Genomic DNA, 57671 nt, shown 5'->3' on the forward strand with positions numbered 1-57671 from the left:
CGCTCACACTCGAATCATTTTTATTCTTTTACTAACTCACAAGTCATCTTGCTAATGGGGGGGGAGTGAAAAGTTACGTTGAAAGACGCTCAAAATATGAAATTATTCAAGATATTGTTAATATATCTTCACGATGAACGATGAATTGTCAAAGCTCTTTTACATTTTAACAAGGCAGGAGTGTGTTAATATCCAGCCATTCTGAAAACAGGCTTTTTGGTTAATGCTAGTTGCTCTAGTAGTTTTGTCGCTAATGTTGGTGCATCATAGCCATTAATCTCAGCTTTAAAGCTTTCTGCCTTTGCTCGGTACTCAGATGAACTAAGAATTTTCATCACAGCATCCCGAATCTGCTTTGGTGTTGGCGTACTTGTTTTAAGGTCAATTCCGACACCTGCCCAATCCACCCTGGCACAAATTTCTGGCTTTTCTTCCGTTTGACCCGCTGTAACCATTGGCACACCAAAAGCTAAAGCACTCTGTACTCCATTAAATCCACCGTTTGTCACCATGACATCTACATAGGGCAGTAGATGAGCGTGGGGAATAAACCTTTCCAGCCTAACATTATCTGGGATTGGTAAATATTGCAGATGTTCGACGGGTTGTCCTCCTGTTGTTGCAACCACTAGTACATCCTCATTTGCAAGAGCTTTGATTGTTGGCACAATTAAATTTCCTACCTCAGTGGCAACTGTACCCTGGGTAACATGAATAACAGGTTTGTCGCATTTGAGTTCATCCCACCAAGTAGGAGGTTTAAAATCCGATAAGGTACTAGGTAAGGAACTTCCGATAAAATGAACTTGGGGCGGAAGATCGCTGCGAGGATACTCGAAAGATGGTGTCGTGCCTTGCAAATAGAGAAACGGCGACAAAGCAGCAGTGAAAAAATCCTGCTTCTGGCGCGGTAGCCCAACGCTAGCTCGAACTTTGTCAAGATGAACTGTCACATCACGCATCAAAATATTCTGCGATAACCAATTTAAACAAGCATTTCGCAATCGTCCTGTTGCTGAATTTCTTGGCTGCATTCCTAATCCAAACGGTGCTGTATCGCGGCTACTAAAAGGTAATGCTGACATTCCAAATGCTGCCCAAGGTAAGCCAGTTTTCTCATGCAGCCAAGACATGCCAAGGAAGAAGACATCACACAGTAGAATATCAGCCGGGAATTCGTGCAGAATTTCAGTTAAGTCCTGTAGTTGTGTAACTGCTGAATCAATAAAGCCGTGCTTGAGATAAAACTTAAACTGCGCTACTCCTTTCAAAGCATCTTTTTGCTCTAACCAAGACTTAGGAATAGTGTTGATGTCAGTGAAATCTATGCCTGTGCGAATTGGAACGTGATGTGCGCCTGTTGCTTCAATTTTTTCTTTAAATCCAGATCCTGTGTACCACCAGACTTCATGATTATGCTCTACTAGTTTGCGGGCAATAGGTAAAGCAGGATTTATATGTCCAGCAGCAGCAATTGTACCAATGAGAAAACGAGTCATATTAATTGGGATAGTTTTAACAGCCTTTCAGGCAAGGCAGAGGGCACGAGGCTTGTGGCAGAAGGAAAGAAAAAAGTTTTAAAGTTTGTTTTAGGCGATCGCCATCGGGAGGATGTCAAGCGCAACCAAGCTTTAAATTTCTAGCCTGCGCAGGCAGGCTTTGTCTGTTTAGCTGCACCCTTACAGGGTGTAGCAATCCGGACATGCTCCCATCGCCATCTTCGCTCTTAATTTCTCCTGCGCTTTAGGGGGAACTAACACGGGCGCAAGTTGAGAATACTCTGGTGTAATTGTCCAATGATACTGACGCAATAATAAAGCTAAGAAAATCTTGATTTCCATCAAAGCAAATTCTCGCCCGATGCAGATGTGGGCGCCGCCGCCAAAGCCAACCAGCGAAAAGGGTATTTTCTTATCTTCTTCGCGCCCTGGTGCAAAGCGCTCTGGATCGAATTGCTCTGGATTGGTATAAATTTCTGGTAGGCGATGGGTGAGGAATTGGGAAATAATGATTGACCAACCAGGCTCAATCCGATAGCCTGCATATTCAATCTCTTTAACTACACCGCGAACAATAATTGAGGTTGGTGGATAAAGCCTTTCTATTTCTTTGAGAAAATAAGTCATTTGGGTTAATTGTCTGAGGTGCCCAACGTTGAGTGACTCTTTACCTACAACTTGATTGAGTTCTTGCTGTAAGCGATCGCGCCACTCTGGTCGTGCTGCTAACTCAAACATCGCCCAAGATAATACACCCGCAGTTGTAAAATGCGATCCATTGACTAAATGAATCAGCTCATCCATGATTTGCTCTTCGGGTAAGGAATTTCCATCTTCGTCCACTGTTGCTAAAAACAATCCCAGTACATCTTGCGTAGCTTGCAATCCCTGCTGCCGCCTTTGTGCTATAATCTCCTGCAACTGATTTTTCAACTTTTGTCTAGCGATTTGTGATCGCCCATAGGTTGTGAATGGCACATTGAAGCGTAACAGTGCGATCGCTCCTTTAAGTAGTTCGTTGTAATATTTCCCAACTTCCTCAATCTCTTGCTGTGCCTGCACTCCCAAAAGTAACTGTATACCAACTAACAAAGTCGCCTTACGTAATTCATGGCTCAAGTTGATTTCACCCCGTGTTGCCCAATCCTTGAGTGATGCAGAGGCAATTGTTTCCATCGTCTGGAAATAACTGGTGAGCGCAGCACTGTGAAAAGCAGGTGTCATCAAACGGCGTGTGCGCATATGTTGTTGCCCATCTTGAATCATCATTGGACGACCAAATACGTGTTCCATAAAAAAACGCCAGCCTAAGTATGATGACAGGCAGTCTGCTTGTTCTTGAAGCACGAGGCGATTAGCTTCTGGTCCAATTAACACTGCGCACTTTTGCCCTATAATGCTGGTTTTAAATACTGGACCATAGCGATGCAAACCTTCTATCAGTCCGTACCCCTCAGTAGCAACAAACTGTAAGTCACTCAGAATAGGTACGCCAAAGCTACCCGGCATCTGCTGGGCTGATTTAAGTTGCTGCATAATTTGCGAATGAATTAAAAATTTATTTCATAACTATCAGCATGAAACACAGGGCTATTTTTTGTCAATACTGAATTAAAAATTTAGTTCAAAACCTAGTCAGAAAGATGAGAAGGCTGTAAAGTTTAAGTAGAAAGGCTTCTTCATGATTCTTCAAGCGCAAATCTATTTTGTACCGTCGTGGGTAGAACAGATACACAAAATTCATCAAAAGTCAATAGAGGAATGCGAGATGCGGAGGCAACAAAGCAACAAATTTTGGATGCCGCAGAGCTAGAATTTGCCAAAAACGGACTTTCAGGAGCGAGAACAGAGGCGATCGCCACTCGTGCTGGTGTAGCACCCAGAATGATTTACTACTACTTTCAGAGTAAGGAAGGACTATACCAAGCAGTGTTGCAGCGACCAGCAACAGAATTCCAACAGATGCTCGATCAGTTAAACTTAGAGCAGTTACCAGCACCAGAAGCGTTAAGAACATTTTTACGGACGATCATCGCCTACGAAATATCCCACCGCCACCGAGGGATGTTGTTATTTCACGAAGCTAATCAAAATCAAGGTAAGTATTTCCAGCTAACAAGTTGGCAACAACCAATAACATACTTAACCAAAATTTTGTCCAAGGGAATGCTTGAAGGAGTTTTCTGTCAGCAAGATCCATATATGACTACGCTTGCCATTGCTGGCGTGTGTGTTTTTTATGCCAACGCTCACGAAAACCTCAAACATCTCACCCCCGATGTAGATTTACTCAGTGAAGAAATGATTGAGCAATATACCCAAGCGGCAATCAAATTAGTTTTAGACGGTGTGCTTGAGAAATGAGTACCTGGGCAAGTAAAGGAAGGTGCTTCATGACGATTCCCTCTGGGTTACAAAATCTGATTCAAGAAGCTAATAAATCATTGTATCGTCATGCCCAGCATGACTTAAATCTAGGTTATCGCCATGCTATTTGGGCAGCCTTTGGTGATAATGGTCATTTAAGACGTACAGCACTAGCAGTATCTACAGTCCGTCACGTACTTCCTATTTGGAATCGAATATTCAAGAATGATGATAGACCGCAAAAAGTTCTTACCCTAGCGGAAAAAGTTATTTCTGGAGATGTTAGTAAAGCTTTTGCAGAAAAAGAAAGCCAAAAGTTGTGGCGAGAAATACAACAATTAGGTTATGACAATTCGAGTATGGCTTTTACTGTTGGATGTGCAGCAGTTGCAGCGCTTGATACTGCAATTTTTGATGAAAATTTTGACCCTGATGATATCGATTTTAATCTGACAGATAATCGAGATACAGCTATGTAATGATGCTGCTTTCTTTGCTGCTTGTGCCTATGCAGATGGTGCAGTGTGGGAGACTATTTCTGGAAAATCAGATTCGGCGAAACGTTTATAATTTTGGTCGTGGTGGTTAAATATTGCTGTGTTAACTGCATGGGAGGCTATAGAAAAAGATGAGAAGATAGATATTCCTTTGCGTAATGCGGGAGCGCCCTAATATATGAACGAAACCCATCAAAAATTACAGATGATTGATGAGTAGATTGAAGCACGAGTACAAGCAATTCGTGATGAGCATGATTGGTGGTTATGTCGGCGGGGCAGCGATCGCATCTACTACTCACAAACAATTTCAGTGCTTCAACCCATAGCTCAATTAACTTGACAAAGCCAAGATTCGTTTTCAATCCGCTCGGCAATAGGATGTTTAGTCGTCGAGCCAGACTCAGATGTATCACGATGCCATCCTTGCCAAATCTCCGCAGCAAGTCTAGAAAACTCACCCCGCACTTGGAACCAAGTAGGATTATCTTCTCTACTCCACAGGTTACATAGCAAATCTAAAACTTTCTCAGACGTGTTGTTACTCATTGGATTCAGTTTGTTTTTATTTGATTCAGTTAAGAGATCTTCTTCCTTGAATACTCTACTAAGTCCCTCCTTAGTGCTGAAGTTGCTCAGCTTCTTCGCGCACCTAGAAATATTGAACAGTGCATCACAAATCCGGCGGTTTAAGCCTAAGTATACAGACCCCTTAAGAGCCTTTAAAAAATACTCTAAAGCATTGGTAGCGTCATCTTGAATTAAGAGCAAATATTCTCCATCTAGCAAATAAATTTCTGAAAGAACAGCTTGGCAAAAATTATGACTGTGACCAGCTGTTAAATCAGTTTTAGCAAGTTTATCAGCCAACTTGGATGCCTGTCTTGGCAAATTACTATCTCCAAGTCTAACCCAGACTCGTCCTGCAAAAGCTAGCCATCGAGATGCTCGCTGAACTAAACCAATACGTAATGCGTAGTGGGCTGCTCTGAGAAAATTTTCTGCGGCTTCCAAAAGCGTACTTTTATCATCGCAAAGGTCTAACTCTATTCGTGCGACATTCCCATGAATTTCAGACAAAGCTAGATAAACGTCCCAACCTGGATCTTTATAGCAAGATCCAGGTTTAATTGCATCTCTAATTTTCTTTTTCCATGCTTCTAATCCAAGCCACTTGCTCCTTTTGCTTTCTGCAAATAAATCTGGCTCATGTCCGCAGGAAAGTTTGTACAAGTAGATTTCTGACTGAATTAATGCCTGGATGGGAACAAGCTCTTGTTTTACTTTCTGGTCTTCCTCAAAAACTTGGTTAATTTCTTGAATAAGCAGTTGTGCGTTACTGATGTTACCTTGGAAATTTGACAGTCTTAGCTCCAACCGTTTTGCCAGAAAATAGCAGCGGTAGAAGTTGAGTCGATATGAAAAGTAAATATTCTCCTTGGGAATTTTCTTCAATTCATTCCTGGCTGTATCAGCAATTTTCTTAATCTCAACAGACTGGCACTCCTTATCAAGGAACTGAAATTTTTGAAAAGCTCTCCTTGCTTTGGTTAATCGCTTCCTCAATTCAGAGAGAGCTTTGCATACTGAACCGTAGATTTCTATATCAAGTTCACCATTTGTGTCCCGATCTATTAGCCATTGCTTGGCGGCATAGAACATTGCTTGCAGCATAGTGATCATTGAGTCCCGATCTACCCAAATTCCTTGATACTGTTGCTTATTTCCCAGAATTACCGTTGTTTCAACTAAGGAATCAATACTGCTGTCTAGGGTTTTTGTTAATATGCTGACGTTAGCTATCTCCTCTGTCAAGCCCATATGTAGGCTACAAGCACCGATCGCATTCTCTACGATTGTGTTGCCAGAAGTGTATATCCATTCAATTAGCTCATTTGATTTGCCATCATAATTAAAGCTACAAGTTACTATCGCCATAATTACTGGAGTGAGCGAATCAAGAGACTTTGCTTCTAGTTGCATTGTTGAGCATGAACCCGGAGTATTCAGATCGCACTCTGCTTGATGACCTACCTGTACGAACCGTTGGTATAAATCGCTATACTCCTCTTCTGCATTGATATCTCGAGATAAAGTTTGGAATTCTAACTTTTGAACTCTAATACGAAGGTTAGCTGTATCTTTAGGCATTTGCTCTTTGATGACAATACTCAGGAAAAGCGCGATCGCCTCTTGCTGGGTGAAGCTCGTCTTGCCTCCGGCTTTAAGTCTTTCCCAGGTTTGCTGTAGTTTGTCAATTACTTCTAGTCTCAGTTTTAAACCCAGTGTTGGGTGAGATTCCCACAGATGATTAATCAGATATTCTAAGCAGTCATTCTCCTGATACCGCAGATGTTTTTGAAAAAGCTTTTTGCTGGCAATTTTGTTACTGGCGATCGCCAAGAACTCTTGGGTTGTGGGCAGTAAATCCTCAACATCTAAAAATTCAAGTAATGCCACTACTTGAGCAACTTGAAAAAATTTTTTTCGAGTTACTCTAATGATATTAGTGTTCTCTGGCAAAAAGCCAGCAGACTCTAGTAGTTCATCCACTCCAGTGTCTCTGAGCAACTCTCGTAGCTCGTCAGGATTAGATTCTATTGCTTGTGAGTTTTTTTCACCCTCTGTTTTTGATTTTCGCTTGGATGTTCTACTGCTTTGAAGACTCTTGCACAGTTCTATTAAGCCTTGACGGTCAACTGGCAACCGTTCTTTTTCCTTATTTAGGAAATCAATCACAACTGGTCGGCTAACACCCATCCCTTTTGAGAGTTCCACTTGCGTTGCTCCCATTTTGTCTAGGAAGAAGTAGAGCATCTCTCTTAGTGCTTCTTGGTTTCCAATACTTTCTTTGCTCATACTCTTGATTCTACCTGCTGCTTACATGTAAATGTAATTTACATTAAATACCAACTAAATCTAAATTTTGTAACTTTAAACACAAAAATGTTATTTTATTTGTTTATTTTAATTACATGTAATTTATTATTACCCTGTATTTTAAGTTAGCAAACTTTGAGAAATTATTTGATTATTTGTAACATAAAATACTGTTTTCTCAATTAAAACCTGTTTATTATTGACATGTAAATATATATTGACAAACAACAACTAAATTATGCTTCCCCAAGCAGTTGAGAATTTTCTCAACTACTGTGAAAAGAGGATAGCTAGGTTTCAAAAAGTCAATAACACCGGATTTATAGAAATTCGATGCTGCCTTAGTCAAGGTCAGTACAAAGTCGAGTGCCGTTGTGGGGATGTTCAAAATTTCCTGATTCCGCCAGAAGACCTAGCCGTCTGGAAAACGACTCCGCTGCCTAGACAGCGGGAAACCCTAGAAACCGTTGAACAAGTTTTAGCAAAACTTAATAGCGCATTATTTGAGACTTTTTGTCTACAGCAAGGTTATGCGACTATTGTAATATGGCATCGTGGATACGACAGCCAATACGGGTTTCAGTTTTCGCCATCAGTAGTTCATGGAATTAAACCTTGCTGATTAAAGAGCTGATGACTAAATCTCACAACCGTGTGAGAGTAATTCCAAATAATCTCATAAATCTCTGCTAACAGTTCATCGATGGGAATAACCACGACGGATGGAAGCTTCAGCTTCACACATCCGTTTTTTTGTCTTTAGCAACCAACAAAACAAATCAATTAATCACTTGATGAGGGAAAAAAGCCATGAAAACAAATCACTACAGCCGTCTATTCAAATGGACTGCTAAGTTCCTCAAATATTTCTTGCTAGGAATATTCGCAAGTGCGATCGCCTGCATTCTATTCATGGGTTTTGGGGCTGTAAATTTTGTCACAGCGCTGCTGCTATTTGCAGGAAATTGGTTTTATAAGTTGGGAATTATCCTGTTATGTTTGATGACAATAACAGTAATCTTAGAATCCCTTCGTTAAATGTGACTGCATTACAACACTAACCAAGTTTATTCTCCTACTAATGTCAGTGCTTGTTCATCACTTAATCGGAAAGATACATTCCACAGTCAATAAAATTAGTGGAGAGGCATTGATGACAGGAGGTATAGATTTATTAGGTAAGCCATCAAGCACGCTCTAACTCCCGTTTGAGATCGTCGAAATCTACGACAAAGACATCGACTTTTTCACGGGCAAGTGCTTCCATAAATTCCTTACGGTTTAATCCAGCAATTTGGGCAGCTCTACCTTGGGAAATTTCAGTGCGAGAATACCAATAGGTAGCAGCAGCGAGTCGGAGAGCTTGGGTAAATTCCTCTGGAGAAGAATAACGAGCCTTGAAGGCTTCTTCGGGTATATCTAAGGTAATTTTCATCTTTCGTTTTGGGTTGTTAGGTTTCAGTTTCTTTAAGTTGCTGTCGAATATCGTCTAACGGAGAAGAATACTCATCTGGGCAAAATTCTAATCGAATTCTCACTTTTCCTTTTTGCCAGTTTTTAGAACCGGGTTTAAGAATTTGGCATGATTGTCCTTTGCTCAACCACTTATGTTTGAGATCATCGTTTCCTGGCAATACTTGTGTCATCCTCGTCATGAATTCATCTACTTTAAATGTAGAGTGTGGCATCAAAATTTGAGCAGAAGTCACACTTACAACATCATCTTCGCTTAGGGGCGAGAATTCATTATCCATATCAATCTCCTGTAACTAAATTTATAGTTCCCAAGAAATAGCGGTTAATCTCAACCTCGCTTCTAGCCTGTGAACCAAAATGTGAGTAGGGAGCATGTCAGTTTTGCAATATGCCCGCCCACACCCTACAAGGGTGGGGCTAGTGAACCGAAGCCTGCCGTAGCTCCGGCTAGAAATTTCTAGCCGGAGCTACGGCAGGCTTTGTATGTATAGCTACACCCTTCTAGGGTGTCAGCGACAAAGATGACATGCTCCCTATGAGTACGCCTTGAACTGAAGTTCAAGGCTAATAGCTAAAGTCAGAAGACAGCTGACTGAAAGATTTATGTAGTCAGCTGTCTTCTGACTTGAGCTTTAAGCCAAGAAATTTATTTCTTAGACACTTGAGCGCCTAGCTCCAGAATTTATTTCTTGAAGATATTAAAAGAACCAGCCGTAGGAGTGTAAACCTTTACCTAATAAATTAACTCCCAAATAGCAAACCCAAACAACGACAAAGCCACTAGCAGCGAGAATTGCCGGACTACGCCCTTGCCAACGGCGAGTGATGCGGGCGTGGAGGTAAGCAGCAAACACTAACCAGGTGATTAATGCCCAAGTTTCTTTAGGATCCCAACTCCAGTAAGAACCCCATGCTTCGTTAGCCCAAACGGCACCAGCAATGATACCAATTGTTAGTAGTGGAAATCCGAGTCCGATGGTGCGATAGCTGATGTTATCTAAGGTTTCGGCAAGGCTGAGGCGTTGGGGAGAAAGGGAATCGGAATTTTGGAGCCAGCGCCGTGCGGGGGTTCCCCCCGTTGAGGCGTCTGGCGTGATTGTGGATTGCGGATTTTGGATTGGGGTGGTAGTTACTACATCCATAACGGCTGTTTTGCCGTTACCTTCGTTTTGCAAACGCAATACTCCGTTATTTTCCCCAACTGTTGAAAGCTGTGGAGTAACTAGTTCACCTGCTTTGTGTAGGCGGTAGCCGTTGCTACGGTAGCCACCAGTGCCAAGAGAACTTCCTTGTAGTTCAATATTTTGACCTTGAGTGACGACGAGGAAAGCGATCGCCAATAACGAACCTACCATTAAAGCGGAGTAACTCAACATCATCACGCTGACGTGCATCATCAACCAATTTGATTTGAGTGCAGGTACTAAAGGTTCTGCTACTTGCATTTGGGATGGTAGTGTGAGGGTGGCAAAAGCAGTAATACCCATTGCTACGGGTGCAGTTGCGACTCCCACTAAGCGACTACGGCTAGTATATTCGGCAATTAGATGAACAGCCGTAATTCCCCAAGTTAGGAAAAACAGGGATTCATACAAATTGCTGAGCGGAAAATAGCCAGCTTCTAACCATCTTGCACCAAGTAAGGTAGCGATGCACAAATTAGCGATCGCCATTAGAGTTGTTCCCACGGTGGTTAAAGGCAGATTGGGAAAAGCTGCCCCAATCCAATAAACCAGCATTGTGATGAATAAGACGGCAAAAGAGGTATTGTCCAGCCAGTTTTGCAGTACAACTAAATTCATAAAGTTGTCTCCTTAAAGAGTTGGCTAAAAATATTTTTTCTGATTGTTTCGATCCTATCTGTTTTCAGGTGTAGCGGTTATTAATTGTAGAGACGCCCCGGTGGGGCGTCTCCACGGTTATTGCGTTGGTATCGGGGTAGAAGTAAGGGGGGATGGATTGTCAGTTTTTTTCAGTGACAGAAAAATATTGTACAAAGTACTACGACTATCGTTGACAGATGTTGTTACACCAATTGAGCGCGTTGCTTCTAACAAAGGCTGTTGATTGGGCAAGATCAAAGGTAGGGGAAAATTCTTAATTGTACGCTCCACATCGAGGAAAAACTGCCCATTTGTAGGATTGAGTTCTCTAGGAACTGTTTGTTGGAAGTTAAAAGCACTAGCTAAAGTTGTGTTTGGGTTGGGGACAATTTTTGGAGCTATCGCACCCCCCACAGATAAGAATACTACATCATCATCTAACCAACCGTGAGTAGCCGTCAAAGTGCCAAAAGGAGCAATCCAGTTAACAACAGGTTTACCTGCCACTGTCGCCTGTTGGATTTTATACTGGTATTGATTCTTCATCACTTCATCCAATTGTTTGATTGATGCTTCTGCTGCTGAGCGATCGCTTACTTGGATCATAAACACGAAAGCAGCACGAAAATCTTGGGGTGAGCCATCTTGATTGTTAGTTGGAACTACTGACAAAGAATACTCGCCTTTCATCCAACTAAGTAAATCTTTTTCCAAATTAAATTCAGTTAAAGATTTCACACCACTGCGCAGTTGTTCTGGTGCTATTGGTGAAAGCGGATTTCCTTGAGCCGTAACAACGTAGTCTGCCCACAACCGTGTTAAATTCCCACCGGAAAGCATCATCAAAGTTTCCGATGGTAAGCGGTTTTGCATTCTTCCTGCTTTATTTTCCACCGCTAGCACCCGCTGACTGTTAGGATTTAGCCAAGAAACACCCTTTAAACGTATTCCTTGTGTTTCCAAGGTAACTGTTCCTGCCAAACCTTGGTTATTTTGCAGTTGAGCCAAAACTTGAGCTGGTAAACGACGCTCACCTGATGCTGCCGCTATTTTTGCTCCCAAGGGTACATTGATGTAAAACTGGGCAAAGGGCTGATATGTAGCTATTTTGGGAAAATTATCCGCAAAACCTGCTGTTGTTGCCAGAGTTGCTTGATTTTTATAGGCGTCAATTGTTCTTTCTGTTGTTTTGGGATTATCTGTGATGACTAAGAACTGTCTATCTAGTAGAGCTGCAGAGAATGTTTCTCCTGCTTGCCCCTGAGTTTCTTTAATGGCAATATTTTTATAGGTACGATCAACCCATTTCTCACCTTTAAGTGCTTTGGGTTGTGCCAAAATGGTTTTAGCTTTTTCCAGGTTTTTCACTGGTAGAACCATCACCAATGATTGATCGATAGTAGGATAGGTGGCGACTGGTTTGGACGCGGATTTACTTACTTGGGGCGCAAGAATTGCGATTGTGATCGCATCGCCAACCCAAGGACTAATATCTTTTTGGAAGTCATAACCATTGTTAGTGAGGAAGCGATCGCGTAACTGTACTAAATTTTTATCCAGTTCTGCTTGGGTTGCTTTTGTGCCAAACTCCCGCATTTTTTGCCATTGAGCAGCATCCGTGCTTAAAGAAACTGCAAACAAAGCATCTTGGGGAATGATATTTGCACCTACTGGCAAATCCCTGGGCATTGGTTTTCCCTGGGTTAATAGCCAGTATGTCGCTATGCCGCCACCAATCAGTAGCCCAGCAAACGATAGCGTTAGCACCAATGGCTTTTTTTTCTTATTCTTCACCGAAACAGTTTCGACGGGCGCTGTCATTAAAACCCATACCTCATCAAAAGCGAACTTGTTACTTCTTGCTCTGTAGGTTAAGTTAACAAAAAGGTTTCCATTTCTCTAGGGTGAACAACTAAATAAATTTACTTATTCTAGAGAAAAATTAGACAACGTACTATTAACCCCAGTCATCTGCATCGGTCCTAAATATTTTGTTAAGTAGGTCGAGAAAACTTCATAAATCAGAGTTAAAGGCTGCCCGTGATGCCAAAACAAGTAGTGACGACCCCAAAAAGGCCCTGTTTCGTTAAACCCCGATTCTAAAGCATCTGAGTAACCGTAGTAAATTCCTTGAACATCCCGATACAACTCAGTACGCAAACGGGCTAAACTCGCCCAAATCGGTAACGAACGATTTTGCAAATACTCATCTACGTGAGAAGCTTCCCACCAAGAAGTTGCATAAGCTAATCTTTGACCAGAGGCAGTACGTAGCCAAACCTGTCGTCGTAGCCTTGGTCCTGGTACAGCTTCGATCAAGTCAGGAGCGCCATCTAAGTCTATGCCAATCATGGACATATCGATGACATCAACCTCAGTAGGTTCTGCTGTAAGTAATTGTAAATGCCTTGTCGGGGAACCATCGCCTAACAGTAGTAATTGCCAAGCTGGCGCTAGTTGAGAGTGAGGCAATCCTTGTTGAATAACTTCCTCTCCACCTTGCCAAATTGGAGTCAGACGATGCCATCCAGTGGGCAATGTTAAGTTGTTTGTCGCAGTAAAAGTAGCAGCCAATTGTATGATACAAAACTTCACTATCTTCTATCAAAGCATAAATAGCAAAGTACTGGGTACTGATACCATTTCGTAATTCGTAATTCGTAATTATGAATTTAGGGTACGGCAATGCCGTACCCCTACGAGAAATGCGGATGGCGAGACTCGAACTCGCAAGGCAAAGCCACACGCACCTCAAGCGTGCGCGTATACCAATTCCGCCACATCCGCATGCTGATTCTAGATAACAAGTTTAGCATAACATAATAATTATGGTATGAAATAAATAAAATTTTTCATATTTGTAGGACTAAATCCAAAATTTGGGTAGTATTGTAACACATTAGCTATAAATGCATAAATAATCAGACTAAACTGCTATCAGAACAAAAACAGGTACGACCACAAGGAAAACAAAGTCTAATGGTATTGCATCTAGTAACTAGTACTTTGCACAAAGTCAATCTACCGGACTGATATCGAAGCTAAAAGATGAAGTTTGACAAAATATTAATTGCTAATCGGGGAGAAATTGCTCTTCGCATTCTCCGCGCCTGTGAAGAAATGGGAATTGCGACTGTTGCGGTACACTCCACAGTTGACCGTAATGCCCTCCACGTCCAACTTGCTGATGAAGCTGTTTGTATTGGCGAAGCAGCCAGCAGTAAAAGTTACTTAAATATTCCTAACATTATTGCCGCCGCCTTGATCCACAATGCCAGCGCCATTCATCCTGGATATGGCTTTTTGGCAGAAAATGCTCGGTTTGCCGAAATTTGTGCCGATCATCACATTGCATTTATTGGTCCATCTCCTGAAGCTATTCGCTTAATGGGAGATAAATCCACTGCCAAAGAAACTATGCAAAAAGCGGGAGTGCCGACGATACCAGGTAGTGAAGGGTTGATCAACTCTGAAGAAGAAGGATTGGTGATAGCAAGTAAAATCGGCTACCCAGTAATGATTAAAGCTACAGCAGGTGGTGGCGGCAGAGGAATGCGTCTAGTTCGTTCGGAGAGCGAATTCGTCAAATCTTATCAAGCTGCTTGTGGCGAAGCGGGAGCAGCGTTTGGTAATTCTGGTGTTTATCTAGAAAAATTTATCGAACGTCCCCGCCATATTGAATTCCAAATTTTGGCTGATAACTATGGCAACGTTATCCACTTGGGTGAACGAGATTGTTCAATTCAGCGTCGTAATCAAAAGCTGTTGGAAGAAGCCCCCAGCCCAGCTTTAGACCCAGAACTACGAGAGAAAATGGGACACGCGGCTGTTAAAGCTGCTCAGTTTATCAACTATAGTGGAGCAGGCACTATTGAATTTCTCCTCGACAAGTCTGGTAAATTCTATTTTATGGAAATGAATACCCGGATTCAAGTGGAGCATCCGGTGACTGAGATGATTACTGGGGTAGACTTGGTTGCACAACAAATTTTGATTGCCCAAGGGGAGAGACTAAAGCTTACTCAAGACCAAGTTGTTTTGCGGGGTCATGCAATTGAATGCCGCATTAACGCTGAGGATCCCGATCATGACTTTCGTCCCTCCGCCGGACGTATTAGTGGTTATCTTCCGCCTGGAGGTCCGGGTGTGAGAATTGATTCTCATGTTTACACCGACTACCAGATTCCTCCTTATTATGATTCACTTATTGGTAAGTTAATTGTTTGGGGATCGGATCGAGCCACGGCAATTAACCGGATGAAAAGAGCATTGCGGGAATGTGCTATTACCGGATTACCCACTACTATCGGATTTCATCAAAAAATTATGGAAAATCCTCAGTTTCTACAGGGTAATGTCTACACCAGTTTTGTACAAGATATGAAATCTTAGCTGAGCGAGTTTACTGTGCGTGAGCCATCATGGTTAGTAGTCCTTGCTGACCAAGCAGAATCTCCCGCAGTAAACTCAAGATTCCAATCCAAATAATTGGGGTAATGTCTACACCGCCAATTGGTGGTGCTATTTTGCGCAAAGGAATCAAAAACGGTTCTGTGGGCCAAGCGATCGCATTAAACGGAAAACGATTAGGATCTACTTGGGGATACCAGCTGAGAATGATCCGGAATATGAACAAAAAGATCATTATTCCTAAAACTGGACCGAGAATCCAAGTGGTAAGGTTAATACCTGTCATAGTATGAATTTTTGTAAAGCATATCTCTAATTTTAACCAATGTAGAGACGTTCCGCCGGAACGTCTCTACCAGGATTGTGAACAATGCACGTTTAAATTCAGTCGATGTCTAATGTAGATTTAATCCTCTAATAGTGTGACAGACGATTTAAAATTATGATTGAGAGTGTAAAAAAAGGTTTAGAACTATGACGCCTTCTTTAGCAAATTTCCTTTTGAGTCTAGTGGCAGGTGCAGTAATTGTTGTTATCCCCATTACAGTAGGGTTGATTTTTGTCAGCCAAAAAGATAAAATTCAACGTTCATAATACTGGCTTGGGGTTGGCTAGACTTCCACAACCGTTCCGCTGTCGGGTAGTTGTCTAATTGCAAGGTTAGCAAATAGCTGACACGTGAGTTTTTTTTAAACTTTGTGTGAACAGCTTCAAAGCAGTACTAAATGCTTTGAAGCTTTAATGTACATAGTAGTGATTTTACTTGTAAATCGCTAATATAGAACAGACTATTGGGAAAACAGCAATGGTAACTTTTGGGCTGAATTCAGCCAGTTTTCTGGCTCAGGTAAATTTCGGGACAAATCCAGCTAGTCTGCTGGGAATTTTCCTGGCTGTGGCTGGGCCCGCACTATATTTTATCCGCTTTATCCGTCCAGGGCTGGAACGAGATCAAGATATCTTTTTTGCAGCCATTGGTTTAGTGTGCGGCTTTATTCTGATCTTCCAGGGTTGGCGGCTAGATCCGATTCTACAATTTGGTCAGCTGCTGTTGATTGGTACAACGGTATTTTTTGCTTTTGAAAGTGTTCGCCTGCGCGGTATAGCCACCGAACAAGCTAAGCGCAACACCAAGATTGTAGATGACGATCGCAGGGTGAGCGATCGCTACTCTTACGACCGAGATAGTCGGTACGCTGAGGTAGATGCTGAGTTAGATCCACTACCTTATGAGTACGACGAAGAACGACCAGTGCGGGGCAGAATTCGCGGTAGCGCAGAAAGCCGTCCGAATCGTGATGATTATTATGAAGACGAAACCCCACGCCGTTCTGAACGTCGTAGTAACAGCGAGAGGATCGCACCAACCGACAAACCACGTCGTCGCAGTACCTCCGGCGGGCGAACCACAAATCGTAATGTAGAAAGGTTGGAAGAAGAAGATTGGGGTTCGGGTTCATCAAGGACAATTAATGATTGGGATAGCTCACAGGGCGATGAAAGAAGATCCTCTCGTCGTGGAACTAATAACTCCCCACGCGATCGCGAAGATGATGTTGCCCCAAGACCAAGAAAACGTCGTCCACCCACAGACTCAGTTAGTAGAGCCAGCGATCCCGACGATGCAATGCCAACTGAATATGTAGATTACAAACCACTTGATCGATTAGATGAAGATCCACCAGAACGTGGCAGCAGCGAATACTAACTAGCATTTCGTGCTATGCTATTACCCTCTGCCTTCTGCAATCAAGCTACCTTCTTCATGAGTCTGAGCTTGAGTATGGTGCTTGTATCTTGTAGCTACAGTGATATCCCTATGGGACCGACTTCACTCAACAGTCGCTATACCGAAGAGCAACCGTCGCTGAGTGGAAATGGTCGTTTTTTGTCATTTGTATCAACTCGTAATGGTAATCACCAATTGCTGCTGTATGACTTGCAGCAGCAACAATTTATTCTTACACCCGGCATAAACCGAGCAGATACCATAGCTGAGAGTCCTAGCCTGAGCTACACTGCACGTTATATTGCTTATATTACTAGCGATCAAGGTAGACCAGTGGTCGCACTTTATGATCGCGTTACACAACAGTCACAAATTCTCACCCCCATCTACCGTGGCTGGGTGAGAAATCCTCATATTAGTCCAGATGGGCGTTATATTGTATTTGAAACTACAGTCCGTGGTCAGTGGGATATAGAAGTACTAGATCGCGGACCAAATATTGAGTTAGATATTCCCAATGGTGCGCCTGTAAGTGCGCCTCCATAAAAAAAGTAATCTTATAGTTTATACTCATTTTTACCAATGACTGTAAGACGCTTTATATTCATACCTGTATTAGCTAGTTTTAGCTTGTTAAGTGGCTGTGCTGGCTACCCCCGCATATTGAATTTTCCTTTCGATCCAGGCGGACAAAGTCTCAATAGTACTGCTGCGGAATTAAACCCGCAAATTTCGGGGAGATACATTGTTTTTACAAGCGATCGCCGGGGTAGCCAAGATGTTTATCTATTTGATACGCTGACTCAGAATTTAGTTGATTTACCTGGATTGAATTCCTTTGATACGATCGCCACTCATCCATCTGTTTCTCAAAATGGTCGTTATATAGTGTTTGCTGCTAGTCGTCAGGGGCGAAGGGGAATTTTCTTTTACGATAGAGAAACACGCCAAGAGCGCAATTTAACACCCAACTTACTTTCAGAAGTGCGCAATCCTACAATTAGTGCTGATGGTAGTAAGATTGCTTTTGAATCTTCTGTGAGTGGACAGTGGGATATTTTAGTTTATGACCGTTCGGGAAAACAATTAAACATACCTCAAGATCCCCGCTAAGGAGAGTGTCTATTTTCTTGTTGGACGCTTTCAATGAGCGATCGCACTTCCTCAGTTCCTTGAGATGGCTCGAATGAGAGTGGAAACTTACCTTTGAGGAGCATTCTAAATCCTAAGGGTGCAATGCGCAGTAATCCTTTGAGGTCTTTAAAATAGTCACCAAGTACTTGTAAAACAAACTGTGGTTCATTAATCCAACCTCCTTGTTTAACCACTTCTACTAATCCTTTACGGTGGCGTAAAGGGACGCTATCTGGTACTTGTTTGTCAGCCAGAATTTCCTGTTTAATTTTTGTAATTTGATCTAGGGGAGCAACACCCATAGGACAAACCGAGTTGCAGTAAAAGCAGCGTGTGCAACCCCAGACGCCTGATGTATCTTCGTTGTAATTTTCTAGGCGGCTTTGAGATTGGGTATCGCGTCCATCTGCTAGGGTACGGTATGCTTTAGCGAGAGCATGAGGACCGACAAAGCTAGAGTTAACTTCACGAGCATTGCATTGTGAGTAACAAGCTCCACACATAATACAATTGCCAGTTTGATCGAGAAGCGATCGCTCTTGGGGTGTTTGCAAAAATTCGCGTTCTGGGACATTACGTCCTGCTGTACTGACATAAGGAGTAACCGCTTCTAGATTATTCCAGAAACTACTCATATCCACAACTAAATCCTTAATAACTGGCATATTGCCTAAAGGTGCCACCGTTATTTCTGGAATGCTGTTTGCTTTGTGGTGTGTTTGGTTTTGTGGTAATTTAGTTATTTCGCTGCCCACATTTTCTTTACAAGCTAAAGCTGAACGCCCATTGATTACCATTGCGCAGCTACCACAAATTGTGTTGCGACAATTTTTGCGAAAAGCCAGAGTCCCATCTTGCTCCCACTTAATCCGGTTAAGACAATCCAGGATTGTATTTCCCCCTTCAACGTCTAAAACGTAGGTTTGCACCACCGGGGAAGAGTTTTTTTGTTGCCTAATGATTTTAAAAAGAACTTCCATTACCACTTACCAAAGTCGAAAAATGTCTACACATGTATTGGGGTGCTCACGGACATGAGTTATACTCTGATTGCCCTACAGTTACTCCCTAGCTGTTAATATACTGCTTTTTATCAATCCACCACATATCTACACTGCGATCGCGCCTTTACTAAAAAAGTCCTCATGCCAAGCCTACAAGATAATTTTTTGGTTATATAGAATTGTTAAATCTTTGTCATAAACATCTTGACATATCAATTTATAAACTCAATAAATTTTTATAAAACCCTTACAGTAATACTCACCCTCAGGGTAGATATTTAGATCGAAGTGGACTAGCTAATTATAATTCTAAATTAAACAATAACTTTGCTATTATTAGTTCATGCTAGTATTTAATATAAAATTACGACGTAACAAACCAGTACAAATAAACGCGGTCTTCGCTTTACTCGTGCTGTCTTTGTTGCTTCGGAATAATATAGAGACGGAAAATTTCACGTCTCTATAGGCTTGCACAACCCCAATGAAATACTTTGCCGTCCTAAATTGGAGAGTAAGAGTAGGGAAAACCCTATAAATACGAACCAAAAAAGGCAAATGCACCAAAGTAGAAGCCGATGATTTCTTGGGGCTACTAATCCTCGCTAGTGGTAGAGCTAACTCAATTTGTAAAGGTAGCTTGAAATTACACAGCCATTTTCAGCGTCAAAAGAGAAAATAATTTCATTTTTGATGGTAAACGAGGGTTAAAAGTGCCGTAAAATTACCGAAATTAATACCTGTGAAAGTCAGAGACTATAATTTGTTGTGGATAACCATAACGGAGAAACTTAGTCTTGTCATGAGCAGGAACTCCGCTGCTAGCACGCGCTTTGTCATCCGTAGCTTTGTGCAAAGCTGAAGAAGCCAAATACTGGCATTTCGTGAAGATTACGTTGTTTATCAATTTGGAGAGAGTAAGGATATTTTGAGCGTAATGACTGAAACTGCAACCGCGCCATTAACTGGAAAAGCACTGCTTGCTAAAGTGAAAGAACTTTCTAATTTACCACGGAGAGAAAGAGCCAAGCAGTGTGGCTATTATACCGTTACCAAAAATAACCAGGTTCGTGTCAATCTCACCGATTTTTATGATGCTTTGCTCTCAGCGAGGGGAATTCCTCTGAGTCCAGAAGCACCCAAAGATGGGCGTGGGCGCGAACCTACCTATCGAGTAAGCGTTCATCAAAATGGTCAAATTGTAATTGGTGCTACATACACCAAAGCAATGGGCTTGAAGTCTGGTGATGAATTTGAAATTAAGTTGGGCTACAAGCACATCCACTTAATTCAAATCGATAGTGATAAGAAAATTCTGCCAGATCCAGACGCTGAAGCTGAGGATTTTGACGAAGATGAAGATTTTGATGAAGATGAAGATGAAGATGAGGATGAGGAGGAGTAAATTTTTTTGATGTCGGGGAAGTCTCAGGTATAAGCTCTTAACCTAGATAAAGGTAGTTAAGTTAGTTCGCTACTTGTCCCGAACATATTTGGCATGAGTTAGCTTGTGAAAAATACGATTAGATCTCTTGCATGAGTTACCATTTTTGGTAGAACCTTGATACACTCGCAAGATATTAACTTTTGCAAGAAGTCTGTCGTGTTTTTTTTACTTGTTTCTTTAGCATTGTTTGAGCCATTTGCCAACTTTTTACTGTCATTTGGCTCAGCGCCAGCACTGTTGGTGGTAATGGCTTTTTTTATTGCTTGGGTAGGGTGTTGGTTTCCAGTGGCTTTGGTGTTGGGTATTGCACTTAATTGGCAACCAAACCAGCCTTTATCCCCTAAAGATAAGTTACCTTTACTTATTTCTCTATATATATTAGCTCCCCTAATTGTTTGGGGGATTAGTTATCTAACTCAGACAAATTTCTCTAGTTACGGTTTAATTGGCAGTGTTTCAATCCTAAAATCTTTACTGCTAGGTTTCGGTTTGGCTGTTTTGAGCTTAGCTGTTGTGTTTGGTTTGCAGTTGTGGCTAGGTTGGTGCAATTTTCAAAATGTAGAGACGCGATTAATTGCTTCCTTATCACCAATTGTTGTGATAGCATTATTTGTGGGGGGCATAGAAGAGTTAGTTTTTCGTGGTTTCCTTTTTACTGAACTAAAAATAGATTACCCAGTTTGGGTAGCAGCAGTAGTTTCTAGCTTGATTTTTGCAGTTCTACATTTAGTCTGGGAACAGAAAGAAACCATACCACAATTGCCTGGGTTATGGTTAATGGGGATGGTATTGGTGTTAGCTTTTGTGGAAGATAGTGGTAGTATTGGTTTAGCTTGGGGACTGCACGCGGGATGGGTATGGGCGATCGCCACTTTAGACACAGCGCAACTAATTAATTACACTGGTAAAGTCCCTGATTGGGTGACGGGTAAGAATAACAAACCCCTCGCAGGTGTAGCAGGGGTTGTTTGTTTGTTGCTCACAGCAATAATTATCTGGTGTTCTAAGTATTTTTAACGCTGAGTTCTTTCTTGTTAAAATTTAAATATATAGATAAAAGTAAACAAGTATGATTAGAGTGAGTCCTTCAAAGTTTAGTTATAGTGTGCTAGTTGAACATGAGCATGATGGTAGATTTAGTGCCGTGGTGGTAGGCTTATCAGATTGTAAAAGTTTAGGGAACACTGAAAAAGAAGCTCTAGAAAACTTGCAGCAGCTTTTGCAAAAACGGTTACAAAATTCAAAAATAGTTACTTTAGAAATAAATTCTCCCCAAAATGACAATCCTTGGATGAAGATAGCTGGTATGTATAAAGATAATCCACTTTTTGACGAGGTACTGGCTGATATAGAAACAGAACGCTGTAAACTTGATGCAGAAATGGAGGAATACTATAGACAAACTGATGCAGAAGGCGAAGTAAAGTGACTGTTGTTTGGGTGTTAGATACGGATCATTTATCACTTTTTCAAAGAGAGTATCCAACTGTTAAACAGCGTATCAATCAAATTAATTTTGCAAATACAGCTATAACAGTTGTGACGTTGGAAGAGCAAATGAAAGGATGGCTGAATGTTATTAATAAATACAACAATCAACCATCCCAAGCTGAAAAAATGATACTAGCTTACAAAGGATTAAGAGATGGGGTGGAGTACCTCAACAAGCTCAGATTACTTGATTTTGACCTGCTAGCCTACAATTGTTACAGAGAATTAGTTAGTCGAAAAATTCGTATAGGTACGAGAGATTTACGTATTGCGGCGATTGTACTGTCCATAAATGGTATTTTGGTTACACGCAATCATAAGGATTTTGCCAAAATCCCTAATTTACAAATAGAAGATTGGACAATATTAAATTGAAGGATTTAAGTTTGTTACCAGAAATTCCTCAGATTTTAGATTTAGAGCAATTTTATCACAACGCGATCGCGTGAGTGAGTGAACTATGCCTCAGATCGCAATTGCGAAAAGCTTCCATGCCCGCCCTACACTTTCAGTGTAGGGCTAATAGCACAAGTCCATTAAAATGGACTAAAATTTTAGCAGTCCTCTGAGCTAGGGCTTAAACTATGAGCCATAGGTTTATAACTAAATGCTACTAAGAAATGTTTGTTTGTTGCTAACAGCGATAATTATCTAGTGTTCTAGGTATTTTTAAGAGATCTTGATTGGTTGACGATTTGCGCCTGTCATATCTTTAAGATCTACAATGGCATATTGACCAATAAATGCACCTCTGTTTAATCTTTCTATTTCCTCACGCCAAGAAAAACCTTTGTATTCTAAACCCCAGTCCATAATTGTACGATTTGCTTGAAATTGATCGTGTAGTTTTTGTGCTAATTCAACATACTTATTTTTGATTTCGTCACCACCTCTTTCAAATGCTCTCTCCATGATTGAAATTTTAATAGCTTGTATAAGTTTCTGATCGGGTATACCTTTGTAGGCAATAGTAATGACAAATTCTGGCATTGAGTATGCTATTGCTCCATAAGTAGACCATTGTGCCAAAGTTGCTAAGGCTTCACTTGGTTCAGTAATGTATTCAGGATCGGGTTCGGAAGTTTCAGTTTCATTAAGTATAAGCATTGAGTCTTCATCTAAAACTCCTCCCATTTTTGAAACAATTTTATGGGTATCATAGACAGCCCTCTCTGCCTGAATGCCATTTGGTATAAGTATGAATATTTGATATGATTCACTCATGATTTTGCCCTATAATCCAACACGAGGTTCAACATCTTTGTCTATTAACCATTTTATTAGTCTGGGGTCTACTGGCGGATTGGTGAAATGGAAGATAACTTTCTTAGCTTTTGTCGGCAGTTCATTTCCTTCATAATCCAAAAAGCGCCACGCAGGATTTGCACGTCGTTCGCGATATCTCTTTGTTTCAGTCATCTGTCTCAAATCTTCATCATCAAGCTTCCTTTTATTTGAATAATCTCCCCCTTTAACCTGAATAATTTCGTTTTCAGTTTCGATGTCTATCTCAGTTAGTTCTCCTGTTTGTTTACCTGTCCGAAGAATCGGCTTACCCATCGCTTCTATTGTCTCTCCTCTTTGAATTGCGTCTAAGGTGATTAAAGCTTCTTGAATTAACGATTTTTGCTTATTTGGATCTACATTAGGTAATTTCCTAAGTAAATCTGCTCCACCTGGCAGTTTTTGGATAATGGCAATCTCATCGTCAGAAAGTTCTGCAGCAGGTATAACCACTCGTGCTTTTGTTTCTTTTTTATCTTCAAGATCAATTTTGCCATCAATTGCTTGGTATTTGTTAGGTGTTTTAGGATAAAGTTTAGGACTAAGTGGTGATAATTTGAGTTTGTCAGGAAGATTTGCACCAGACTGTGAAATATGTGTAGCAAATGAAACAAACGCTTGTTTCTTTAGTAACAATATCTATTGTCTTCATTAGCTGTAGGATGATCTTTTCCCATTCGTAAAGCCCCTAGAAGAGTGGATACATAGACACAACGCTTTGTTTTCGCATTATTATGATCGCGAAGGGTAATTTTTCCCAAAGTCTTTTGTGCTGTTTGGGTACACTCATCTCCAACTTGGTAAACAGGGCAACCTTGGTAGTTAAACATCACTCGCCACGCTGGTATTGAAGTTTGTTTTGGTAAAGTTGTCTCGTCTTTACCTAAATTATTTTTTTGTTGATCGATGCGAATATTTTGTTCTAAGTTATGCCAGAGGCTATTGTTAGTTAGAACTGCACTGGGAATGAATGCTCCTGTTTGGGCTGGATGAGATGCCCATTGCACAACACCATTTTGTTCTTTGAAGCTAATTTGCCAAGTTAATTTTTGTTTTTTGGCTTGGCTTTGTGTCTGCTGCATGGCACGGTAAATTTGGTCTTGAGCAGTGTTGAGGCGCTCTCGATCTACGAAAGTCTGCCAACTTGGGAGTGCGATCGCACTTAATATACTAATAAAGACAATTACTACCAGTGACTCTAGTAGCGTGAACCCACTGCTGGAGTAATCATGAAAAGTATTTTTAGACATGAATGAGAAAAAGAAAAATGTACCAGTGGTATATATTTTCCTTTTCTGGTAGTTTTTAATACATCCGGATAGCTAATAAAAGTTACTGATGACTTAAAAGTAGCGCTAAAAACAGTGAATACAGTGTTCGAGTTACGTCAAGTTTATCGTAACGCGATCGCTTGAGTGAACTATGCTTTAGATCGCAATTGAGAAAAGCTTCCATGCTCGCCTTACAATCTTCGTGTAAGGCTAATAGCACAAGTCCATTTTAATGGACTAAAACACTGCAAGACGCAGATACCCGACTTCTTTAAGAAGTCGGGTATCTAGTTAGGACTATTATATTGGTTTATAATCTATGGCTGTCTTTTTTGCTCTGGTTTTCAAATTAGTTAACAATGCTGTAGACCAAGTAGCTGGTAAAGTAATAATTACAGCTATTTTAAATAATAGTTTTAACCACAAATTTATATATTTGCTCCGAGATGATTCGTTGATTATATATTTGAATAAAAAGATAGCTGCTGCGCAACCTTTTTGTCGATTTAATGGATGTTGTAAGGCTTTACACGTCAAGTATTTATATAATTGAGCAAGGCTCTTTCTACGAATATGCTTATCTAAAAATGGTTTGGCTTGATAAGCGCGTTCAAGTACTAATAGACAAGATTTTTCCTGTCTAGCTAGATTAGAAGACTGGGAATTACCGCTAATTCGATATAGGATTTGTACAGAAGGTACAGCTACAAAATGGAACCGATGGGCTAATCGCAGCCACATATCCCAATCTTGAGCAGCACTGAGGGATTCATCAAAGCCTCCCAAGGTTATTACAGCTTCTCTACGAATTAATGGATTGGAGCCATTCTCTAAAAAGTTAGTTACTAATAACTGTTCATAAACATCGCCGTTGGCTGTAATGTGTGTACCTGAGAGTAAGAAGTTGCCTTTTTCATCAATATAATCAGTCCAACTATAAGCAACTTTTGCTTCTTCATTTTCTTGCAAGGCTTGTAACTGAAGCTGGAGTTTATTAGGTGTCCAAATGTCATCGGCATCTAAAAAACTAATAAATTCTCCTACTGAAACTTTTAGTCCACGGTTGCGACTTACATTGCCACCTGCGTGGGGGTAGGAAAATACTTTGATTCTGGGGTCTTGAAATTGTGAAATAATATCTAAAGTACGATCCTGAGAATCGTCGTTGACTATAATTAATTCAAAATCTGTAAAAGTTTGGTTTAAAACTGATTCAATTGTTTGTTTGATTGTTTTTTCACTATTGTAAGTTGGGATGATTACAGATATGGTAGGCATATTATGAGATTTTTGATTAGGTTGGTATGGAGGGTTAATTCGTTCTTTTGCTCAATCGCCATAGCCATAGGTTAATTTCAACCGCTATAGGTTAATCTCAAACGCCATAGGTTTTAACCTATGGCTTATAGCTAAAGTCCTCGCTCAGAGGACTATCAGGTTCATAGTAGTTTTTAGGGTGGCATTGCTCACCAAATTTTGTAATAATGGGCTTGATTACTTTTTGCTTCTGCCTTCTGCCCTCTGCCTTCTGCCTTCTCTCCGTAAACTTCTTTTTAAAACATAAAAGGGACTCATCATACTACTTAGGTAAAATTCCATTTCACTCATAGCGATCGCATCACTTTGCAATTGTCCTCTATACTTAATAAAGTGTTGTAAAACTCGGCGCAGATTGCCCACAAAAGTTCTGACAAATACTATGGGTTTTCGCCAATGTTCAACTGTAAGCAAACGTAGCTGACAGATACTCAAACCACAGCCACGAGCAAGAGTGATTAAATAATCTTTTTCCAATCGCCATTTTGGTATTTGATGAAAAGTGTGCATGGTAGGGTTATACCAAATTTGCCAACCAGCTTTGTGGATGTAAAGTAGTGGTTCTAAATCTTCGCCTCCTACCATTATCTGTCCCAGTCTACCTTTTAAAATAAATTTTTGTGGAACACTTTCACACCATGCTTGTTTACGAATGACAAGTGCAGCACCAGGAGGAAGACTTAAGTTATCAGGATCATATAAATTCGGTTTTTCTCCTCGTTCTCTAATTGCAAATAAACTCTGAATCCTGGTAAAATTATCTGGTGGTTTTATTTCGTAATCACCATGAATTTGTCCACCCCAAGCACCAGCTTGAGGATATTCTTTACCAAAAAGAACTGCTTCTTTCACCCAATCAAGAGTGGGTAGGTTATCATCATCTAAAAATCCGATTAGTTCACCTTTAGCTTCGCGCACAGCCCGCAGCCGCGCAAAAGCTGCACCCTGTTCTGTTTCTAGAAAATACCTTAACGGACAATCATTGTCGAAGCTTGTTTGGTAGTTGCGAACTACCTCAGCAGTTTTGTCAGTACTGTTGTTGTCAACAATAATAATTTCCCATTTTAGGTGTTCTACTCCTATTTGTGCGCGTAACCGTTCCAAAAGTTTAGGTAAACGGTTTTCCCCATTAAATGTAGGAATGGCGATCGTAAAGTCTAAAAATGTATTATCCATTGGTTGTATAAATCGCTTATCATAAATTTGCACTGTAAATAACCATCCAAATATTTCCTACTCCAAAGGTAAAAAGGACTGATCAAACTACTCACTAATAGCTCCATTTCACAAGCAGCAATTAAATTACCTTTAATAGCACCTCGATATTTAAGTAAGTGAAGTATAATTTTGCGTAAATCATTAGACAAGTACACTATACTTAGCAAAGGTCTTTGCCAAGGTTGTATTCTTAACATACGTAGGTGATGACGACTTAAGCCAACACAGCGAAATAAACGTAAGAGGTATTCTTTTTGCAGTCGCCAAGCTGGGATTTGATGGTAGATTTGCATCTCTGGGTTGTACCAAATTTCCCAACCACCTAACTGAATATGTAGTACTGCTTCTAAATCTTCACTGGCTAATCCAGCTTGTCTACCTTTGTGATTTAAAACTAGGCGTTTAGGAACAGTTTGACACCAAGCTTCTTTACGTACTACTAAGCCTGCGCCTGGAGGTAGTACTTTCATATGTGGTTCGTAACGATGAGGTTCTGCACCCCGCTCAGTTATAGCTAAAAAACAAGCTATTTTCTCAAAGTTATCTGGCGGTTTAACTTCAAATTCACCATGAATTTGACTTCCAAAAGCTCCTGCTTTGGGATGGTTTTGCGCAAAAGTATAAGCCGCTTGCACCCACGTAGCTGATGGGTAGTTGTCATCATCCAAAAAACCGACTACAGAGCCGGATGCTTCTTCAATCGCTCGTTGTCTAGCGTATGCTGCTCCTTGTTTCGTTTCAAAGCAATACCTTAAGGGGTAAGGCTGATGCCAAGAAGCTTGATAGTTTTTAACTACAGCAGCAGTGTTATCTGTGCTGTTATTGTCTACAACAATGATTTCCCAAGAAAAATGCTCTGTTTTAAGTTGATTTCGCAATCTTTCTAACAGTTTTGGTAATCGAAATTCACCGTTGTACGTTGGAATAGCGACGGTAAAGTTACGCCACTCAGTCATACTGAGCGTACCTTCAGTAATTTTTTGTGTTTGGAGATTAAATTAAGGTTATACTGTCTGCTGCTTCAGTAAATACTCCTTAAGTGGTAATAATTTGAGTTTGTAAGGAAAATTTACAGCGGATTGTTGAGTATATGTAGCGAAGCAAACAACCACTCATTTCTTTAATAACAATACCTATTGTCGTCGTTAGCTGTAGGATGATCTTTTCCCATTCGCAATGACCCTAAAAGAGTAGATACATAGACACAACGTTTTGTTTTAGGATCATTTTGGTTATGAAAGGTAATTTTTCCCAAAGTCTTTTGTGCTGTTTGGGTACACTCATCTCCAACTTGGGAAACAGGGCAACCTTGGTAATTAAACATCACTCGCCATACTGGTGTTGAAGGTTGTTTTGGTAAAGTTGTCTCGTATTTACCCAAGTCATTTTTTTGTTGATCGATGCGGATATTTTGCTCTAAGTTATGCCAGAGGCTATCGTTAGTTTGAACTGCATTGGGAATAAATGCTCCTGCTTGAGCTGGATGAACCGCCCATTGCACAACGCCATTTTGTTCTTTGAAGCTAACTTGCCATGTCAATTTTTGTTTGGTAGCTTGGCTTTGTGTCTGCTTCATGGCACGATAAACTTGCTCTTGAGCAGTGTTGAGGCGCTCTCTATCAACAAAATTCTGCCAATTTGGGAGTGCGATCGCACTCAATATACTAATTACTAAAACAACCAACATTGTCTCTAGTAGCGTGAAGCCATTACTAGAGTGATTGTTAAAAATGTTTTTATGCATGAATTAGAAAAAGAAAAACACACCAATGGTATATATTTTTCTCTTCTAGTATTTTTTAATACATCCGGATAGCTAATCAAAACCTGCTAATACTAAATCCACTGTTAAAACCCATCTATCTGTAGAGAAGCTCCGATGGAAAGTCTTTACATTAGATGTTGTTTTTAAAGAGGTTGTAAAAAGAGAATTTTGTATAATAACCAATTCTCAAACAGAGTTTGATACGCTGTGACTGTTCTTTTTGTAAAATATGTTATGAGTCAGAGCTATTATTAAAAACATTTTTATGAACTAAATATTGAAATACGCGCCAAATATATCTATTTTTTTAGCTATTTTTTTTACTTATATATTTAGAGATTATATTATTAGCTTTTAAATCGACGAATTTAATTAATGCTTTTTTCTAAAAAAAGAGTTTTTTGTAAAGCTTGCAAGTTGCTTGCAAGCCGCTTAGGTGTCCAAATATTTATTATTGGTGTCTATAAAACTAACGTATTCACAAACTACAACCTCCATCTCATAGTTAGGACTAAAGTTTGCGCCTACATTAAACCAGTGATTCATCAAATAGTACATTTATTATCTTGACCAGTACTAATTGAGCCAAGTAAGGTTTCAACGGTAGCACAAGTTTTAGAACCACTGTTAATTCTAGGCGAGAAAGTAATTCGCCATGGTTGTGTTCCTTCTTTCTCCACAGAACCATCATAATTGAACTGCATACGATAGAACCCATTAGGACTTGTACTCATAGTAGAGGTCAAAACTTTAATAGCCTTTGAATCCTCTCCAATCAAAGGTTCCCAATTGGTGACTAGACAATTGTTATCTGAGGGAACACGATGTGCAGTGTATAACACTTGATTACCATCGTCTTTAAAGCAAACCTGCCAGCGGAGTTTTTCGCGTTGAGCATTACTCTGAGCATCACGTAATACTGTTAAGGCTTGTCTTTTTGCGCTATTTAACCGTTGTTGATTCACAAAAGCCAGCCAGCTAGGAACAGCGATCGCCGCTAGCACGCCAACCATGATAATTACAACAAGTAATTCTATTAAGGAGAAACCAGCTTCTGGATTGCTGGAGAGCGATCGCGTGTTCATATTGTATTTTTAAACCAGCGATTATTCAGGAATTTTATTGATAACACCACGAACAAATACTTGGGTTTGTAAAACTGTACGAAATTTATCAGATATTACGCCTGATTTTCCATAAGCATTACCCCTTAGATAGAGAACTACATCTTGGTTAATGCCACTTTGAACAGTTACTGATGCTGTAGTTGGCACAGCACTCTTGACACAGGCAAAGAAGCTATTAGAGCTAGCAGTTGTGGCTGTAGCCTTAGGGGTGGGAACATAATTTTTAGTTGAGTCACATTCAGGAACAGTGACACCAGTTGCATCAGGAGCATCGACAAAATCTACCAAAACATCGGGAGAGTTGTCTGTCGATGGTTTTGTACCTCCTTGTAGGTCAGTGGTAGTATTATTGGCGTAATTAACTTTAAGTGGCCATGTTTGGAAAGTAGTACCATCTTCTTCAGATGGATCTACATATCCTTGTGATAGGGTAAGAGCATTATAATTATCATATTTACGTAAAGCATACCTTGTAATCCTAGATTTTCCCTGCCATTTGTTACCAGGGTTAGAAGTTGATTGTAGGTAAACTACAAGTGTATAGGTACGGCGCTTAACTTGAAGGTCTTCACATTCTTGTTTTTTTGGAGCTGTAAAGCTAGTGCAATCGGTGGGTATTTGAGTATCAGAAATTGTTTCTGGTTTCCAAAACGCTAGTATTGGTGTTTGACCAGCACCAAATGTTGGTAGGTAGTTGACCAAACCAGGACAATAATTGGGGTTTCCAGCGCTACCTTGAGCTGTACTTTGTATACAATTACCGTCGTAGATATACACTGCATCCCGTAATTCTTTTGAAATGTAGTCCAATGCCTTTTGCATTTCCTGTTCAGTTTCATTGCGGGCTGTTTCTCTGCCATCAACTTGCAGAATATCCACAACCAAAGACAAAAGAGCCGATATAATTAAAAAGGCAATTAGAACTGCTATCAAAAGTTCCATGAGGGTAAACCCTAAAGTTTTTCCCTTTTGGGAATAGACTAATAACCAATTAAATAGCAGTTTCAGGTGTTTTGCTGTTATCATTATTTGCCAGATTAAAATAGCAAAAAGACTTGGAGTTACGGAGTTAAAAATTCCTTATACTTCGTAAGAGAATCTTTAATATCGCTACGGACTACTGTAGTGTAGACAACAGCCAAGGGATACTTTCGTTGATTTCCTTGCTCTGTGGTAAATTTAAGTGAGGCTTGGGTTGTTTGTAAATTTGATTGTCCTTGAGCTAGCGCTGAATACACCCTTACCCCCATATAAAAAGCAACTATCTGGGCTGGAGTTCCAGAAGTTAGTGTTTTAGTGCGGAATGTTTGTACATAAAAGTCGGGATTACCATTGCCATCAAGGTCGATAAGGCAGGCGTTAGATGAATCAGGAGTGGGAGGAGTAGCAGGAGAAGGAGGATTACAGTCGATAAAAGTACTAGGCGCTGCAACCCCATCAGCAGCACCTGTTCCTCCATCAGGGGGTAAATCGCTACTAGTATAATTTCCTCCCTCAATCAATACTCGTACTTGATCAACTTGACGTTGAGCCAATTGAATTGCCTGTTGCGCTTTTTGATTTTGAACACGAGTAGCTACTACCAAAAAAATTGGAGGAGTAATGGCTACAACAATGACAGTAATTACTATGATAGCCATCAGAGATTCTATGATAGTAAATCCCTGTTCTGATTGGCTTTTGGCAACTAACTTTTGTAACTCAATACTAATTTTTAGTTGCCTGGAGCGATATGCGTCAATTATCCCTGGTAGCATATTATTCTCCTTTTACTGGAGGCTTTAAGAACAGGAGGCAGTAGGATCAATTTGATTTCCGGCTGAGTCTTTTGCGCAGCGCAATTTCTGAATGTATGGGTCGTCTACGGCTAGCTCACGGTAAACTTCACTACGGGTATTACCTGGAACGGAAAAGCGTCGAGCTACAGGACCTGCTGTTTGATATTGCAAAGCAACATCATAACCCCAACGGCGATTTGGTGGTAGAAAGTAAAAGTTATACTCATGTGGATTACCAGTTGACAAAGGAGTTTGACTGGGTTCCCAAGCATCTTGGTCAAAAGGACCTGTGGCTTGAGTACTGAATCTTAACTGTATAAAAGCTCCAGCCATGAACAAATCCTTTCCGTCCCAGTTCTCAATCATTCTGGGAAACATATGGAAGCCTCCATAGGACTGTCCTGCTCGTGAAGGAATAATGTTCTGGACGATAATCGCATTCACCCTTGTTGTGCTGGCAGTACCAACACATTTTCTATTGCTAGGTACGCCACAATAAGGATCGTTATCTGCGAATCTCAGGTAGCTACTAGGGGGTGTACCGCCGAGGGGATGGGGTATAAGTTCATATTCTTTATCATTGATACTTGTTTTATACCAAGGCTTGCCATCTGGAGATATTTTAATGGGAGATCCACTATCAAGGGGGTTTTCCCGCAACCAAGAAGTACCAACAGGGTTGAGGTCAGCTAGTTTGGCACTAGGACGGTTTTGGTTGAGATAGGAAGTGAATAGCGCGGCAGAATCGCAACCATATTCGCTATTTAAAATTGCGGCAGGAAAAATGATTCCCGGATAAATAATTCCATCTTCTATGCTGCCGTCACAAAAGTTATTTGACAGGACAGTGACAGAATCTCCAAGAACTTCTGTAGGACGCCATGTATCATCTGTTGGTTTAGCAAACCTATCATCTTTTCTATCTCTGGTGTAGAAGTTACTCCAGTCATCCTTTAGCTTACCATTATTATCAGGTATAGTATTTTCGGGGGGATCGTTTTTGAACTCCTCTAGTAGTTTCATGGGGTTATTAGTGCCGTCTGTGCTGTGAAGGTTTAAATCCCCTTGGATATAAACCGGATTATCAGATACAAACGACATCCCAGCAGTATTCGTACCACGACTTATATTGGAACCATTTTTTAAGCGGAATCCATAAGGACGACGGTCTGGATCAGGAAGGTAATCTACAGGTTTGGTAGTAATGCCGTTGCCAGTTGGATTTACCGTACTAATATCTGGATCGCTGGAGGAACCACCAGGAATTGCGTTCATACCTGATCCGGCAGGTCTAGCGATCGCATCTTCCCGAACTGCATCTTCCCGGAAGGCGTAAACGATCCCATTGGGAGGAGGAGCGTTAGGATCTGTGGCAGTGTTATCGTTAGTCGGTAGCCATTGATCTCCACCTGGAGCATTGTTAGATCGCAGCAAATCTAAGTCAATATCCAATACCCGCACGCTCATCATTTCACGACCGTTAAACAGAGCTGCATCTTTAAAAGGGACTTGGTAATATGTCTCAGTGCCGGCTGCATCAACATATTTAATTAAATTGTTTAAGCCTGGTTTATTACTATTAGGTAAACTATCTGGCTGACCCGGTATGGAATTTATTTGCGTAGAATTAAGAGGAAATTTTGGCACTTTCCAGTTAGCTAAAGCTTGAGGAATAATCTTAATAGTTGATAAATCTGTGTTACTAATCGCCTGATAACGGGTAGCTAAGGAGACTGGATTAATTCCAGTGATGTATGAATCAGAGCGGTCTTCAGGGTGGTCGCTGAATGGAAAAATGTAATACAAAGCTTTGTACTTGACATCATTTTGGCTGTAACCGGCCCCAGCCCTTGAAGGACAGAGTTTATCCAATGCGGTTACTGCTGCATTAATAAACTTAGCGTTGTCACAAGTGTAACCTAACGCATTTTGGCGATCCAGGTCTACTTGTTCTTTTGTGGCGATTAGCCGTGCAAGTTGAATTAACTGCTTTTTAATCGGCAAGTATGTCTGGTTGTTTGTACTGGTAATGTTATCCTGTAGTGCTTTTATCGCTCTTTCCGGATCTCTAGCTCCAACAGTACCTGCAGCAGCAGCCAAGGCGGCATCTAAATTATCCAATAGCTGAACAGTTGCATTTGTATTGTCCCAGTTTTGAGCGTAATCATAGTCGTTGAGATAGCTAATGTTGTAAGCTAGCATTCCCAATAAACAATTTGCCGTATCTCTGTATGATTGATCGGCGATACTAGTTCCTGTGAGCGATCGACGCAAATTAGAAAAATCCCCATAACTTGTGAATTCAGGATAGGGATGAGTGACTTGTAATCCTGCAACTGCCTGTGATGCTGCTGTATCTTGCTTGGGTGGAAAAGCGCCGTGGGTATCTCCAGCAAAATTGGCTAAGTTCTGTCTGGCAGGGGCTAGAGCAGTACTATTAGTAGGAACGCTAAATTCCCAGCCATTAGTACCTCTGCCTGTAAAAAAGTCGTTAATAATATATTCTTGATCACCAGTAGCTGTTTTAAATTTTATGGTTTCAAAAGTCGCACTTCTTTTAAGAGTTTCTGCTGTCCCTGGATGAACGGTTGTCGCCACACAAGCAACAGGAGTAGTTCCATTGGCACTCTTGTAATGATAAACAGCAGTTGCTTGCACGGCAGCTACATTATCTCTTTGGGTGCGGCGCTGGAGAAATTCATGTTCTCTATTAGAGGGCAAGTTTGAGGCTGGTGCTAGGGGATTACCTAATTCCAGTCTCTGTCCTACTAAAACTCGTAAACCTCCTGTAACTGCCCTTCGTTCCCAGTAGCCATCTAAGCCCAAAGCTTCTGGACTTTTTGGATCTGGGGGAGTATTTCTTGTTAAGGCTGTGTAATTCGTGTCAGTAGTAGGTATTACATCACCGACTTTACTACCTGAGGGTATTTTAACTTGGCTAATCGTGATTGGTTTACCATCATAAGTTGGGTTGGGTCCATAGCGATCATCAGCCCGATAAGTATCATCTAGGTAAGGCGGATTAGTTGCTTCATCAAAAATTCTCCTCTTGGTATATACATCTCTTGTTTTCCATTGTGGATCCAGATATGATGTATTTGTTGAGTCAGTAGTACCTCTGGCTTTAAATATATCCTGTGTAAACAAAGCAACAGGATCAAGAGCAAGGTCATCTGGGTTGATAGTAGAACCTGAAGGTAACTCAATAGAATCTAATTCTGGTTTAAATTGTTCGTCTTCGGTTGGGGGAGTGCCATTAGCGTTATATAAGTCAAATCTCGAATCACCACCAAATTGTTGCAAATTCAATCTGCCTGCTATGAATTGACCTTGAAAGGTTACATTACCCGTTGCTTGATCTGTGTACCTGCTAGTTGTTACTTTAGAATCATTTGGTGAAGTATTGACGCAAGAAGCAGTAGAACTAATTAAGTAGGATCTAAAAGTACCAAATGGTCCAAAGAAGAAATTGCCGTCACTGTGCATAGCTCCATTCCATCTAAGTGTTGGAGCATTAAATAGTTCTAAGTCGTAGCGGAAGTAAGCTCCCCATTTGTTACCTTTATCCGCTTGTTTATCCTGTTGGAGTTCAAGTGTTGCTACGGTTCGATTTGGTGTATTCGCATTTTCAACAACAAAGGCAGTAATTTGAAAAGTTTTGGCTAAAGTAGCAGATGTAATGGGTTCCCAATCTCTTTCATTTGACGCTAATTGAACTGCACCACCGCATCCGGTTGTTGAAGATTTGTTTGTGTTTACTGGACCGTTGCGAACTACCAAGTAATCCGCTTTGGTATTAGCGTTATCTCTTATATTTGCAACAGTAGTACCACTTGAGTTTGTTACTTGTTTTTTAAAGATAATTGAGTAGACAATAGTTTTCCCGTTTTCTTGGAAATACCAGCCAATGCCGGGGTTGTTATCAGGGTCTTTGAAATCTACCAAGCGTGTCTCACCTGGGAGCGTATAAGTGTCAGCAGTGCCAGTGGCAGGTGCTTGGAGTATGCTCTGTATAACACTATCTGAAGGTATCCCTGCTGGTAAACGAGTATCTTGTCTGAAAAGGTACTCCAGTTTGGACTTGGCACGTTCAATTGCTGGCGTAGCTGAATTATATATTACTTGCTGCTTACGTTCACTAATGACTTGACTAGTACGACTGAAAGTGCGAAAGACTAAAGCTGTGATTGCCAAAGTCACAACTAAAATCACCATGACCGTAGTTGGCAGCACAAACCCGCCTTGAAGATGCCGCCGAGAACTTATAAGTAAAATACGCAAAAACCATTGAGGGTCAGGTGTTGTTGCTGTTTTATTTAATGTAACAACTTTTTGCCAAAAGCGGGTAAATGCTCTGGTGTATTTGTGCTTGGTCATAAATGCGCTATTAAAACCAAAATTTTTATGGCAAAGACCTGTGCTTTTGTAAAAACACTATATTTCAGCAGTAGTATCGGAATTTGTCCGAATAATGCTTATAAGTTGAGATTACCCAATTTTCCAAAAAAACTATCACTTCACAATTACAAAATTCTTTTACTACAGATGCCTATAAATGTGATGGTACAGGGTGTTATTTTTTCCGGTCATCTGGGTAATCTAAACATAAGGACGAAGGTTTCATCCTTTACTATTCTTCCAGCTACATGCTTTAGAGCGGTTTTTGTCACCTAAATAACCCGTAAATCAGAAAATCTTCAAGCAACACGCTCACATCTGGTTGAGAAAGTGCTGTTGCTGTTAATCCATATTTGCTAATGATTGCAAGATATGACCAAATGCATGGACTTTACTGTAGCTATTTGCACCTATAACGGAGAAAACCGTTTGCCGGAAGTGTTGGAGCTACTACGAAATCAAGTTCTCACAGAAAACCTCTCCTGGGAAGTTATTGTTATCGATAACAACAGTACAGACAACACTGCCAAAATTGTCCAACAATATCAAACAAATTGGTCAGCTACTAATCCCTTAATTTATTGCTTTGAACCACAACAAGGTGCAGGGTTTGCCAGAAAAAGGGCAATTAGTGAGAGTCATGCCGAACTAATTGGCTTTCTAGATGACGACAACTTGCCCAAGCTTGATTGGGTTGCAGTTGCTTATACTTTTGGAAAAGAGTATCCAAGAGCAGGAGCCTATGGAAGCCAAATTCACGCTGATTATGAAGTACAACCACCGGATAATTTTGCTCGAATTGCGCCATTTTTAGCAATTACAGAACGTGGTTCTCAGCCTCTACTGTATCATCCTAGCAAAAAATTACTACCTCCTTCAGCTGGGCTTGTTGTACGTAAACAGGCTTGGCTGGAGAGCGTTCCCAATCACTGTATTTTAACAGGCAGAGTTAAGGGGAATATGCTGACTAGTGAAGATATAGAAGTTTTGTCCTATATCCAAAAAACTGGTTGGGAAATCTGGTACAACCCCGCAATGCAGCTTTTTCACAAAATACCAAGTTGGCGCTTACAAAGGAACTATTTAATCCCTTTTTTTCGTGGTATTGGACTTAGCCGCTATGTCACCCGGACAGCCAGTCTTAAACCTTGGCTCAAACCGTTGGTAATGGTTGCTTATACGATCAACGACCTGCGTAAAATTACATTACACCTACTCAAATATCGCAACAAAATAAAGACTGATATAGTAGCTGCTTGTGAAATGCAGCTAATGTTTAGTAGCCTGCTCAGTCCTATTTACTTGTGGCAAAAAGGATATTTTAAACTTAAGAAACAATGAACTTGATAAACTTTACCGTAGCAATTCCTACTTATAATGGAGTGAATCGATTTCCAAAAGTTTTAGAGTATTTGCAAAAGCAAACAGAAGTTGAAAAACTTACTTGGGAAATTATTATTGTTGATAATAATAGTACTGATGATACAGCGAAGGTAGTTCATGACTTTCAAAAAACTTGGAACAAGCCGTATCCTTTAAGATATATTTTTGAACCTGAACAAGGAGCAGGATTTGCCCGACAACGTGCCATAGTGGAAGCAAGGGGGGAAATCGTCGGTTTTTTAGATGATGATAATCTACCTGCACCTAATTGGATTATAGAAGCTTTCAAGTTTGCGATCGCTCATTCTCAAGTTGGAGCATATGCTAGCCAAATTCATGGTATTTTTGAAGTAGAACCACCCGAAGATATTAAACCTATTTTATTTTATCTTGCTATTACTGAAAGGGGTGACAAACCTCATATATACGAACCTAGTCGTAAGGGATTTCCTCCTTCGGCTGGCTTAGTTGTACGTAGAAATGCATGGATAGACAATGTTCCTCATCGCCTTTTTCTAGTAGGTAGAGTTGGTTCATCTATGTTAGGAAGTGAAGATGCAGAAGCTTTACTATATATTCATAGAGCCGGGTGGGAAATTTGGTATAACCCAAAAATGGAAGTAGACCACATTATTCCATCTTGGCGATTAGAAAAAGATTACCTAATTTCCTTAATGCGTGGTATTGGTTTAGCTCGTTATCATTTGCGTATGCTACTTCTTAAAACTTGGCAAAGACCCTTTGCTTTCTGTATATATTTCACTAACGATTTTCGCAAATTATTATTTTATTTTTTTAAAAAAAGAAAGTCTTTAAAGAGTAATATTGTTGCTGCCTGCGAAATGGAAAGACTTACCTCTACTTTAGCCAGCCCCTTCTTTTTATTGCTACTAAGGACTAAAAGATTTGCCAAATTATCAGCTTTTTTTACCAATCAAATTTTTTAAAGTGTTTTTTTTTATTTTCAAATATCATACTTTTGCCCGTAAATTATTTTGATTTATTAAGAACTATGCATCTTATTGTTTTAGAAAATGAAGTATCCTCTTTTCGTGGGGGTCAAGAGCGAAGCCTACTAGATGTTTGCCGTGGTTTATATCATCGTGGACATAGTATTAGTCTACTTTACATAAAAGAAGGAGACTTACTTAGCCAATATAATGAATTTTGCTCTAATTTAATTCAGGTTAGTAGTTATAGAATTGAACGTCGAAAAATAATTCAATCTATAAATAATTTTTTACTGAATAATATTAAACTAAAAACAACTACAGATAGTGTAGTTTACAGTAATCAGTATCATGATAGTTTTTTTGCTTATACTTTAGCACTATCTAAAAATATTCCTTTTGTTTGTCATTTGCGATTACCTCCACCACCTTTAAGAACACTTGGTTTTCAATGGGGTATTGGAATGCAAGGCGCAAAAAGGTTAATTGCAGTTTCAAATCAGACTAAATTAGATTGGATTAATAGAGGATTTAAGGAAGATAAAATTGATGTTGTATACAATGGAGTTAACCCAGAAATATTTATTCAAAACTCAGATAATATATCTACATATAAAAATAAATTAGGTATTAATGAAAATACCAGAATTATTTCGTATATCGGTAGATTGGATAAAGAAAAAGGGCTTGAAACACTAATTCAAGGATTTGCCTTATTTTTAAAAAGTGACACAAATGCTAAGTTATTAATTGCAGGAAAACCATTATGCCAGGATAATGATTACAAAAAGCATCTCATAAAACTAACTAATGATTTAGGTATAGAAGAGAATGTTTCATTTCTAGGTCATGTAAATAATACTATTTCTCTTTATCAAATAAGTGATTGCACTATCTTGCCCAGTTTACATTCTGAACCATTTGGCAGAACTATTATAGAATCAATGGCTTGTGGAACTCCTGTTGTAGCTAGTCGAACTGGCGGAATTACCGAGATTTTGACTCTTGAGTTTCAAGATGGGCTTTTTGAACCAGGAAACGTACAAGATTTAGTAACTACTTTAAATATTATGCTAAAAAAGAAAGATTTAGATCCTCATTTGAGTGACAAGTGCAGGAAACACATTTTATGTAATTTTCATTTAGACAGAATGGTTGACGGCGTTGAAAAAGTCCTTGTAAAAAGTCTTAAAAATTAAGTATATATATGCAATTAAATAATCCAAAAGTATCAGTAATCATACCCAACTATAATCACAAAGAGTATTTGGAAAGAGCAATCAATAGTGTTATACATCAGTCGTATACTGATTACGAGATAATTGTTATTGATGATGCTTCAACAGATGATAGTGTTAATTTTATTCATGATAAATTTCCTAATGTTTGCTTAGTTTCCCTGTCAAAAAATCGTGGTGCAGGTGGAGCGCGAAACGAGGGAATAAATATAGCAAGGGGTAGCTTTATAGCCTTTTTGGATTCTGATGATGAGTGGGCATCAAATTATTTAGAAACCCAAATCAAGTACATTGAAAGTAGTCCAAGTACTATATTAGTATGGAGCGGTTGCATCCATCAAAAAAAAGATGGTACTGTAGAAAAATTTAGTTGCAAGCCTTGGCTGCAATATCCCAATTTAACTTATCATTTGTTATCTGAAAACTTTATACTCACACCATCAATAGTAATGGTACGAACAGACTTTTTGAAACAGGCTGATTGCTTTAATGAAAGTCTAAGAATATGTGCAGACAAAGAGCTATTTTTAAAATTATTTTGTTTGGGTGAAGTAGCTCATGTTCCTCATTACCTTGTCACAAAATACTGTCATTCGACCAATCTTACAGGCAATTATAAACTTTGGGTAAAAGAGACATTTGATGTATTAGATATATTCTATTCTAACAATTTAAGCGCTCCTTACAAGCACTTTGAAATTGAAACTAGAAGTCACAATGCTATGAGATTAGCAAGAATATTATGGCGTGAAAAACGTCAATTTCTATTTGCAACACAACTGCTTTTAAAGGCTTTTTTAATTTCACCTACGTATATGAGTAAGCATTTTTTGAAAAAAATCGTTAAAAGTAATACATAATAGTGCATTTTTCGCAATTTCTACACTCAAGCTATTTGTGGCGATCACCTGCTTTCTTTAAGAAGACCGAATGTTAGGTTCAGTCTTCTTAATCTTCTTCTTCGACACGCGCTTTGTAATACTCCCTCATAGATTCCTTAGAAATAATCGCATTACAGGGAGCATCCATAGACAGTCCATCCCTTGCTTTAATCCAAGGATCTTCTTGGTGAGTCATGCGTTCTAATTCGTAAGCGTCACAAGCAAAGTAGACTTCTGCAACCTCATTTAAAAAATGAGCAATATTTTCGCTTAACTCTGGCTTTTGCACGTCTTTCAGGATAGGCTGCCACCCAAAGCTCTTGTATTCCCGGTATAAAGCAGGAATTACAGGACCATGAACCCACGCTTCAAAATCCTCTTCAAATAGAGGAGTGCCATAAATAGCCAAATACCAAGCCTGAGCATAGTAAACCAGCTTCTGTAACTTCAGGTTACTGATATAGGAACCTGTTTCGTTAGCAAGGTGGATGAAGAAGTCTGCCACATTGTAACAGTTAAGCATTCTTTTCCCAATTAATAACTAGTATATAATTAGTTTACCTTCTGGATATTCACCCTCCCAGCCACAGGGAAAATGTCCTAAGCGGTACCACTCCATCAATTTGATAAAGAAAGTGTCAGTACTTTGAGTCACAATTTCCACCGCTGCCGCCGCTGCATCATAGGCTACAGCATCAGCTACACTTATCCCCTCTTCAAGTTTGTGACAATCAATTGATTTTGATGCAGCTTGGAAAGCTTGATCATAAGCAATATCCCAAACTAGATTCATACTATCCACATGCTTATGAAATGAAGCATTTATCCAATTTTCATTTTGTAGATGTTCCCAAGCATCATTCCAAGAAAATAACTGCTTAACTTCTTGACTATGTATAGACTTCCCAACATTTTTAAACCAAAGAATTGTATCCAACTCTTTAATAAAATTTTTAACTTGTGGATTACCAGCTTTTTTTGCCATTGCTGCCAATTCTTTGGTTTTTAGAGTTTTGATTGTCTTGGTATTAAGTTTAACCCACTGCAAAACCTGTATATTGTCGTACTTTGGGATGACGAAACCCAAGTACTATATCTTCTTTACTTACACCTGCTTCTAGTAAATCATTCGCAACTCCTTCCTCAGTATCGTCGCATTGAATCCAAATTTTATTACCAATTAAATCTAGGTGGATAGGTGTAGTGTGTAGATAATCGTCATTACTCCAACCAATGTCTAATACTAAGTAGCGTCCTCTCTCATCATCAAATAAAACTTGAGAGTCATAGCTATCAGGTATAGAAGCACGATATTGGGCATGTTCTTTTAATAATTTTTTAATAATTTCCTGATATTTTAATCTGGTATCCATTGAACTATTGCCTCTGTTTCTTGGTCAAAAACAACAAGTCGAATAATTTGATTCTTTAGCAACACTTGTCCCAATTCTATGGTAAACACTCTATTAAAAGTCAATCGAGAAACTGCAAGGTAAAGACTTCTATCTACACCCATTTCATCCAGTACTTGACGGTATAAAATATACTGTCCCAAAGCCTGTTCCAAATCCTTTACCTCAGACTCGCCCACAAAACTTTTGACTTCAACAACAATTTTTTCTGTCCCTTTTTCAGCACTAACTAAACGCTCTGCACCAAGATCAGCCGATAAACGTTTGTTGCCGATTTTTAGTGGGAATGGGTCATGGGTAATTTTCCATCCATCCTTTTGTAAAGCACGTTTAACGGTATCGTGATAAATGTCTCGCCTAGACATGCCAATCTCTTCTCTATTTTAGCATCCTTTAAATACTTTTAAAAGCGCGATCGCCTAGATCGAAATAATCGCCAAAGCTACAGCCATAAAACAGGGCATTACCAGTTTCAAACCAACAACGAGAGAAGATGTAGCCTGCGCAGGCAGGCTTTGTAATTTAAGCCCCACCCTTCTAGGGTGAGGGCGATTCCATCCCCGTTCTCGCTGCTGATTGTATAATTTAAAACCTTAGTAATGATTAAGGTTAAGACCAGCTTCTTTTGCCATTGCTGCCAATCCTTTGGTTTCTAGGGTTTTGATTGCCTTGGTAGACAACTTCAGTTTCACCCAGCGATTTCCTTCAGACCACCAAACGCGCTTGGTTTGCAGGTTTACGTGCTGAAGGCGCTTTGTACGGCGGTGGGAGTGGGAGATTGCAAAAGCGTTATTTGCTTTTTTCCCAGTTAGTTCACAGCGACGAGACATAATAAAAATTTCCAGATTTGGAATACAACCTTTATATTTTAGTACCCCATGTTGAGTTCTTGCGCTTGAGCAGCAAGCTCTTCAAGAGTTTGCTTTCTTGCCACGTTAATTATGAACATCGCGCTTGTATCCATTGTTTATCCACATCATTAAATGCTGGTGGTGGGGATGATTGCGTATAATTGATTGACAAATCATATGCCGCTTCATCGTAAATTGCATTAAGAGCGGCTTGTAAGTCAAGAACTGCATCGGGATCGGGTTGCCGTAAGGGAACGGGAATTGTGGGGAGGGTATCTTGTAACGTTACTGGCCACACGTCGATCACTCCAGATTCCGCCCGTGTAAGCGTAACCAAGTAAGGAACATCTGGAAGGCGTGGGTGATTAAAAGGGCGTGTTCCCCTACGCAATAAGTCAATTTCAATAAGATGAACCTTGGCGTTATAAAGGCGCTGACGTTTTTTACGATAATCAGTTAAACCGGGTTCGCGTTTATTTGCAGGTGAGATAATTTCAATACATGACACGAGTACGTTGTTAAGGGTATCTCGAATCTCTATGGAGGGGATGCGAACTTCGATTGGTTGGATAACTGGAAGCGTTAGGGGTGCGGGAGTGGGTACTAAAATGCCGATTTCACTTTCCCAAGAAGTATATTCTACCACATAAATTTCTAACCGTGCGGCATATTTAGGAAGCAACTGCGGTGCGAGGAAGGCGCGAAGTTTACTTGCCAGCGCGTTATGCACATCTGGCCACAGTGCCGCTTCGAGGTATGGATCCATGCCAGGGAAAGGAGAGGTCATCACAATCAAAGATCTCCGGTTGGGGGTGCCATTTCAATAATTACTCCATTATGTAGCTCATACCTCACCCCGTCGTTGGGATACCACTCAATAAATTCCTCGAAGGTTACTGTTTTAGGTAGGGTTTGGCTCATAAGATTTTGTAATAATACTTTTATATCTTAGTTACTTTGAACCAACTATGAGTGAAGTTAAGTCTACTCGCACAGTACGTCGAGGAAGAATTTTCCCCCAAATCCAGTGGACTGAAGAACAACTTGCCCAATGGGAAGCAGAACGTACTGCATTTCGTCAGCGGTGTCAAATAATTTTTGACCGTGTGAAGTCAGAGTATCTGCAAACGCACTACAACTGGTACATTGCCATTGAGCCAGATAGTGGGGAGTATTTTATTGATAAGGATGAATTTTTAGTTGCCCAGATAGCGCATCAAAAATACCCTCAAGCGAAGCTATACGTTTTCCGCATCAATGAAACAGGGGTGTGCGGCACCATATGATTGCAGGGTTTTTTGGTGATGAGGATGGATTATTCTTTGAGATAGATTTGATAGCGGCGGACGGATTGGAACTACCAGTTGATGCACTTTTTGATACGGGTTTTTCTGGTTGGATAGCAATCAATAATCAGGATTTAGATGCGCTTGGTTGGACTTATGTAGAACAGCAACCTATGCGAACTGCACAGGGGGAAGTAGAGTTTGATCTCTATTTAGGAAAAGTGCGAATTGATGAACAAGAATTTAATATTCTCGTTCATGTAGGATCTGGAGTACCCGAAGTTTTACTTGGTCGTCAGTGGTTGAAGACACGGCGGTTGGTGGTAGATATGCCGTCGGATATGTTGACATTAACTCCTAGCCAGGGATTTCAATGACTTGAGAGGCGGAGCTTCAAGGTAGGCATTCCCACCCCACCCCATACCCCTCCCCGTATACGGGGAGGGGCAAGGGGTGGGGTTACTTCGCCGCTTGTTCTGTCAACTTGGTAAGTACCTCATTGGAACGTTCAACGAAGGATTTCATTCCTTCAGCATCAAAGCCTTTCTGAGACATCAGCGCCAAATCGTAAACATGTTGACAAATCATGTTTACTAATTGACTTGTAGGCGATTCTCCACTACCTTGAATGATACTGCCTTGACTGAGATTCGCTAGATGTTGAATCAATGGGTGAGCAGTATTCACTAGTAAAATGTGGTCTTCAGGAAACTCTGTCAATTGCTGCTGCATCAAAGCATTCATATCTCTCAAACGACGGAGAATTTCTGGTAAAAGTACCATTGCTGGTGGTGTACCTTGCGGATTCTCAGATTTGAGCGCTTCTGTGCGGATGTTAACTCTGGGTTTGTTGAGGGCTTTCTCAAATAGCTCTTTGATTACTTCACCCCGAGTTTTATTCGTCTTCGGATCAACAATTTCCCCTGCTTTATCTTTATCTAGCAAGGTGTTATCCAAGTCAGAATCTACCCGTGTAAATTTAACATCCGTATATTCCCGCTCTAGGAAGTTGATGAAGTGGGTGTCGATAAAGGAGTCCATGTATAGGACTTCTAAACCTTGGTTTTTATGCAGTTCTACGTACGTAGCTTGTGATACTTCATCAGTACAGTAGAAGACGCGGTTGTTATGGCGTTCTTTATTGCGTTCTAAGTACTCCTTGAGAGTAGTGTAGGGAATACTGGGTGCAGAATTCTGAGTATTGGCTGGGGTAGCATCTTGCCAAGCATCACCTTCTTGCGATTGTACCTCTACCTTGGGAGTATTCTGCTCCTGTGTTGCTGTGCTGCTCTGCTCCTCTACTTTATATGTGGTGCGGAAAACGATGATGTCTTCCATTTGTTTTTTGAATTTCTCGTCGTTGAGAACTCCAAATTTAACAAATGTGCCAAGATCTTTCCAAGCACTAACATATTGTTCGCGGTTGTCGCGGTATAATTCTTTGAGGCGATCGCCCACCTTCTTCGCTATGTAGTCGCCTATTTTGCGTACAGTGCGATCAGTTTGCAAAGCACTCCGCGACACATTCAGCGGAATATCAGCACTGTCAATTACACCCCGCATCGGTAGCAGAAATTGTGGGATAATTTCCTCACAATGGTCGCTGACATAAACTTGATTGCAAAATAACTTGATCTGCCCTTTAGTAACATCCACATCCGGCTTCAGCCTGGGGAAGTACAGAATACCGTTGATGATAAAGGGATAGTCAGTATTTAGATGCACCCACAACAGTGGCTCTTCTTGGAAAGGATACAAGTAGCGGTAAAACTCTAAATAATCTTCCTTCGTCAAACTACTTGGAGACTCTCGCCAAGGTGCTTTTTGCCGATTTAACACCTCGCCATCAAGCTTGATTGGCACAGGCATAAAGTCGCAATATGTCTTGACAAGATTCTCAATTCGTGCTTTCTCTGAATATTCCTGTTCTTCCTCAAACAGGGTAAGAGTAATGGTAGTACCACGAGTTGTACGGGGAGAATCTTCTAAGGTGAACTCTGGTGAACCGTCGCAACTCCAGTGAACCGCCTGCGCCCCTTCCTTGTAAGACAGCGTATCAATTTCAACCTTTTGCGCCACCATGAATGAAGAGTAGAAACCAAGACCAAAGTGACCGATAATTGGTTGGTCTGATTTGCCTTGGTACTTCTGAATAAACTCAGAGGCACTAGAGAATGCTACCTGGTTAATGTACTTCTTAACTTCCTCAGCCGTCATCCCGATGCCATTATCGGTGATGGAGAGGGTTTTTTTGTCTTTGTCTATGGCAAGTTGAATTTCTGGTTCACCAATTTCGCCGGAATATTCACCAGCACGGGCTACCATCTTCAGCTTTTGGATGGCATCTACTGCGTTGGATACCAGTTCCCGCAAAAAGATTTGATGATCCGAGTAGAGGGACTTCTTGATGATCGGGAAAATATTTTCAGTATGAATACTGATGGTTCCTTGTTCTAACATGATTTGTAATTAAATAAAAGTCTCTCAGTGAGGATCTTAACTGGTGTTTCCAAGGCAGGTCACTCGTTCTTCTTCGGGGATATCTGCACATAACAGATTCGGATTTCCCTACTCACTACCGATAAAACCGTAACATAAATTTTTAGACAACCCAATTATGTTTCAAAAACACTGTATAAATATTAATGATTTTTCCTCTTTGTTAGCATAATTATACTAATTTTCGTCAAACTACTCAGTAATATTTTACTAAAAATTTATATGAACCCTACAAGCAGCACCATTAACAAACCTAGCATGACTGACATATACGAAAGAGTAAAAGAACTTTACTATTCAGTAATTCGGTATGATTATGACATACCCATCATACTCGATTTTTTTAAAAAGTACTTTAACAAGAATAAGAAAGAGTTTCGTGTGTTAGATGTTGGCTGTGGCTATGGCAAGAAACTAATTGCACTTGAACAAGCAGGCTACGATGTTTTAGGTGTAGATGTTAATTCTCAAATAGTTGAAGCTAATCAAAAACAAGGTCTAACTTGTATAACAGTAGAAGATTTTTCACAGCAGACAGAGCTGTTCGATATAATTTTAATGTCCCATATCATTGAACACTTTAATCCATCTGATTTAAAAGATTTTATGGATGGATATCTTGATAAGCTTAAGTTAGGTGGTTATCTTATCATTGCGACTCCTTTGCTAACTGACAATTTTTTTGATGATTTTGACCATATTAAACCATACTCACCCAATGCCATTATGATGGTATTTGGTAAAACTGACTCTCAGGTTCAATATTATTCTCGCAATCAGCTAAGCTTAACAGATATTAAATTCCGCAGAAGGCACTACAGATTTACTTTTGTGAGAGGAAAGTATGTCAGAAGCATAACTACAAAGTTTTATCAGGTTGTAGAGTTTATCAGTACATTGTTATGTCTAATATCATTTGGTTGGTTTGGCAAAAAAGACGGCTGGGTTGGAGTTTTTAGAAAAATTTAAATCAAAAAATGTTACGATGAAATCATGCGATCGCACTACGGGTTGTCATTCCTCTACTATGACTACTCCCTTTCCTGGAATATACTTAACTGGCAAACCTGCTTCCAATTCTCCAGGTTGCTACTTGTAAGGTTAATAGCTTCCTAGATTATATAGATCGCTTTTTAACCAGCTGTTATCCTGTCGATCAATTGAGTTTATACTTCTGCCTCGATATGCATGACGTTTATTGTCAATTTCTGCAAATATTTCCATTAACTCAGGTTGGTCTTTCCAAACACCAAATAATTGGTTGAGTTTAGCTAGTCTCTCCTCATCCGTTAGGGGCTTTTCAAATTTAGCACGTTTAATGGATGGGGGTTCTAAATCAACAACAATTTCTGTCCCATCTGGTATATTATGAACTGGTTCTAAAAGTTCGATGGTTTGACCACGCTTAATTCCTCTAATTTTCATATTGGATTTCCTCCTAAAATTACAAAATCATCGTGAATAATAAACGCCCAAAAATAAATTGTCATTGCTTTTCGTTTAAGACTTGATCCCCCCAACCCCCCTTATGAAGGGGGGCATTCAAACCTTACTTGTAAAGTGGACGCTCAAACTTCCCTTATGAAGGGGGCACTCAAACCTCCTTTTTTAACGGGGGCAAGGGGAGATGTTCGCAGTTTTCACACCTCACGGGATGACTCAACCTTCACGGCAACTTGAGGTGCTGGCACTTTAACCACAGTCTTCTTACTAAAACTCAACCCACCATCACCCCTATCAATCAAAATCCGATCGCCTGATATAAAAGTATTCTCCAACAACTTAGTCGCCAGAGGATTCTCCACTTCCCGTTGAATCGCCCGTTTAATCGGACGAGCGCCGTAAACTGGATCGTAACCCACCTCTACCAAATAATCACACGCTGCCGCAGTAATCTCCAAAGAAATTTTTTGCTCAGCCAAAAGACTTTCCACCCGCTTCAGTTGAATCCGAATAATTTGACTCAACTCACTCCGACTCAAAGTGTGGAAAATAATCGTGTCATCCACACGATTAATAAACTCAGGACGGAAGTGCGATCGCAGCGCATCCATTACCCTATCACTCATCTTCTCATACTTCGAGTCATCACCAGAAACATCCAGGATATACTCACTCCCAATGTTACTAGTCATCACAATCACAGTATTGCGAAAATCAACCTTTCTCCCCTGTGAATCAGTAATTACACCGTCATCCAACACCTGCAACAAAATATTAAACACATCCGGATGTGCCTTCTCCACCTCATCCAGCAGCACCACCGAATAGGGACGACGACGAACCGCTTCCGAAAGTTGTCCCCCTTCTTCATAACCAACATACCCTGGAGGCGCACCCACCAAACGGGAAACCGAGTGTTTCTCCATATACTCGGACATATCCAACCGCACCAAAGCATCAGCCGAATCAAACAAAAACTGCGCCAAAGCACGGGCAAGCTCAGTTTTACCCACACCTGTGGGACCCATAAACAAGAACGAACCAATCGGACGACCAGGATCTTTCATACCCGCTCGCGCACGCCGAATAGCCGCTGCTACCGCTGCTACAGCTTCCTGTTGTCCTACCACTTTTTCATGCAAGTGCCTTTCCAATTGTAGCAACTTTTGTCGTTCGGTTTCCAACAACCGATTTACCGGAATCCCCGTCCACTTCGCCACAATCTCCGCAATATCAGCTTCCGTAACTTGTTCCCGCAACAAAGTCGAACCTTGACTTTGAATTTCTAAAAGTTGTGTTTCCTTAGCTTCGCGATCGCGTTGCACTCCCTCCAGCTTACCATACTTCAACTGCGCCGCCTTATTCAAATCATAAGCACGCTCTGCCTGCTCAACTTGCACCCGCAGTTTTTCTTCTTCCTGCTTTAAAGCACTAATCGTCTCCAACAACTGCTTCTCACCTTGCCACTGAGAATTCAACTCCAACTGTTTCTCCGTCAAATTAGAAATTTCTTTCTCAATCCGCTCCAACCTTTCCCTTGTCTCTTGCTTAACCTTTTCTTCTCCCGCCAACGACAGCTTTTCCATTTCCAACTGCATCAACCGCCGCTCAATTGTTTCCAACTCCGCCGGCTTAGAAGTAATCTCCATCTTCAACTGCGCCGCCGCTTCATCCACCAAATCTATCGCCTTATCTGGCAAAAAGCGATCGCTAATGTAACGCGCTGACAGAGTTGCTGCCGCTACCAAAGCCGAATCAGAAATTTTGACATTGTGATGAACTTCGTAACGCTCTTTCAACCCACGCAAAATCGAAATCGTATTTTCCACACTGGGTTGATCGACAAACACCTGCTGAAAACGCCGTTCCAATGCCGCATCTTTCTCAATATACTTCCGGTACTCATCCAGAGTAGTTGCGCCAATACAACGCAACTCCCCCCTTGCCAACATTGGTTTAAGCAAATTCCCAGCATCCATTGCCCCTTGTTGACCTGAACCAGCACCGACAACAGTATGCAACTCATCAATAAATAGCACAAACTGACCGTTTGACTCCGTAACTTCCCGAAGCACAGCCTTCAAACGATCTTCAAACTCACCTCGGTACTTTGCCCCGGCAATCAAACTACCTATATCTAGAGCAATCAGTTGCCGATTTTTCAAAGACTCTGGCACATCACCATTCACAATCCTTTGTGCCAAAGCTTCGGCGATCGCCGTCTTACCTACTCCAGGCTCCCCAATCAACACCGGATTATTCTTACTCCGACGGGACAATACCTGAATTACCCTGCGAATTTCATCATCCCGCCCTATTACCGGATCTAGCTTACCAGCTTTTGCCTGTTCTGTCAAGTCCCTGCCAAACTTTTGTAGAGCTTCATAGCGGTTTTCTGGATTTTGATCTGTCACCTTTTGGCTACCGCGCAGCATTTTAATCGCTGCTTCTAACTTAGCGGTATCCAAATTTAAACTTTTGAGTACTTTTCTGCCCACACGTTCATCGTCCGCAAAAGCCAAAAGTAAGTGTTCAATCGAGATGTAGGAATCTTTCATCCTAACTCTTGCTTCCTCAGCGTTGTCTAACATTGTGTCTAAACTACGACCAAGGTATAATTGTTCTGATTTACCTATTTTAGTTTGACGTTGAGTAAATGCCTCAAGTTGCTGTTGCAAACGGAAAGAATCGACTTCAGCCCGAGCCAAAATCTTTGTTGCTAACCCTGTAGGTTCCTCTAACAGAGCAAGTATTAAATGTTCTACGTCTAATTGCTGTTGCTGATAAGCACGAACTATATCTTGGGATTTGACAATCGCTTCCCACGCTTTATCTGTAAATTTATTCGGATCTGTAGGCTGCATCTTTACAATATTTAAAATGAAATCACTGTTCTGAAAGTGCTTTGCCAGATAGTGCCATTGGAGCTATCGTTATTGGCGTTGGTAACCACAGTTAGTGTAGGTGTAATACTTATATTGTCGCTTAAATATAAATTATAGAATGTTTCAAAGTTTGTCTGAGTAGCATCGCCCAAACCATCGGTAACGAATGGCTGCCCTACAGCAAAACCTGCTACTGTACCGGGAATTAGGAGGTTACGAATACCCACACCTACCGCCCAACTCAAAGGGTTTAAATCTAAGTCGCGGTTGATGGCTGTGTTGAATCCCTGATAATTACCATATCCGAAACGGCCAAAAATCCCTGTAGAGCGATTAAAGGTATACTCAGCATTAACACCAAAGGCATTAATATCGGTATTGTTAATTAAAGCATTCGTATATTGTAGCTTTAATCCTGTCCGTTTACTGGGTGAATACTCTAATTCTACGCTCCCTTGACGGCGATCGCCAAAAAATCCTCCCTCACCAGAAACACGATTGGCATCTGCAGCAATGTATAATGAGCGAAAGGTAAAATTTCCTCTACCAGGATTCCAAGCGATCACAGCTCCTGCACCGCCATTTCGATCAATTTGGTTTTGTACAATCAGGGGATTATTAATAAAAAAGCTAGAACTAAAGTTAACCGCCTCATTGTTAGCATAACTATTACGGTCAATAAAATCCCGTGCTTGTATCTTTGTGCCAACTGTGACTGTAAAATCTGAACTGGGACGAAACGAGTAGTACAAGCGTCTCAATCTCAGATTCGATTCAACTTCTGCATAATCTAGCCCACCACCATTAGCGATAAAACCAGTAGTACCTAAAAGGTTGACATTTTTCCGTTGTGCAAAACCAATTGCATCACCACCATTATTCCCAGCTTCTAACTGAGTGATGAGTACATCTGTTTGATTGAAACTGGTGGAGAGAGTTAATCTTTCACGAGTTACTACAGTAGTGTTAGCGTCAGTACCACCAGTAAAAGCAATAATAGCTTCACCATTTAACCTGGTAGTGGTAGAAAATTGTTGCGCCTCCAACTCAGCAGCACGAGCTTCAAGTAAATCAACTCTGTCTTGCAGATCATTTAAAGCGGAACGATATTCTTTTTGCAACCGCCTTAAGGTGATGACATCTTCTTGGATGTAGCGATCGCCAACAGCATTGATAATTAAATTATCCACTTTATTTAGTGTAGCTGCCAAAGCTGCGGCAAACTCATAACGAGAAATGGGACGATTGCCACGAAAAGTTCCATCGGGTAACCCGGTAATAACACCATAGCGTTCAACGAGCGATTGTAGTGCTTGATAAGCCCAATCTGTTGGTTGAACATCAGATAACTGAGTTACTGTGGGCTGAGTAAACTCGGCGTTATTTTCCAAGTTTTCTGACTCTTGAGCGAGGAGTGGGGGAGTGGGGGAGATAGCGTGGGCGGGGAATGGGAGAATACAAATGAGGACACTGGAGGTTGCTACTACTAAGCTGTTGTGCATAATAAAAGTTGCATATTTTATGATTTTTGGTAAAAAGCGTCAATTGTCTTCCCCTGCACAATATGCTACCTTCTTAGGGAGCATGTCCGAATTGTTGCGCTACACCCTAAGTAAGTAGGTAAAATTAAATATAAAATAAACTCTACGTTCGTAGTGAGTGCTTAAGCGCTCAGGACTTAGTTTATAAGGGCTGAAGCCCTTACTACAAACTTTCATTTATTTACTGTGTTAAAACTTGCTGCTCAGTTTCTTTTTTTACGGTTGATCCTTGAGTACCTAATTGAATTAATTCTACCTTATATCCATTTGGGTCTTCTACAAAAGCAATTACTGTGGAACCATGTTTCATTGGTCCTGGTTCTCTAACAACTTTACCACCACGATTTTTTATTTCCTCGCAGGTAGCATAAATATCATCTACTCCAAGAGCAATGTGACCGTATGCATCACCCAATTCGTACTTGGACGTACCCCAATTATAGGTAAGTTCTAGCACTGTGTTGTCACTTTCATCGCCATAGCCAACAAAAGCAAGAGTAAATTCTCCTCCAGGATAATCCTTTCGGCGCAGTAATTTCATCCCCAGGAGATCACAATAAAACTTTAGAGATTCTTCAAGATTGCCAACCCGTAACATTGTGTGTAGTAAACGCATACTAATATGAATACCTTTGCTCAGGACAAATCATCTGTTCATATTCTACAGAAAGCCCAGCTAGATAGTTTTCCTCCTACCACGGCAGTTGCTTCAAGGAGGGCATTGCCGCCCAACACCCTGCCTCTTGCCCTCTGCCTTCTTAACTAAAAAGGACTAATAGATAGAGATTTTACTCGGATAGCGTTTTGGGGAGGGGTAAATTTGAAGGTTTGCGCAGTTACGGTGGGATTTTGGTTTCTTTGCACAATCTTTTCTGTCACCACCACGTCTAAACCTTCACTTTTGCTCACCAACTGTAGTTGCTTAAGAATTGCCGTCTCTGGTTGCACGAAGGCGCGGAAAGTAAATCCATCTTTTGGTTCTGTATAGTTGTAGACATAAAAAGCCTCACCTTCTACAGTACTTTTGTCTCCTTTAAATTGTTGATTATCAGCCAAACCCATTTCTTGCAAAACGTTATTCTTTGATAAAACACCTGACGCAATTATTTGTCTAGTATCTTCCGGCATAACTAGAAAAAATGAGGAAGACAAACCAATTAAAAACGAGTCGTCTGATTGATCGAAAGCTTCATAGGAAGTAACCGCATATTTACGTAAATCAGGACGATAAATAGAAACTTGTTTACCATCCGAAATAATTAAAGCACTCTGTTTTGGTTTTTCTCCAGGGCTTGTAAAAGCAATCTCAGCTCGAAACTTCCGATTAGACTGAACAATCGTCTTAATTTGGGCATAGGCATTGAACTGTGCGCCTTGATTTCCTCCTTGAATCAGCATTTGAGACTCAGTTTGATAGCGATCGCTTTGAAAAAACGCGGTACTAGTTTTTACCAACAAAGGCAAATCCAGTTGCTCAGTCGCTTGACTAGAAATGGAAGTATTGATTTGCCCCAGTGAAGCCTGTTGTACTTGACGACTAACAGGGGTAGCATTAACACTTCCCGTCAACAAGGCAATAATACTCAAAACTGTGATACTTATAAAAGTACGTTTCATATATCACCCTATATTCAAAACAGAATATTGTAGAGACGCGAAATTTCGCGTCTCTACACGTTTATATCCTGAGTCTTTCCAAAAAGTAATCGCTAGAAACCCTAGTTAATTAACTCATTACAAATGTATAAAAAGGAGCGGTGAATTTGCGCAGAGAATATCCTCTTGTAGCGATCGCTCATGCCAACTCTAATTGTCCCTGGTAACCAGTAATAATACGACTACCATCTTTCAAAATATGAATCTCTATTTGATCGCTTGCCCAGGTAATCTGGTCTTGTAGAGCCGGATTAAAAACGTGAATTCTTTGATTGCTAGAAGAAACAGGAGAACTAGGAGAATTAACAGCCAGTGATTGAATATAAGCCCCATCAATCAAAATATCCAACTGTGCCAGCAACTCACCAGCACCAACAGGAGCCGACGGAGATTGTAACTGCTCCAAAGTAAACCCACTAAAAGACATCACATTCAAACCAGCCGCCTTAACCTTACGAGCAAGACTAGCCAGAGCAGGAGCCTGCCAAAAAGGCTCCCCACCAGAAAAAGTCACCCCCTGATTGCGAGAATTACCGAGAATCTTCCGAGCCAAACCATCAACCGATACAAGTTCATTAACATCAAACGACCAAGAAGCAACATTAAAACAGCCCACACACTCCCGCAAACACCCCTGAACCCAAACAACAGCACGACATCCAGGACCATTCACCTCAGACTCATCCACATAACCCATAACATTAAGGTATCCAGGAGGAACCTCCCTCTGCGTAAGATCCGGATTAACTTTATTTTCAGTCATAGTTTTCTCTCTTTTCTCTCTTCTCTTCGCGTACTTCGCGTCTTTGCGGTTCATTAAATAAACAAACTCGTAAGAAAACCCCAACCTTGGAAAACTTCATTAACCTAAACAAAAAAAGCTCCCCAAAAGCCTATGCTAGATCGTCGAGCTTAGCCACTGACTGTGGGTGATTAGTCATAAGTCAATGACAAATGACACAAAACACTTGACAAAGGACAAACAACATGCTAATAGATACAGCCATAGAAGCTATTGTTGCCCGCGAAATCCTAGACTCGCGGGGTAGACCGACAATAGAAGCAGAAGTACATTTAGCCAATGGAGCCGTAGGATTAGCGCAAGTTCCCAGTGGTGCGTCTACTGGCTCTTTTGAAGCACACGAACTGCGAGATCAGGACAAAACCCGTTACGGTGGTAAAGGCGTACTCAAAGCCGTACAAAACGTCAAAGAAGTCATTGCCCCGAAGTTGTTAGCGTTAGATGCCCTCAACCAAGAACTACTAGATCGCACAATGATTGCCCTAGATGGTTCTGCCAACAAATCCCATCTGGGTGCTAATGCGATTCTAGCGGTTTCTCTCGCCACAGCCAAGGCAGGTGCTGAATCTTTAGGAATTCCCTTGTACCGTTATTTAGGCGGTCCGTTAGCAAACTTGTTACCAGTACCGTTAATGAACCTAATTAACGGTGGTGCCCATGCAGCTAACAACGTGGATTTTCAAGAGTTCATGGTTGTCCCCATCGGCGCTACTTCCTTCCGAGAAGCGTTACGTTGGGGTGCAGAAGTGTTTGCCACCCTCAGTAAAGTTTTAGATGAAAAGGGTTTACTCACTGGTGTGGGAGATGAAGGCGGTTTTGCCCCCAATTTAGAATCAAATCAGGTAGCTTTGGAATTACTGGTTGCAGCGATTGAGAAAGCTGGATACAAGCCAGGAGAACAAGTTGCTTTGGCTTTGGATGTGGCTGCGAGTGAGTTTTACAAAGATGGGCAGTATGTTTACGATGGTAAACCCCATTCACCTGCGGAGTTTGTTGATTATCTCGCTCAATTGGTTGACCAATACCCCATTGTATCCATTGAGGATGGTTTGCACGAGGAAGATTGGCAAAATTGGCAGTTACTCACTCAGAAGTTAGGTTCCCGCGTGCAGTTGGTAGGGGATGATTTGTTTGTTACCAATGTCACCCGTTTGCAAAAAGGGATCGAGCAAAAAGCTGGTAATGCAATTTTGATTAAACTTAATCAAATTGGTTCGCTCTCAGAAACTTTAGAAACGATTGACTTGGCAACTCGCAACGGTTTTCGCTCAGTTATCAGCCATCGTTCTGGGGAAACGGAAGATACGACTATTGCCGATTTAGCCGTGGCTACCCGTGCAGGGCAAATCAAAACTGGTTCTCTTTGTCGCAGCGAACGAGTAGCAAAATACAACCGTTTGCTCCGCATTGAAGATGAATTGGGAGAAAGAGCAGTTTACGCTGGTAAGGTGGGGATGGGACCAAAATAGGGAATTGCTAATAGCTAATGGTTAATTGTTAATTGTGACGATTAGCTATTAGCTATTAGCCATTAGCACGTTATGGATAAAACCCTAGTTTGGGTAATCCCAGTGTCTCATCCCAGCCCATCATGATGTTGAGACACTGAATGGCTTGTCCTGCTTGTCCTTTGATCAGGTTGTCGATCGCCGACATGACGATCGCCCGACCTGTACGCGGGTCAACTTCTATACCGATATAACAGAGATTACTACCGCAAGCCCATTTGGTTTGAGGGTAAACGCCTGGTTCACAGATTTTTACCCAGGGAGAGTTGCGGTAGAAGGCTCTATATATAGTAATTAAATCGTCTCGCACTAATCCAGGGTCACGAAGTGTAGCATATACTGTTGCCAAAATGCCACGTACCATTGGGATGAGATGTGGTGTAAATTGAACGGTAACTTCGTGTCCGGCTAAATCGCTACAAATTTGTTCAATTTCTGGAGTATGACGGTGACGGGCGACACCGTAGGCGGCAAGAGAGTTGTCTGCTTCGGCAAGTAACATGTTGATTTTGGCTTGACGACCGCCGCCAGATGTGCCAGACTTGGCGTCAATGATTGCTGTTTCTGGTACGATTAGCCCTTGCTTGAGCAGTGGCGAAAGTGCTAGGAGACTAGCGGTGGGATAGCAACCGGGACAACCGATTAACTGTGTTTCCGCAATGCGATCGCGATACAGTTCTGGTAGTCCATAAACTGCTGAAGCCGCCGTGGTAAGATCTGTTCTCTCAGTATCATACCAAGTTGTATAAGTTGCCAAATCGCTAAACCTGTAATCTGCGCTTAAATCCAGCACCTTACATCCTTTTTCTAATAGTGTTGGTGCAATTTGGCAAGCCAGACCATTTGGTAAACCGATGAATACCACTTCACAACGGTGCGCAATGTTTTCTGGTTCTACCGCCTCAATCGTTTGATTAACGGTATCAGCCAGAAATGGGTAGATATCCGCAAACTGTTTTCCAGCGCTGCTTTCCCCACCTAAGTAAACAAGTTCGACTTCTGGATGATCCATTAGTAGTCGAACTAACTGCACTCCGCCATAGCCTGACGCGCCAATAATGCCAACAGGTACGCGTCTAAAATTGCCCATGATATGAAATCCTTTATTAACTATCAGTTATATAGGTATGTAGTTGCTCTAAGCGTACTCATGTGCAACTACGAACCGATTGATTAACTGTTGCTGCACTCGATGACCAAAATCCAATTTTAGCGGTAGATCTTTTGGTATGTTATCGAATCATTGCTTCAGTAGTTACGATCGCGTCTAAAAGAGTTACAATCAAAAACAAGCATTTGTTAAAAAAATTTACGTTTGGTAGCTGGAAATTCGATCGTGTCGCAGCTTAATACTACCTCCAACCAAAATTTGGCATTTGATTCGATAGACGCCGCTTTGGCAGACTTGAAAGCTGGTCGTG

The 57671-nt window shown here is 40.7% G+C and carries 57 protein-coding genes, 1 tRNA gene and 1 pseudogene (1 of these 59 running past the window's edge); 22 read left to right on the forward strand and 37 right to left on the reverse strand.

Going from position 1 to position 57671, the window contains the following annotated elements:
* Positions 1-185: 185 nt before the first annotated feature.
* Positions 186-1499, reverse strand: a complete 1314-nt coding sequence (locus tag ICL16_RS04725) for a glycosyltransferase (RefSeq protein WP_190825729.1) — start codon at positions 1497-1499, stop codon at positions 186-188.
* Between the two features lie 180 nt (positions 1500-1679).
* Complete coding sequence (locus ICL16_RS04730; protein WP_190825730.1) at positions 1680-3035, reverse strand: cytochrome P450; 1356 nt, start codon at positions 3033-3035, stop codon at positions 1680-1682.
* Between the two features lie 180 nt (positions 3036-3215).
* Here ICL16_RS04730 and ICL16_RS04735 point away from each other — a divergent pair, with 180 nt between their 5' ends.
* The gene (locus ICL16_RS04735) at positions 3216-3863 is read left to right on the forward strand and encodes a TetR/AcrR family transcriptional regulator (protein ID WP_337906913.1); all 648 of its coding nucleotides are present in this window, start codon (positions 3216-3218) and stop codon (positions 3861-3863) included.
* A gap of 29 nt (positions 3864-3892) precedes the next feature.
* Positions 3893-4345: an Imm5 family immunity protein gene (locus ICL16_RS04740; protein ID WP_190825731.1), complete on the forward strand. Its 453-nt coding sequence runs from the start codon at positions 3893-3895 to the stop codon at positions 4343-4345.
* A gap of 348 nt (positions 4346-4693) precedes the next feature.
* Here the strand turns inward: ICL16_RS04740 and ICL16_RS04745 are convergent, their stop codons facing one another.
* Positions 4694-7222 carry a hypothetical protein gene (locus tag ICL16_RS04745; protein WP_190825732.1) on the reverse strand — a complete coding sequence of 843 codons (2529 nt, stop codon included), beginning with the start codon at positions 7220-7222 and terminating at the stop codon, positions 4694-4696.
* A 259-nt stretch (positions 7223-7481) separates the two neighbouring features.
* Here ICL16_RS04745 and ICL16_RS04750 point away from each other — a divergent pair, with 259 nt between their 5' ends.
* Both ICL16_RS04750 and ICL16_RS04755 read left to right on the forward strand, forming a co-directional pair.
* Complete coding sequence (locus ICL16_RS04750) at positions 7482-7865, forward strand: hypothetical protein (protein ID WP_190825733.1); 384 nt, start codon at positions 7482-7484, stop codon at positions 7863-7865.
* A 188-nt stretch (positions 7866-8053) separates the two neighbouring features.
* Positions 8054-8281 (forward strand): hypothetical protein, encoded by a 228-nt coding sequence (locus ICL16_RS04755; protein WP_190825734.1) that lies wholly within the window; start codon positions 8054-8056, stop codon positions 8279-8281.
* A gap of 148 nt (positions 8282-8429) precedes the next feature.
* On the opposite strand, the gene ICL16_RS04760 is transcribed toward ICL16_RS04755, so the two are convergent.
* From ICL16_RS04760 to ICL16_RS04785, 6 genes are all read right to left on the reverse strand, one after another.
* Entirely contained in the window at positions 8430-8678 is a 249-nt protein-coding gene (locus ICL16_RS04760; RefSeq protein ID WP_190825735.1) for a UPF0175 family protein, read from the reverse strand.
* A gap of 16 nt (positions 8679-8694) precedes the next feature.
* Complete coding sequence (locus ICL16_RS04765; protein ID WP_190825736.1) at positions 8695-8997, reverse strand: KGK domain-containing protein; 303 nt, start codon at positions 8995-8997, stop codon at positions 8695-8697.
* A 420-nt stretch (positions 8998-9417) separates the two neighbouring features.
* On the reverse strand, positions 9418-10521 hold the full coding sequence (gene ccsB / locus ICL16_RS04770; RefSeq protein ID WP_190825737.1) for a c-type cytochrome biogenesis protein CcsB: 1104 nt from the start codon (positions 10519-10521) through the stop codon (positions 9418-9420).
* 117 nt (positions 10522-10638) lie between these two features.
* Positions 10639-12363, reverse strand: coding sequence for a DUF3352 domain-containing protein (locus tag ICL16_RS04775; RefSeq protein ID WP_190825738.1), 1725 nt, complete (start codon positions 12361-12363; stop codon positions 10639-10641).
* A gap of 105 nt (positions 12364-12468) precedes the next feature.
* Positions 12469-13116 carry a chorismate lyase gene (locus ICL16_RS04780; RefSeq protein ID WP_190825739.1) on the reverse strand — a complete coding sequence of 216 codons (648 nt, stop codon included), beginning with the start codon at positions 13114-13116 and terminating at the stop codon, positions 12469-12471.
* A gap of 132 nt (positions 13117-13248) precedes the next feature.
* A tRNA-Leu gene (locus ICL16_RS04785) sits at positions 13249-13329 on the reverse strand.
* Positions 13330-13590: 261 nt separating this feature from the next.
* On the opposite strand from ICL16_RS04785, the gene accC reads away from it, so the two are divergent.
* Positions 13591-14934 (forward strand): acetyl-CoA carboxylase biotin carboxylase subunit, encoded by a 1344-nt coding sequence (gene accC, locus ICL16_RS04790; protein ID WP_190825740.1) that lies wholly within the window; start codon positions 13591-13593, stop codon positions 14932-14934.
* A gap of 10 nt (positions 14935-14944) precedes the next feature.
* On the opposite strand, the gene ICL16_RS04795 is transcribed toward accC, so the two are convergent.
* Complete coding sequence (locus ICL16_RS04795) at positions 14945-15238, reverse strand: YggT family protein (RefSeq protein ID WP_190825741.1); 294 nt, start codon at positions 15236-15238, stop codon at positions 14945-14947.
* A gap of 188 nt (positions 15239-15426) precedes the next feature.
* Between ICL16_RS04795 and psbX the strand changes: the two genes are divergently transcribed.
* The 4 genes from psbX (at position 15427) to ICL16_RS04815 (ending at position 17794) form a co-directional block, all read left to right on the forward strand.
* Positions 15427-15546 (forward strand): photosystem II reaction center X protein, encoded by a 120-nt coding sequence (psbX, locus tag ICL16_RS04800; RefSeq protein ID WP_190825742.1) that lies wholly within the window; start codon positions 15427-15429, stop codon positions 15544-15546.
* A 211-nt stretch (positions 15547-15757) separates the two neighbouring features.
* Positions 15758-16660: a Ycf66 family protein gene (locus ICL16_RS04805; RefSeq protein ID WP_190825743.1), complete on the forward strand. Its 903-nt coding sequence runs from the start codon at positions 15758-15760 to the stop codon at positions 16658-16660.
* Between the two features lie 57 nt (positions 16661-16717).
* A complete protein-coding gene (locus ICL16_RS04810) occupies positions 16718-17227 on the forward strand; it encodes a TolB family protein (protein WP_238360611.1) in 510 nt (169 codons plus the stop codon).
* A gap of 36 nt (positions 17228-17263) precedes the next feature.
* Positions 17264-17794 carry a TolB family protein gene (locus tag ICL16_RS04815; RefSeq protein ID WP_190825745.1) on the forward strand — a complete coding sequence of 177 codons (531 nt, stop codon included), beginning with the start codon at positions 17264-17266 and terminating at the stop codon, positions 17792-17794.
* Here the strand turns inward: ICL16_RS04815 and ICL16_RS04820 are convergent.
* A complete protein-coding gene (locus tag ICL16_RS04820; protein WP_190825746.1) occupies positions 17791-18795 on the reverse strand; it encodes a succinate dehydrogenase/fumarate reductase iron-sulfur subunit in 1005 nt (334 codons plus the stop codon). The genes ICL16_RS04815 and ICL16_RS04820 overlap by 4 nt on opposite strands.
* 961 nt (positions 18796-19756) lie before the next feature.
* Between ICL16_RS04820 and ICL16_RS04825 the strand changes: the two genes are divergently transcribed.
* The 4 genes from ICL16_RS04825 to ICL16_RS04840 all read left to right on the forward strand — a co-directional run bounded on the left by ICL16_RS04825 (position 19757) and on the right by ICL16_RS04840 (position 22132).
* On the forward strand, positions 19757-20224 hold the full coding sequence (locus ICL16_RS04825) for an AbrB family transcriptional regulator (protein ID WP_190825747.1): 468 nt from the start codon (positions 19757-19759) through the stop codon (positions 20222-20224).
* 198 nt (positions 20225-20422) lie between these two features.
* Entirely contained in the window at positions 20423-21283 is an 861-nt protein-coding gene (locus ICL16_RS04830; RefSeq protein ID WP_337906914.1) for a CPBP family intramembrane glutamic endopeptidase, read from the forward strand.
* A 52-nt stretch (positions 21284-21335) separates the two neighbouring features.
* Positions 21336-21695: a type II toxin-antitoxin system HicB family antitoxin gene (locus tag ICL16_RS04835; protein WP_190825748.1), complete on the forward strand. Its 360-nt coding sequence runs from the start codon at positions 21336-21338 to the stop codon at positions 21693-21695.
* The gene (locus tag ICL16_RS04840; RefSeq protein ID WP_190825749.1) at positions 21692-22132 is read left to right on the forward strand and encodes a type II toxin-antitoxin system VapC family toxin; all 441 of its coding nucleotides are present in this window, start codon (positions 21692-21694) and stop codon (positions 22130-22132) included. Before ICL16_RS04835 ends, ICL16_RS04840 begins: the two co-directional genes overlap by 4 nt.
* Positions 22133-22426: 294 nt before the next feature.
* Here ICL16_RS04840 and ICL16_RS04845 read toward each other — a convergent pair whose 3' ends face one another.
* The 11 genes from ICL16_RS04845 to hpsA form a co-directional block, all read right to left on the reverse strand.
* The gene (locus ICL16_RS04845; RefSeq protein ID WP_190825750.1) at positions 22427-22981 is read right to left on the reverse strand and encodes a hypothetical protein; all 555 of its coding nucleotides are present in this window, start codon (positions 22979-22981) and stop codon (positions 22427-22429) included.
* A 9-nt stretch (positions 22982-22990) separates the two neighbouring features.
* Positions 22991-23677 carry a hypothetical protein gene (locus tag ICL16_RS04850; protein WP_190825751.1) on the reverse strand — a complete coding sequence of 229 codons (687 nt, stop codon included), beginning with the start codon at positions 23675-23677 and terminating at the stop codon, positions 22991-22993.
* Positions 23668-24291 (reverse strand): pilus assembly FimT family protein, encoded by a 624-nt coding sequence (locus ICL16_RS04855; protein WP_190825752.1) that lies wholly within the window; start codon positions 24289-24291, stop codon positions 23668-23670. The genes ICL16_RS04850 and ICL16_RS04855 overlap by 10 nt, the downstream gene beginning before the upstream one ends.
* A 321-nt stretch (positions 24292-24612) precedes the next feature.
* Positions 24613-25590: a glycosyltransferase gene (locus ICL16_RS04860; RefSeq protein ID WP_190825753.1), complete on the reverse strand. Its 978-nt coding sequence runs from the start codon at positions 25588-25590 to the stop codon at positions 24613-24615.
* A gap of 216 nt (positions 25591-25806) precedes the next feature.
* The gene (gene hpsE, locus ICL16_RS04865; RefSeq protein ID WP_190825754.1) at positions 25807-26805 is read right to left on the reverse strand and encodes a hormogonium polysaccharide biosynthesis glycosyltransferase HpsE; all 999 of its coding nucleotides are present in this window, start codon (positions 26803-26805) and stop codon (positions 25807-25809) included.
* On the reverse strand, positions 26787-27803 hold the full coding sequence (gene hpsE, locus ICL16_RS04870; protein WP_190825755.1) for a hormogonium polysaccharide biosynthesis glycosyltransferase HpsE: 1017 nt from the start codon (positions 27801-27803) through the stop codon (positions 26787-26789). The genes hpsE (ICL16_RS04865) and hpsE (ICL16_RS04870) overlap by 19 nt, the downstream gene beginning before the upstream one ends.
* Before the next feature lie 164 nt (positions 27804-27967).
* Positions 27968-28591 carry a pilus assembly FimT family protein gene (locus tag ICL16_RS04875; protein ID WP_190825756.1) on the reverse strand — a complete coding sequence of 208 codons (624 nt, stop codon included), beginning with the start codon at positions 28589-28591 and terminating at the stop codon, positions 27968-27970.
* A gap of 566 nt (positions 28592-29157) precedes the next feature.
* A complete protein-coding gene (locus ICL16_RS04880) occupies positions 29158-29697 on the reverse strand; it encodes a type II secretion system protein (RefSeq protein WP_190825757.1) in 540 nt (179 codons plus the stop codon).
* Between the two features lie 21 nt (positions 29698-29718).
* Positions 29719-30765 (reverse strand): hypothetical protein, encoded by a 1047-nt coding sequence (locus ICL16_RS04885; protein ID WP_190825758.1) that lies wholly within the window; start codon positions 30763-30765, stop codon positions 29719-29721.
* Positions 30766-30800: 35 nt separating this feature from the next.
* Complete coding sequence (locus ICL16_RS04890; protein ID WP_190825759.1) at positions 30801-31496, reverse strand: hypothetical protein; 696 nt, start codon at positions 31494-31496, stop codon at positions 30801-30803.
* A gap of 24 nt (positions 31497-31520) precedes the next feature.
* Entirely contained in the window at positions 31521-35894 is a 4374-nt protein-coding gene (gene hpsA, locus ICL16_RS04895) for a hormogonium polysaccharide biosynthesis protein HpsA (protein ID WP_190825760.1), read from the reverse strand.
* A gap of 393 nt (positions 35895-36287) precedes the next feature.
* Between hpsA and hpsE (ICL16_RS04900) the strand changes: the two genes are divergently transcribed.
* From hpsE (ICL16_RS04900) to ICL16_RS04915, 4 genes are all read left to right on the forward strand, one after another.
* The gene (gene hpsE, locus ICL16_RS04900) at positions 36288-37256 is read left to right on the forward strand and encodes a hormogonium polysaccharide biosynthesis glycosyltransferase HpsE (protein ID WP_190825761.1); all 969 of its coding nucleotides are present in this window, start codon (positions 36288-36290) and stop codon (positions 37254-37256) included.
* On the forward strand, positions 37253-38245 hold the full coding sequence (hpsE, locus tag ICL16_RS04905) for a hormogonium polysaccharide biosynthesis glycosyltransferase HpsE (protein WP_190825762.1): 993 nt from the start codon (positions 37253-37255) through the stop codon (positions 38243-38245). The genes hpsE (ICL16_RS04900) and hpsE (ICL16_RS04905) overlap by 4 nt, the downstream gene beginning before the upstream one ends.
* A 65-nt stretch (positions 38246-38310) precedes the next feature.
* A complete protein-coding gene (locus tag ICL16_RS04910; protein WP_190825763.1) occupies positions 38311-39447 on the forward strand; it encodes a glycosyltransferase family 4 protein in 1137 nt (378 codons plus the stop codon).
* An 8-nt stretch (positions 39448-39455) separates the two neighbouring features.
* Complete coding sequence (locus ICL16_RS04915; RefSeq protein ID WP_190825764.1) at positions 39456-40346, forward strand: glycosyltransferase family 2 protein; 891 nt, start codon at positions 39456-39458, stop codon at positions 40344-40346.
* 88 nt (positions 40347-40434) lie between these two features.
* On the opposite strand, the gene ICL16_RS04920 is transcribed toward ICL16_RS04915, so the two are convergent.
* The 7 genes and pseudogenes from ICL16_RS04920 to ICL16_RS04950 all read right to left on the reverse strand — a co-directional run.
* Positions 40435-40890: a Panacea domain-containing protein gene (locus ICL16_RS04920; RefSeq protein ID WP_190825765.1), complete on the reverse strand. Its 456-nt coding sequence runs from the start codon at positions 40888-40890 to the stop codon at positions 40435-40437.
* 18 nt (positions 40891-40908) lie between these two features.
* Entirely contained in the window at positions 40909-41415 is a 507-nt protein-coding gene (locus tag ICL16_RS04925) for a hypothetical protein (RefSeq protein ID WP_238360606.1), read from the reverse strand.
* On the reverse strand, positions 41402-41740 hold the full coding sequence (locus tag ICL16_RS04930; RefSeq protein ID WP_190825767.1) for a XisI protein: 339 nt from the start codon (positions 41738-41740) through the stop codon (positions 41402-41404). The genes ICL16_RS04925 and ICL16_RS04930 overlap by 14 nt, the downstream gene beginning before the upstream one ends.
* Positions 41725-42144, reverse strand: coding sequence for a XisH family protein (locus ICL16_RS04935; protein ID WP_190825768.1), 420 nt, complete (start codon positions 42142-42144; stop codon positions 41725-41727). The genes ICL16_RS04930 and ICL16_RS04935 overlap by 16 nt, the downstream gene beginning before the upstream one ends.
* A gap of 228 nt (positions 42145-42372) precedes the next feature.
* Positions 42373-42609 (reverse strand): 50S ribosomal protein L28, encoded by a 237-nt coding sequence (gene rpmB / locus ICL16_RS04940; protein WP_190825769.1) that lies wholly within the window; start codon positions 42607-42609, stop codon positions 42373-42375.
* A 109-nt stretch (positions 42610-42718) separates the two neighbouring features.
* Positions 42719-43417, reverse strand: a complete 699-nt coding sequence (locus ICL16_RS04945) for a DUF4058 family protein (RefSeq protein ID WP_190825890.1) — start codon at positions 43415-43417, stop codon at positions 42719-42721.
* An 11-nt stretch (positions 43418-43428) separates the two neighbouring features.
* Positions 43429-43551: pseudogene (locus ICL16_RS04950) on the reverse strand (Uma2 family endonuclease); the annotation flags it as partial.
* A gap of 47 nt (positions 43552-43598) precedes the next feature.
* Here ICL16_RS04950 and ICL16_RS04955 point away from each other — a divergent pair.
* Together ICL16_RS04955 and ICL16_RS04960 are read left to right on the forward strand one after the other, a co-directional pair.
* Complete coding sequence (locus ICL16_RS04955; RefSeq protein ID WP_190825770.1) at positions 43599-43916, forward strand: hypothetical protein; 318 nt, start codon at positions 43599-43601, stop codon at positions 43914-43916.
* Positions 43913-44293: an aspartyl protease gene (locus ICL16_RS04960; protein ID WP_190825771.1), complete on the forward strand. Its 381-nt coding sequence runs from the start codon at positions 43913-43915 to the stop codon at positions 44291-44293. Before ICL16_RS04955 ends, ICL16_RS04960 begins: the two co-directional genes overlap by 4 nt.
* Positions 44294-44375: 82 nt before the next feature.
* On the opposite strand, the gene htpG is transcribed toward ICL16_RS04960, so the two are convergent.
* Positions 44376-46376, reverse strand: coding sequence for a molecular chaperone HtpG (gene htpG, locus ICL16_RS04965; RefSeq protein WP_190825772.1), 2001 nt, complete (start codon positions 46374-46376; stop codon positions 44376-44378).
* A 261-nt stretch (positions 46377-46637) separates the two neighbouring features.
* Here htpG and ICL16_RS04970 point away from each other — a divergent pair, with 261 nt between their 5' ends.
* Positions 46638-47384, forward strand: coding sequence for a class I SAM-dependent methyltransferase (locus ICL16_RS04970; protein WP_202895417.1), 747 nt, complete (start codon positions 46638-46640; stop codon positions 47382-47384).
* A gap of 132 nt (positions 47385-47516) precedes the next feature.
* On the opposite strand, the gene ICL16_RS04975 is transcribed toward ICL16_RS04970, so the two are convergent.
* The 6 genes from ICL16_RS04975 to ICL16_RS05000 all read right to left on the reverse strand — a co-directional run bounded on the left by ICL16_RS04975 (position 47517) and on the right by ICL16_RS05000 (position 54703).
* Positions 47517-47840, reverse strand: a complete 324-nt coding sequence (locus ICL16_RS04975) for a hypothetical protein (protein ID WP_190825773.1) — start codon at positions 47838-47840, stop codon at positions 47517-47519.
* 215 nt (positions 47841-48055) lie between these two features.
* The gene (gene clpB, locus ICL16_RS04980; protein WP_190825774.1) at positions 48056-50722 is read right to left on the reverse strand and encodes an ATP-dependent chaperone ClpB; all 2667 of its coding nucleotides are present in this window, start codon (positions 50720-50722) and stop codon (positions 48056-48058) included.
* Between the two features lie 11 nt (positions 50723-50733).
* Positions 50734-52245, reverse strand: coding sequence for an iron uptake porin (locus ICL16_RS04985; RefSeq protein ID WP_190825775.1), 1512 nt, complete (start codon positions 52243-52245; stop codon positions 50734-50736).
* A 220-nt stretch (positions 52246-52465) separates the two neighbouring features.
* Positions 52466-52900 carry a lactoylglutathione lyase gene (gene gloA, locus ICL16_RS04990; RefSeq protein WP_190825776.1) on the reverse strand — a complete coding sequence of 145 codons (435 nt, stop codon included), beginning with the start codon at positions 52898-52900 and terminating at the stop codon, positions 52466-52468.
* Between the two features lie 146 nt (positions 52901-53046).
* The gene (locus tag ICL16_RS04995; protein ID WP_190825777.1) at positions 53047-53901 is read right to left on the reverse strand and encodes a LolA family protein; all 855 of its coding nucleotides are present in this window, start codon (positions 53899-53901) and stop codon (positions 53047-53049) included.
* Between the two features lie 178 nt (positions 53902-54079).
* Positions 54080-54703 carry a 4Fe-4S single cluster domain-containing protein gene (locus ICL16_RS05000; RefSeq protein ID WP_190825778.1) on the reverse strand — a complete coding sequence of 208 codons (624 nt, stop codon included), beginning with the start codon at positions 54701-54703 and terminating at the stop codon, positions 54080-54082.
* Positions 54704-54927: 224 nt separating this feature from the next.
* Here ICL16_RS05000 and eno point away from each other — a divergent pair, with 224 nt between their 5' ends.
* Entirely contained in the window at positions 54928-56211 is a 1284-nt protein-coding gene (eno, locus tag ICL16_RS05005; protein ID WP_190825779.1) for a phosphopyruvate hydratase, read from the forward strand.
* A 70-nt stretch (positions 56212-56281) separates the two neighbouring features.
* On the opposite strand, the gene argC is transcribed toward eno, so the two are convergent.
* Entirely contained in the window at positions 56282-57340 is a 1059-nt protein-coding gene (argC, locus tag ICL16_RS05010) for an N-acetyl-gamma-glutamyl-phosphate reductase (protein WP_190825780.1), read from the reverse strand.
* Positions 57341-57586: 246 nt separating this feature from the next.
* Between argC and ribBA the strand changes: the two genes are divergently transcribed.
* On the forward strand, positions 57587-57671 hold the beginning of the coding sequence (gene ribBA, locus ICL16_RS05015; RefSeq protein ID WP_190825781.1) for a bifunctional 3,4-dihydroxy-2-butanone-4-phosphate synthase/GTP cyclohydrolase II. The gene runs 1607 nt beyond the window's last position; the window shows 85 of its 1692 coding nt (coding positions 1-85); the start codon lies at positions 57587-57589; the stop codon falls past the right edge of the window.

The organism is Iningainema tapete BLCC-T55 (assembly GCF_014698965.1).
GTDB classification, from domain to species: Bacteria; Cyanobacteriota; Cyanobacteriia; order Cyanobacteriales; family Nostocaceae; genus Iningainema; species Iningainema tapete.

Excerpts from the sequence above, each read along its gene's own strand:
- ICL16_RS04910 (WP_190825763.1), top strand. The coding sequence starts at position 38,311 with ATGCATCTTATTGTTTTAGAAAATGAAGTATCCTCTTTTCGTGGGGGT.
- ICL16_RS04955 (WP_190825770.1), top strand. The coding sequence starts at position 43,599 with ATGAGTGAAGTTAAGTCTACTCGCACAGTACGTCGAGGAAGAATTTTC.
- ICL16_RS04845 (WP_190825750.1), bottom strand. The coding sequence starts at position 22,981 with ATGAGTGAATCATATCAAATATTCATACTTATACCAAATGGCATTCAG.
- ICL16_RS04855 (WP_190825752.1), bottom strand. The coding sequence starts at position 24,291 with ATGTCTAAAAATACTTTTCATGATTACTCCAGCAGTGGGTTCACGCTA.
- ICL16_RS04985 (WP_190825775.1), bottom strand. The coding sequence starts at position 52,245 with ATGCACAACAGCTTAGTAGTAGCAACCTCCAGTGTCCTCATTTGTATT.
- ICL16_RS04960 (WP_190825771.1), top strand. The coding sequence starts at position 43,913 with ATGATTGCAGGGTTTTTTGGTGATGAGGATGGATTATTCTTTGAGATA.
- hpsE (WP_190825754.1), bottom strand. The coding sequence starts at position 26,805 with ATGGATAATACATTTTTAGACTTTACGATCGCCATTCCTACATTTAAT.
- ICL16_RS04860 (WP_190825753.1), bottom strand. The coding sequence starts at position 25,590 with ATGCCTACCATATCTGTAATCATCCCAACTTACAATAGTGAAAAAACA.
- ICL16_RS05000 (WP_190825778.1), bottom strand. The coding sequence starts at position 54,703 with ATGACTGAAAATAAAGTTAATCCGGATCTTACGCAGAGGGAGGTTCCT.
- ICL16_RS04975 (WP_190825773.1), bottom strand. The coding sequence starts at position 47,840 with ATGAAAATTAGAGGAATTAAGCGTGGTCAAACCATCGAACTTTTAGAA.
- argC (WP_190825780.1), bottom strand. The coding sequence starts at position 57,340 with ATGGGCAATTTTAGACGCGTACCTGTTGGCATTATTGGCGCGTCAGGC.
- ICL16_RS04930 (WP_190825767.1), bottom strand. The coding sequence starts at position 41,740 with ATGGATACCAGATTAAAATATCAGGAAATTATTAAAAAATTATTAAAA.
- ICL16_RS04775 (WP_190825738.1), bottom strand. The coding sequence starts at position 12,363 with ATGACAGCGCCCGTCGAAACTGTTTCGGTGAAGAATAAGAAAAAAAAG.
- ICL16_RS04730 (WP_190825730.1), bottom strand. The coding sequence starts at position 3,035 with ATGCAGCAACTTAAATCAGCCCAGCAGATGCCGGGTAGCTTTGGCGTA.
- ICL16_RS04935 (WP_190825768.1), bottom strand. The coding sequence starts at position 42,144 with ATGTCTAGGCGAGACATTTATCACGATACCGTTAAACGTGCTTTACAA.
- ICL16_RS04815 (WP_190825745.1), top strand. The coding sequence starts at position 17,264 with ATGACTGTAAGACGCTTTATATTCATACCTGTATTAGCTAGTTTTAGC.
- ICL16_RS04745 (WP_190825732.1), bottom strand. The coding sequence starts at position 7,222 with ATGAGCAAAGAAAGTATTGGAAACCAAGAAGCACTAAGAGAGATGCTC.
- clpB (WP_190825774.1), bottom strand. The coding sequence starts at position 50,722 with ATGCAGCCTACAGATCCGAATAAATTTACAGATAAAGCGTGGGAAGCG.
- rpmB (WP_190825769.1), bottom strand. The coding sequence starts at position 42,609 with ATGTCTCGTCGCTGTGAACTAACTGGGAAAAAAGCAAATAACGCTTTT.
- ICL16_RS04825 (WP_190825747.1), top strand. The coding sequence starts at position 19,757 with ATGACTGAAACTGCAACCGCGCCATTAACTGGAAAAGCACTGCTTGCT.
- ICL16_RS04970 (WP_202895417.1), top strand. The coding sequence starts at position 46,638 with ATGAACCCTACAAGCAGCACCATTAACAAACCTAGCATGACTGACATA.
- ICL16_RS04755 (WP_190825734.1), top strand. The coding sequence starts at position 8,054 with ATGAAAACAAATCACTACAGCCGTCTATTCAAATGGACTGCTAAGTTC.
- ICL16_RS04920 (WP_190825765.1), bottom strand. The coding sequence starts at position 40,890 with ATGCTTAACTGTTACAATGTGGCAGACTTCTTCATCCACCTTGCTAAC.
- ICL16_RS04760 (WP_190825735.1), bottom strand. The coding sequence starts at position 8,678 with ATGAAAATTACCTTAGATATACCCGAAGAAGCCTTCAAGGCTCGTTAT.
- accC (WP_190825740.1), top strand. The coding sequence starts at position 13,591 with ATGAAGTTTGACAAAATATTAATTGCTAATCGGGGAGAAATTGCTCTT.
- psbX (WP_190825742.1), top strand. The coding sequence starts at position 15,427 with ATGACGCCTTCTTTAGCAAATTTCCTTTTGAGTCTAGTGGCAGGTGCA.
- ICL16_RS04835 (WP_190825748.1), top strand. The coding sequence starts at position 21,336 with ATGATTAGAGTGAGTCCTTCAAAGTTTAGTTATAGTGTGCTAGTTGAA.
- ICL16_RS04740 (WP_190825731.1), top strand. The coding sequence starts at position 3,893 with ATGACGATTCCCTCTGGGTTACAAAATCTGATTCAAGAAGCTAATAAA.
- hpsE (WP_190825761.1), top strand. The coding sequence starts at position 36,288 with ATGACCAAATGCATGGACTTTACTGTAGCTATTTGCACCTATAACGGA.
- ICL16_RS04915 (WP_190825764.1), top strand. The coding sequence starts at position 39,456 with ATGCAATTAAATAATCCAAAAGTATCAGTAATCATACCCAACTATAAT.
- ICL16_RS04890 (WP_190825759.1), bottom strand. The coding sequence starts at position 31,496 with ATGCTACCAGGGATAATTGACGCATATCGCTCCAGGCAACTAAAAATT.
- ICL16_RS04880 (WP_190825757.1), bottom strand. The coding sequence starts at position 29,697 with ATGAACACGCGATCGCTCTCCAGCAATCCAGAAGCTGGTTTCTCCTTA.
- ICL16_RS04750 (WP_190825733.1), top strand. The coding sequence starts at position 7,482 with ATGCTTCCCCAAGCAGTTGAGAATTTTCTCAACTACTGTGAAAAGAGG.
- ICL16_RS04810 (WP_238360611.1), top strand. The coding sequence starts at position 16,718 with ATGAGTCTGAGCTTGAGTATGGTGCTTGTATCTTGTAGCTACAGTGAT.
- eno (WP_190825779.1), top strand. The coding sequence starts at position 54,928 with ATGCTAATAGATACAGCCATAGAAGCTATTGTTGCCCGCGAAATCCTA.
- hpsE (WP_190825762.1), top strand. The coding sequence starts at position 37,253 with ATGAACTTGATAAACTTTACCGTAGCAATTCCTACTTATAATGGAGTG.
- ICL16_RS04875 (WP_190825756.1), bottom strand. The coding sequence starts at position 28,591 with ATGCATAAAAACATTTTTAACAATCACTCTAGTAATGGCTTCACGCTA.
- hpsA (WP_190825760.1), bottom strand. The coding sequence starts at position 35,894 with ATGACCAAGCACAAATACACCAGAGCATTTACCCGCTTTTGGCAAAAA.
- htpG (WP_190825772.1), bottom strand. The coding sequence starts at position 46,376 with ATGTTAGAACAAGGAACCATCAGTATTCATACTGAAAATATTTTCCCG.
- gloA (WP_190825776.1), bottom strand. The coding sequence starts at position 52,900 with ATGCGTTTACTACACACAATGTTACGGGTTGGCAATCTTGAAGAATCT.
- ICL16_RS04995 (WP_190825777.1), bottom strand. The coding sequence starts at position 53,901 with ATGAAACGTACTTTTATAAGTATCACAGTTTTGAGTATTATTGCCTTG.
- hpsE (WP_190825755.1), bottom strand. The coding sequence starts at position 27,803 with ATGACTGAGTGGCGTAACTTTACCGTCGCTATTCCAACGTACAACGGT.
- ccsB (WP_190825737.1), bottom strand. The coding sequence starts at position 10,521 with ATGAATTTAGTTGTACTGCAAAACTGGCTGGACAATACCTCTTTTGCC.
- ICL16_RS04945 (WP_190825890.1), bottom strand. The coding sequence starts at position 43,417 with ATGACCTCTCCTTTCCCTGGCATGGATCCATACCTCGAAGCGGCACTG.
- ICL16_RS04805 (WP_190825743.1), top strand. The coding sequence starts at position 15,758 with ATGGTAACTTTTGGGCTGAATTCAGCCAGTTTTCTGGCTCAGGTAAAT.
- ICL16_RS04820 (WP_190825746.1), bottom strand. The coding sequence starts at position 18,795 with ATGGAAGTTCTTTTTAAAATCATTAGGCAACAAAAAAACTCTTCCCCG.
- ICL16_RS04795 (WP_190825741.1), bottom strand. The coding sequence starts at position 15,238 with ATGACAGGTATTAACCTTACCACTTGGATTCTCGGTCCAGTTTTAGGA.
- ICL16_RS04765 (WP_190825736.1), bottom strand. The coding sequence starts at position 8,997 with ATGGATAATGAATTCTCGCCCCTAAGCGAAGATGATGTTGTAAGTGTG.
- ICL16_RS04725 (WP_190825729.1), bottom strand. The coding sequence starts at position 1,499 with ATGACTCGTTTTCTCATTGGTACAATTGCTGCTGCTGGACATATAAAT.
- ICL16_RS04885 (WP_190825758.1), bottom strand. The coding sequence starts at position 30,765 with ATGATAACAGCAAAACACCTGAAACTGCTATTTAATTGGTTATTAGTC.